The organism is Viridibacillus sp. NPDC096237 (assembly GCF_050278625.1).
Classification (GTDB): domain Bacteria; phylum Bacillota; class Bacilli; order Bacillales_A; family Planococcaceae; genus Viridibacillus.
Genome location: NZ_JBNNTI010000001.1, coordinates 1 through 57,671, shown reverse-complemented (window position 1 = coordinate 57,671; position 57,671 = coordinate 1). Strand labels below are relative to the sequence as shown.

Here is a 57,671-nt window from a genome sequence, read left to right as displayed (position 1 = left end):
AGAAACTATTGTTCCATTAGTTCAAAAAATTGTTGCATCATCTCATCAACCGGATATGAGCTTCTTATTTGACTTCTTTCCAAAAGAAGGACAAAAGGCAGTTTGTTTAGAAATTCTACAACAACTTGATTATGACTTTGAAGCAGGTCGTTTAGATGAAACCGTACATCCGTTTATGATCGGTTTAAACCGTGGTGATATCCGCGTCACTACAAAATATGACGAGCATGATTTCCGCTCTGCTCTGCTTGGTACAGTGCATGAATGTGGTCACGCTCTTTATGAACAAAATATAATGCCAGATTTAGATGGATTACCACTTAGCACGGGAACGTCTATGGGTATTCATGAATCGCAGTCATTGTTTTTTGAAAACTTTGTAGGGCGCAATAAAAACTTTTGGTCTCAAAACTTTGATCTGTTGAAAAAATATTCACCGAAACAATTTGAAAATGTCTCATTAGAGAAGTTTTTACGTGCGATTAACGCCGCGCAACCATCTTTAATTCGTATTGAAGCTGATGAATTAACATATCCACTTCATATTATGATTCGTTATGAAATTGAAAAAGAATTGTTTAATGGATCACTACAAGCAGAAGATCTGCCAAAAGTATGGAATGAAAAATACGAAGAGTATTTAGGTATCACTCCACAAAATGATGCAGAAGGAGTATTACAGGACACACATTGGTCAGGTGGTAGTTTTGGGTACTTCCCATCTTATGCACTTGGTTTTATGTATGCGGCTCAATTTAAACATGCGATGGATCAAGATATTCCAAACTTTGATGAACTTTTAGCAGAAGGGAAACTCACACTAATTCGCGAGTGGTTAACGGATAAAGTACATCAATATGGTGCATTAAAAAAACCACTTGAACTATTAAATGAAGCAACTGGAGAAGGTTTAAATGCTAAGTATTTAGCTGATTATTTGACAGAAAAATATACAAGAATTTATAATTTATAAAACCATTTATTTATAATTCAATTCTATCTTGAAAAAAGCCAAAGAGGCTTAGTATAAACCCTCTTTGGCTTTTTTATTATCTATTATGACTATAATGCCCAGGATTCGGCACAGCACCAATCGTACTCACCCAGCGATTTGTAAAATTGAAGAATCCAGCAATAAATGAAGCTTCCAAAATTTCATGATCATTAAAACCAGCTAAACGTAACATATCCACTTGGTTTTGCGTTGTTTCTTGAGGATGAGTAGTAACAAAATAAGCATAATCGCATAGTGCTCGCTGCTTATTTGTTAATGTTGCAGATCGATAGTTATAAGTGAGCTGATCGACCCAAGCTGAATCTTCAGTTAAACCACGTAGTGCATCACTGTGTGTTGTTAAACAATACGTACAACTATTAGTAGAAGATACTACTAGCCCCATCATTTCTTTATCTATATTACTCAAGTAGCACGTTTTTTCGTCAAACAAAGTGTTTTTAAAATCTAAGAAACCTTTATATTGTAGCGGATTTAATGGAAGTATTTTAAATAAATTATTGATAAAGCCCCAATTCTCTTGTTGAAAATCTACATGTTGATCAAACTCTGCCTGTAATTCCACAGGGACATCTTTTTCATCAGGTTTTTGTAAATATGAAAGTTGCTCTGTATACTTTGACATGTATTTAACACCCCTTTTAATTTATTTTGAAAAATCTAATTATTTTATATTTATAACATTACAACTTTTGAAGCTAAATTAAAAGTCCCTACACAATTGAATGGATTACCAGAAAATAGAAAACATGAAAAATAATAGATTAATACTGGTGTTATCTGACAATATCCAATGGAGATAATGTATTTAAACTGAACCTTTTAGTAGATATTTTGTATTATATGTTTTAGCCTCCTAATACAATTGAAAATATTAGAAGAAATATATTGAAACTATTGTAATAGACTTTTAATCTAATATTTAACAAAAAAATGATAAAATGATGAAAGAGATAGTTTGAGGACTATACTAGAATTTGAAGATGATTTACCGGGTTTTTCAAGCTTCCTTAAGAAGATAAAAGGGGGATGAATAGATGAGTTTTAAGAAAAGGCAAATAATCGGATTTGGTTTAATCTTGCTTTTTTTAATTATAATGTTATCAACTATGATATTTACTTTAAACAAATTAAAAACAGATATGACCGAAATTGTAGAGGATCGTTATTATAAGGTTCAAACAGTAATGGAAATTCGCCAGTTATTTTCACGCTCAGATAGAGAAATTTTGTATGCAGCAATCGATGCAAAAAAGAGTGATATTAACTCTAGTTTACAAACAATTAGTGACAATCAAGCTGCTATTTCAGTAAATATTATTAAATTGTCTACTATAGCCAACCAAACAACTTCACAGCAACTATTAAAAAAATTAGATAAACAATACAGTTCATACACAGACACCGAAACTAAAATCATTCAACAAATTAAAGCCAACAGTTTGCAGGGGAATTTAAAAGAATTAATGCAAGAACAAAGATCTAAGCGAATAGAAGTGTTAAGTACGCTTGATGAATTTAAGGTTTATCAAGAAGGACTTATGAATGATACTTTAAAAAATTCTCAACAAAGGTATAGTGATATGATTAAATTCACTTTATTTGCTGTGGTTTTTAGTATACTTATCATTTCATTAATACTACTTTGGATGATTCGTAGCACTTCAAGTGAGCTACAGTCTATTACAAAAGTGATTAAAAAGATAGATTTCAAAAATTTATCAGCTATACCTAGAATTCATATCAAAATGAAAGATGAAATTGGGGAAATAGCCCATTCTTTTAATGAAATGGCTGGTTCTTTAGAAGACTATAATCGAAAAGAAAAAGATTTCACAAAAAAAATTAGTGAGCAGAACTGGGTGCAAACGGGTTTAGCAGAAATTGCGACGATGTATCAACGTATAGTAGATGTTGAAGAGTTGGGTGAACGACTAATTACAAGACTAGCACCTATGGTTGACGCATCCTTTGGAGTGTTCTACATCCGTCGTGAGCAAAGAGAAGATACTCATTTTGTCAAAATGGCTTCCTATGCAGGTGAAGGGATTGTGGCTGGTAGAAATGAATTCCAGATAGGTGAAGGGTTAATAGGACAATGTGCAATAGAAAAAAAATCATATATTATCACAGATATACCGGATAATTATCAGTTAATTACAACTGGATTAGGAGAGGTAAATCCTAAAAGTATTATAATCATGCCAGTCATTTTTGAAGATGAAGTCGTAGGTATACTAGAAATGGCTAGTCTAGAACAATTCACAAACCTTCAGCAAAACTTCTTACAACGTGTTCTAGAGACACTAGGAATAACTATTAATAGTGTGCAAGTTCGAATGGAAATAGAGCGGCTGTTAAAAGAATCACAAGCTCAAACAGAGGAACTTCAAGCTCAGTCCGAAGAGTTACAATCACAATCAGAAGAGCTTCAAGCACAATCAGAAGAATTGCAATCTCAGGCAGAAGAATTGCGAATGATCAATGAACAACTATCTGAGAGAACTCACGATGCAGAAGAAAAATCTAGAGAGCTGGAAGAAGCAAAAATAAATCTCGAAGAACATGCTGAAGAGCTACAAAAGAGTTCAAAGTATAAATCAGAATTCATGGCTAATGTGTCGCATGAATTAAGAACACCTTTAAATAGTATTTTAATTCTATCTGAAATGTTAGAAACCCCTGATGATAATACCTTAGCTGAGGAACAACAAGAGTTTGCTCGAATTATCCACTCTTCAGGACAAGACCTATTGAAATTGATTAATGACATATTGGACTTATCAAAAGTTGAAGTAGGGAAATTAAAAATTCAATTTGATGAAATGAATATGAGTGAAGTACCTGAGTTGTTACATCAGAATTTTGACCATGTTGCACTGAAAAAAGGTTTAACCTTTAATGTTGAAAAAGACAGTAACGTACCGGATATAGTTTTTACCGACCAACAACGTCTTCAACAGATTCTTAAAAACTTATTATCTAATGCTTTTAAATTTACATATAAAGGTGCTATTTCAGTTCATATTAAAATTGCTGAAAAAGAAAGGATTAATAAGCTTGTACATACAGAAATTACAGACGAGTGGGTTGAAATTAGCGTAAAAGATACTGGAATTGGTATCTCTAAAGAAAAACAAAGATTGATTTTCGAAGCATTTCAGCAAGGCGATGGAGCAACAGAAAGAAAGTATGGAGGAACTGGCTTAGGATTATCTATCAGTAGAGAATTTGCTAAACTTCTAGGAGGTTGGGTCTTTGTTAAAAGTGAAGAAGGCAAAGGAAGTATCTTTACTTTATTGATTCCAAATTTACCTAACGGGATAGATGTACCTTTAGCTGAAGAAGTGGATTCTTCTGTATTAACAGCAGTAACCGATGAAAATGAGGTTCCGGAAAAAATAAAACCAGATCAATTAATGTATGAACGACAACAACTTACACAAGCGAGCAAGAATATGTTATCCAATAAGACGATACTTATTGTGGATGATGACCATCGAAATATTTTCGCACTAAAAAATGCTTTAGAATCTCAAGGGATGAAGATTATTTCAGTAGAAAATGGCTTTGAATGTTTAGAGATTCTTAAAGAAAAAAATACAGTAAATGTTGTATTAATGGATATTATGATGCCTGTAATGGATGGTTATGAAACGATGCGTAATATTCGTAGCCAAGAAATTTATCAAAACCTTCCAATTATCGCACTTACAGCAAAAGCAATGAAAGGCGATAGGGAAAAATGTTTAAAAGCCGGTGCATCAGATTACATCAGTAAGCCATTAAAAATAGATCAGTTATTATCTGTTCTTCGTGTATGGTTGGCTAAATAAATAATCGAGCAGGCAAGAAAGGAATTATTGTGAAAGACTTATTAACTAATGAAGAAAAAGAGAATATTGAGATTGATTTGTTACTTCAAGCTGTTTATAGTGTTTCAGGTTTTGACTTTCAAAAGTATATGCGTTCTTCGATTAAAAGAAGAATTATGAATCGAATGAGACAAGAGAAAATGGAGAAAATTAGCTCTTTGATAGAAAAGGTTTTATATGAAAAAGGGTTTGTTGAAAAGCTAATTGATGATTTTTCTATACATGTTACTGAAATGTTTCGTGATCCTGAATTTTTTAATGCTTTCCGATTAAAAATTGTGCCACTTCTTAAAGAAATGCCTGAAATACGTATTTGGCATGCTGGTTGTTCAACTGGTGAAGAAGTGTTTTCGACTGCCATATTACTAAAAGAGGAAGGGCTTTACGATCGGACGAAAATATATGCAACAGACATAAATGAAAAAGTAATATCACAAGCAAAAGAAGGTATTTTGCAATTAAATCAGATGCAATCATATACAAAAAATTATATGGCTGCAGGTGGTAAACAAGAATTTTCAGAGTATTATTCCACTGATTACCAAAATGCCTACTTAGATTTAACTTTATTAAAAAATATTGTGTTTTTTCAACACAATTTAGTTACTGATGGCTCATTTAATGAATTTCATGTGATTATTTGCCGAAATGTTATGATTTACTTTACAGGTGAACTGCAAAATAGTGTTAATCAGCTGTTTTATGATAGCCTCTGTCACGATGGGTTTATCGGAATTGGTAGTAAAGAAACATTACGTTCATCTGTTTTTTCAGAAAAATATGAGGAGTTAGTAAGCCAAGAGAATATATATCGGAAGTTATAACAACAAAGGGTCGCAGAAGCGGCCCTTGTTTTTTGAGGAAAATGTTTAGCGGAGCTATATAAAGGGTAAGGGATAATATAAATTAAACAATTAATCCTAGGTAAACAAAACCCAACCAAAAATAAGATTTAGATTAATATTTATCATGAATTTTTAAATACTTATGGGCGGAGTAGGATTCATAAGCTAAAGGGGACGAAAAAGAATGACGATTTTAATCGTAGATGATAACCAAGTAAACCTTTTCTTAGTTGAAAATATATTAAAACGCGCAGGGTATAATGATTTCCATTCACTTTCCTCAGCCCATGAAATGTTTGCCTATTTAGGTGCCGAACAAGAACATCCAAAAGAAATTAATGTAGACATTATACTCCTAGATATTATGATGCCGGAAATGGATGGTATTGAAGCTTGTAGACGGTTGCAGAACATTCCACACTTGAAGGATATCCCAGTTATTTTTGTGACGGCATTGGAAGACTCAAATAAAGTAGCGGAGGCACTTGGAGTAGGTGGAATAGATTACATTATGAAGCCCATCAATAAAATAGATTTACTTGCTAGAATTCGAGTAGGGCTTCGTTTAAAATATGAAAAGGATTGGCACAAGGAACAGGATAAAAAGCTCAGAGATGAATTGGAGTTATCGATGCAAGTACAGAGCAGTTTATTGAGTGAACCTATCTTCAATAAACAGCTAATGATAAAAGCCTCTTACCTGCCTGCAAATAAACTTGCGGGTGATATGTATTATTGGCAACGTATAGATGAAAATAGATATGGAGTAATTATTTTAGATATGATGGGACACGGAATATCGGCTTCACTTGTATGTATGTATATTTCTTCTGTACTGCGCGATGCTATTTGGAAGAATAGCGAACCCGAAGCAATCATCATCGAGTTAAATAGGTGGATGAATATTTTAAATAAAAAAGAAAATCCTGTACATTATTATTTTACAGCTATTTATATGATTATCGATACGTATGAAAAAACTGTAGAGTATGTCAATGCAGGTCATCCACCTGGATTTGCCTATGTCGATGATGACAAAGTAGTATCTCTTTCTAAAGGATCTTGTCCGGTTGGTTTTTTTAGTGAAATGAAAATAAGTAAAGCTATTGTTCATTATAAGAAGAGAATTCAACTTTTAATCTTTACGGATGGTGTGATGGAAACTCTTGATAATGAAGATATTGAAGGGTTGGAAATAATAAAAGAAGCCATTTCAGAACAATGGGTGGATTGCGAAGCGATGGAACCTATTGATATTGTGATGCCACAAGATTTACAATTAGACCAACCTGATGATATGTGTGCTGTGCTAATTCAAGCAGGTCATTCATTATGATTTGAGGTGGAAAATTAAATTAAAAGATTACCTAGAAAAGGGTATACAAACACTTAATGTTTGTATCAGTATAAGGCAATATCAAGCTAGTTTTTTTGATATGCTTTTAATATCAACTTAAATCCAAATTGAATGTATAATAGAATAATAAAAACCCGAATATAGGACTGATAACGGTCCAATGTTCGGGGTTGATCTTTTTAGTTTAAGAGATTTTTAGCGTTTCATATTTACCAAAGTTTATAACCTTTAGAACCCAAAGGAGCATTATTAATAATATCAATGATTGGGTACGAATATGCGATTAACACTAGTGCAACAAGAATAACGATCCAAAGTTTGAAATTTTCTAAAATTGCAGGTGTTTTTTCTGCGTTTGGTGTAACTTCTCCAATTGGGAATTCTTCTTGACCTTTTGGTGCGAACCAGCAAAGTTTCACGAAAATATAAAGGAATAACAGAATACCGATGAATAGAAGGGTACCACCAACAGCTTGTGCGATTTGATAAGATATCCAAGTGTTAGCAATTTCAGCTCCGCCGTAATCAGAGAATGAAGAGCGGCGTGGTGCGCCAAGTAAACCAGCTACGTGCATTGCACTTGACATGATTCCCATACCAATTACCCAAACGATTGCTTGAATAATACCTAACTTATTCAATTCTTTAGTAAATGTACGACCAGTTAAGTGAGGTACTAACCAATAACAAGCACCGAAGAATGTTAAAACAACTGTTGTTGCAACAGTTAAATGGAAGTGACCCGTTACCCAAATAGTGTTATGAATCAATTGGTTCATTTGGTAAGAAGCATTGACAATACCGCCAGCGCCACCAGGGATGAAGACTATCATACCAAGGAACGGTACGAAGAATCGTGCATCTCCCCAAGGTAGTTGTTTTAACCAACCGAATACTCCTTTACCACCTAATTCTCTTCCGCGTGCTTCAAATGTTGCGAATAAAGAGAAAGCAGTTAATAATGAAGGTATTACAACCATCATAGTTAAAATCACTTGTAAAAACTTCCAAGATCCATCTACACCAGGTTCAGTTAATTGGTGATGAAGACCTACTGGAACTGAGAAGAGGACGAACATGATAAACGATAAACGAGATAAAGCATCAGAGAAAATTTTACCGCCTATTACTTTAGGAATAACAACATACCAAATCATATAGGCTGGCAATAACCAGAAGTAAACGAGCGCGTGACCAAATGACCAGAATAGCGTACGAGATAATAATATATCAACACGTTCAACTAAACCTAATGACCACGGAAGTAGTTGGAATAATACTTCTGAAGCTACTCCAATTGTTGCTACGAACCACATTAGATTGTTACAAACGACCATAAATGATAGTAATGGAGAAGTTTGACCTTTGTTTTCTTTTCGCCATTGTATCCAGCGTAACGCTTGACCTAAACCACCAATCCATGAACCTACAACTACTAATGTTAACCCTAAATAGAAAATCCAGTGCGCTTGCAGTGGTGCATAGAATGTATAAAGAACGGATGCTTCATTTAATAACACCATAGTTGCTGACATTGCAGTACCAGCAGTCATAGTCCAGAAGCCGATCCAGCAAAGTAAGCGTTGTTTGGCTGATAATGTGCCTGAAGTACGACTAACTGAAGCAATTTGGAATCCATAAATGAAGAATGTTGTTAGTATTAAGCCTAATAAAACACCATGGACAGTTAGTACTTGGTAATAGCCAATGCCCCAAAGCAATTTAAATTCTCCAGAACGAACAAGTACTTGTAAAAGACCTGCTGTCCCACCTAATAAAAGTGCAATCATCGCAACATAAATATGTGCCATTGCTAATTTTGAATCTTTACGATCAACTTGCATTAAATCTTCAACTTTATTGGAAACCTTACCAACAATATTTTGTTTATTTACATCTGCTTTTGATTTATTTGCTATTGCTTGACTCATTTAGCTTCCACCACCTTAAGCATAGAATGCATTTGAGCATGACCAACACCACAATACTCATTACAAACGATTAGATATTCGCCAACTTTGTCTACTGTTGTGATATATTCTGAAATGTAGCCAGGCTCTAACATCATGTTGATATTCGTACCAGCAACCTCGAATCCATGCACAACATCCTTAGAAGTTGCAATGAACTTTACTTTAGCGCCTTCAGGTACTTCTAAAACGGGTGGATCATAGTAGAATGCCGAAGCTACAACAACTACTTCGTAATCCCAATCTTTCCCCTCCACTTTATGAACTCCTGGTTTATTGAATGGAGAGAGTTCATCTACTTTTTCGTGATTAATTGTTTTTTTTGCGCTTGGTGGGTGGCTACCATTATGAAAGGCCATGATACCAGTAATTAATAAGAACACTATAAGCGAGCCAACACCGAATGAAAGCCAGTATTTTTCGTATTTATGAAGATGCATAGTTTTCACTTCCTTCTTTCAGTTTAAAAACGATCAAGAAATAGTCCGAAACAAAGTCCCCAAACAACAACTATAAAGCTGCCTAATGCCATAACTAAGTAAAATGTTCCTTTTAAGTCGCTGTCGGAATGATTTTTGTTAGCCATATTGAATCCTCCCTTATCAAATAAATAGACAAACACTTAAATTCTTTTTTCTAAGTCTTGTAAACATCATATAAAACTCAACTTTTCCCGGATGTAACAAATATCACACTAAATCATGCGAAATGTGAATGAAGTGTGAAAAGGCGTAGAATATTGTAGAAATATAGATAAATAGAAGAGCTAGATGCCAAGGCAATAAAAAAGTGTCTAGCTCAAATTGTTGAACAAGACACTCAAATATTATTCATTTATATCTATAGTCAATAGGATGGTTAGTTTGCCGATGTTATCGATTGTGACTGGCAGTTTAAAAGCGTGTTGAAAACCGTATAATTTTGTTTGCCCAACCATAACAGTAGGAGGTGTAATATCTAAATCCAATTCTTTTTCGGCGGCAAAAGTACATAAATTACCAGCAATCATATTGCCAAATTCTCCTGTAAAAGATTCTAACATGGCGCCGTCTAATGTCATGCCATACATCCCTGCGCCAATTGCACTAAATGTATCAGGTGTTGAATCTATAATAATTCGCCCTTTTAAATCACCAACCATACCAATTAGCACGCCGATCTCATTTTGTTCATAAGGATCTGATGTTATAGTCGGGGATGATACTTGAATTTCGTAAGGGATAACTGATTTTAGTGCGTTAATAGTACCGTTTAAGACGGCTTGTATTTGAATAGAAGTACTCATTTAAACACTCCTGTTATGTGACTTTATTTCTATAATAACATGTGTGTTTAAAAAATTAAATTATTACTTGACGAAGAGGATGATTTTCATTATCATTGAGGTAGATGAGAATGATTTTCATATTCATTGCATATACTTAATGAACACATAAAAGGGAGCGGTCAAAGTGATATTTGCATTTATTGGAGCTACATTATTGGTTTACGGAGCAGTTAGTAAATATGTTTTCACTCAAACAACCGCACATTTAAAATAATGACAAAATCCTCCTGGAATCGGGAGGATTTTTTTGTTTGTCGTTTTCTTTCTACATGTTAGAATGAGTTTATTACATATAAAAGGAGTTAAAGCCTTTCATGACAGTATTTGAACAGCAGCTTCAACAATTATTAAAGCAAACAGCTATGCAATATTTAATTTACAAAGAAAACGAAGATGAAGAACGTCTACAAAAAACGATACTTTTTGCAAAAAAACTATTAAATAAGGAATATATGATTGGATTTGCTGGACATTTTTCTGCAGGTAAATCGAGCATGATTAACGCATTAACGGGTGAACAGCTATTACCTTCTAGTCCGATACCAACAAGTGCGAATGTTGTTAAAGTATATAAATCTGAAAGTGATTACGCAATTGCCTATTTAACAGGACAAGATCCAGTGAAATTTGCAGGTGACTATGATATTAAAACAGTTAAAGCATTCGCTAAAAATGGAGCGCTTGTATCGCAAATCGAAATTGGCCATTCAAAATCTGTGCTTCCTGATGGAGTAACAGTCATGGATACACCTGGAGTGGATTCGACGGATGATGCGCACCGTATGTCAACCGAATCAGCCCTGCATTTAGCAGATATCGTGTTTTACGTTATGGACTATAATCATGTGCAATCTGAATTAAATTTCCAATTTACAAAACAATTAATGAAATTCAATCCAAATGTTTACCTAATCGTCAATCAAATTGATAAACATAAAGACAATGAGCTTGATTTTACTGAATTTGAGCAGTCTGTTCATACTTCTTTTGCAAATTGGGGAGTTGTTCCCAAAGGTATCTTCTTTACATCTCTACGTGAACTTGAGCATCCACATAATGATTTCAAGACAGTGAAGGAAATTGTCATGAGCAGTATGGATGGTTGGCAAGACCAGTTAGTAGAGACAGCTAAAAAGACATTACAACAATTGAACAAAGAGCATGAAGACTATTTACAAACGACAAAGCAAGAAATTTTCGATACAAATGAAGAAATTATGTCGTTTGTAGAGTGGGAAAATCGCCAAGAGTTAAAAGACCAATACGCCAATATTCAACGTCAATTAGAGCTCTACTCTGTTGAAAAATGGAAGAAATCTTTTGAACAGCAACGTGAAGAGTTACTCGCAAATGCTGGTATTATGCCTTATGAGCTACGTGATAAGCTGAAACTCTACTTAGAAAGTTGCCAAGAAGACTTTAAAGTAGGAATGTTCTTCTCTGCCAAGAAGACTGTCGCAGAAAAAGAATTACGTAGAGAAGAGCTATACAAACTATATCAGTCAATTATTACTTCTCAAATTTCAGGTCATATGCTGACAATGATGAAAAACTCATTAAAAGATGTTGGTGCACTAACTGATGATTTATCTCTTGAAATTGATACGATCGAATTCAATATACCTTTTGAAACAATACAAGACCAAGTGAAAAAAGATGCTTTAACAACTGGCGATGCATTGTTGAATTTTGCTAACCGAGTATCGGAAGCTTCAAAGCGTTGGTTTATAAGAACAACTGATGAATGGAAGGATGACAAAGCAACTTTTGTCGAGCAATTATCTTTTGGGTCTGTTGAACCATTGAAGAAAAAACAAGAGGTACTTTCTGAAAAAGTTACAGTTATTAAAGAAATTGAACATGTTGAAGAACAGGAACAGTTTTATGTGAAAAAGGCTGCAGCTGCTACAACAGTATTAAATAAGGATGCAGATAATTTCGTTACAATGTGGACAAAAGAGCATGAAGAAGCTTTTGCTCAAATTCGCTTATTCGATCCTGCGATGCTACAACAAGAAGAGGAAACTATAATAGAGGAAATACCAACTGATGATGCTGGTAATGTCGAGACTATTCAAACTAGCACTGCAGTGAAGCAGGCATTGTATACAGCAAATGCTGTGTCAAATGTCCAAGGATTTAAAGAAGTATCAAATTATCTAAAAAATAAAGTAGAGCGACTTAACAAAAAAGATTTTACAATTGCATTATTTGGTGCATTTAGTGCAGGCAAATCATCTTTTTCTAATGCGTTAATGGGTCAAAGAGTTCTACCTGTGTCGCCAAATCCAACGACAGCAGCAATTAATAAAATTCGACCTGTTTCACCAGAACATCCGCATGAAACAGCTGATGTGCGATTAAAGACAGCTGAACAATTACAAACTGATATCATTTCGTCATATGAAGCGATTGGGATGAATATCACTTCTTTAGAAGAAGCCTTCAATAAAACAGTTGAGGGATTACAAATGGAGTTGGTAGACGAAAGGTTGCATGTCCATAAATCTTTTATCCGTGCTTTTGCACAAGGGTATGAGGAATTTAAAGACCAGTTAGGAACGACATTACGCACAAATCGAGACGACTTCGAAAAATTTGTTGCAGAGGAAAAACGTAGCTGTTTTGTTGACTCCATTGATTTTTATTTTGATTGTGAATTAACGAGAATGGGAGTCACATTAGTAGATACACCAGGGGCAGATTCAATCAATGCTCGTCATACTGGAGTTGCCTTTGACTATATTAGAAATGCAGATGCGATTCTGTTCATTACGTATTATAATCATGCATTTGCTAGAGCGGACCGTGAATTCCTAATACAATTAGGACGAGTAAAAGACGCCTTTGAACTGGATAAGATGTTCTTTATAGTGAATGCAATCGACCTTGCAGCGAATAAGGAAGAAGAGGAAGACGTTAAAACTTATGTACAGCAAGAGTTACAACGTTTCGGTATTCGTAAACCACGATTATTTGGTGTATCTAGCTTACTTGCATTAAAAGAAAAAGTAGAAAAGAATGAATTAGAATCAGGAATGCAACTGTTTGAAGAAGCATTCCATCATTTCTTAACTGAAGAGCTGAGTGCGCTAGCAGTCCAAGCTTTAGTAGAAGAAACAGAGAAAACACAAAAACGTCTTGAGTCACTTATTAAGCAAACTGAAGACAATATGAAGCGCAAAGACGAACGCATTGCTGAACTGACTAAGCTGGAGCAATTTGTTCATACTCGTTTTGAAAAATCAGGTGCAGCTGTTATAAAAAAAGATGTCGAGCAAGAATTATCAGAGCTTATGTATTATGTATTACAACGAGTTTACTATCGCTTTGCAGATTTTTATAATGAAGCCTATAATCCAGCGACATTTGCAGGGAAATCAGCATCAACTGCATTACAATTGGCATTAAAAGAATTATTACAAAGCTTAAGCTTTGATTTAGAACAAGAAATGCGTGTAACAAACTTCCGTATTGCAAAATTTATCCATAAAAAAGTGACTGAGCGTTATATTGAAGATGTAAGAAGGTTAAAAGATGTTAATGAGAGTTTTTCATTTACGCCATTTGAAGCAGAAGAGCCAGCAATACTTGAATTTACAGGTCCATTTGAACAAACAGGACCTTATGAATCAGTTAAATCTCATTTTAAAAATAACAAAGCATTTTTTGAAAAAGGCGATCGCTTGAAATTAAGAGAGGCATTAGAACAATTAACAAAACCAGACGCACAACAATATTTGAACACAGAAACAAAACGTTTAAACAATTGGTCTGATACGCTTATATCTACTGAAGCCGAGAGTTTACGCCATCATCTAAGTACTCAAGCAACAGAGCAAATCGCAACAGAACGTGAGCTTTTACAAGAAGTAAGCAAACTTGCTGAATGGAAAAAAATCTACGCATCACTATTTGAGGGAGTTGTGAAGTAATGGGGAACGTATTTATTTCGATTAAAGATATTGATGTGAACAATTCTATCTGGATTGATGCGCGATTTAATCTTCAGAATCCGGAAGAAGGTCGAAGCTTATATAATCATGAACATATTAAAGGAGCAGTTTACTGGGATTTAGAAAAAGACATTTCAGATATGACTAAAAACGAAGGTCGACATCCTATGCCTAATAAGGAACAATTACAGGCGTTATTTGAACGAAGCGGTTTACAATACGATACGGATAAAACAATCGTTGTCTACGATCAGGGGGCTTCACCCTTCGCTACACGTGCATGGTGGATGCTTCAATATGGTGGTTTTACAAATGCTAAAGTAGTAAAAGAAGGTTACACTGCAATTAAAGCAGTAGGTATGGCTGTTCAATCAGGAGAAGAAGTAGTAACATCCACTAAACTTGAACCGCAATGGCAAGATGATTTATATGTCAATCGTACAGCGGTTAAAGAAATCGTTGATGGGAAAGTAAAAAAGGTACTACTTGATGCAAGAGCAGAGGCACGTTATTTAGGAGAAATCGAGCCGATGGATAAAGTTGCTGGTCATATTCCAGGTGCTCGTAATTTTGACTGGGAGCAATTAAAAGAAAATGGCGTTTTAACAACGAATCCGAAGTTGCATGATGTAGTACGACAAGATGATCAGATAGTTGTTTATTGTGGTAGTGGTGTAACGGCATCGCCATTATACGCCATTTTAAAAGAAGACGGGTATTCAAATGTACAACTGTACACAGGTAGCTACAGTGATTGGATTACAGAACACGCACCAGAAAAGGGGATATCAAAAAAGTAATAATTTCAAATTCTAAAGAAAAGCAGCATTTAAAAGCGAGCAAAGTTATGATTTTGCTCGCTTTTTTGTGCATCAAAACATAATTATTACCATTTTTACATAAGATAGAGTCTGTCCGAGTTTTTTACTTTCCATTTATTTATAAAGGAGTAGAATAGTTAACGATATCTAAATAGAAAGAAGGAGAACAAATGGATGCAGCTTTTATAACAAAAATCTTATCCATTATTTTACTAGACATTGTTTTAAGTGGTGATAATGCAGTAGTCATTGCACTAGCATGTCGTAATTTACCAAAAAGACAACGAAAAAAAGCAATCCTAATTGGTACTGCAGGAGCCATTATTTTACGAGTAGTACTTACTTTCGTAGCTGTGTGGTTATTACAAATCCCATTAGTTAAATTAGTAGGTGGTTTCTTATTATTCTATATTGCACTGGATTTGTTAAAATCTGACGGCGAAAATCCTGATTTGAAAAGTGGTAGCTCACTATTTACAGCTATTCGCACGATTATCATCGCAGACTTTGTAATGAGTTTAGATAATGTATTAGCAGTTGCTGGTGTTGCAGACGGTCATATGGGATTGATTATATTTGGACTTGCAGTAAGTATTCCGCTAATTGTATTTGGTAGTCAATTGATCATTAATTTAATGGAAAAATTCCCGATTCTTATTTGGATTGGTGCATTAATGATTGCTTATACAGCAGGGCATATGATAGTAGCTGACAAATACGGGGAACGATTCGTTGAACAAACATTTCCTCAAATGGCATTTGCCATTCCTACAATTAGTATGATTTTATTGGTCATACTAGGCTTCTGGATTAAAGGTCGTCAAATACGTCATTATGCTAAATAACTATCATATAGTTGAATATATCAACCTCTATGTTTATCCGAAAATGGTCAAGCAATAAACATTGATAACAACATCAAATCTACATAAAGATGAGTTTTAGCGATTCATATAGGATTTGAACAAGTGGTGGAAAGAAATATTTTATTTTATACAATTGGATGATTAGTGTAATCTCAAATAAAGGATGAGGATATTATTTTTTTCTTGTTTTTATATATTATTTGATATAGAAAATGTGACTTTATGGCAATTGTTATGAAGTCGCATTTTTTTTAGTTAATTATCAATTTTCAAAAAAATCTATTACATATGAACAACATGAGATTTTATGATTAACTACCTGTAATTCCGAGTTCTAAAATAACTCTCTGGTTCTCTTTTGAAAAATAATCCATCACCTTTATTGTTTTTTTGTAGGAGTAAAACCTGGGTATTTTTAATCCATTTTAAACGCTTAATATATATCATATGATTTTTAGTTAGATAAACTGATGTGTACAATTAAAAGCATGTGAAAAGAGTAAGTGGTATAGATACCAAAATCAATGTATGGGATAGTACACCATTTTCTTTAAACAATAGAGAATGGGGATATATTATACTAAATTAATGATTTAGAGATTTTAAACAAAAAAGGTACCAAGCTGCGGGAAAGAAGTAAAAAGGCTTTAAACATAGATAAGAAAATGGACCTACTGATTGTCAATCGGAAGGTCCATTTGGTATGAGAAAATTAGGCTTCTATTTCGTCTGTTAGTTTTTCTAATTGGTCAATTAAATCGCCGATAAATGCAATTGTATTAAGAAGTGGTTCATCAGTCGTAATATCAACTCCTGCCATTTGAGCAAGCTCTACAGGCGTTTTAGTGCCACCTGCTTGTAATACTTTCAACCAATCATCAACAGCAGGTTGACCTTCATTTAAAATGCGTTGTGATACTTCTGTAGAAATCGTTAATCCTGCGCTATAGGTGTATGGATATAAGCCCATGTAATAGTGAGGTTGTCGCATCCAAGTGAGTTCTGCACCTTCAGTAATCTCAACTGCATCACCCCAGAAATCTTCCAATACTGTACGTTTTAATTGATTTAATACATTAGCATTTACGCTCTCACCAGCATCAACTTTATCATACACTTTACGTTGATATGCAGCTTCTAATAAATGAGTAACGAAATTATGGTAATAAGTACGAGAAATAATTGCTGCAATAACCCAGCGTTTAAAGCGAGCATCCTCAGCTGTTTTTAATAAGTAATTAGCCATTAACATTTCATTCATAGTAGAAGGGGCCTCTATGAAATAAGTTGAAGGTCGACTGTTAAATAACGATTGCTTCTTATATGCATTGACAAAGTGCCCTGCATGTCCAAGCTCATGCGCTAAGACAAATACTTCATTCATACGGCTAGTCCAAGAGATTAAAATATAAGGATGGAATCCGTAAGGACTTGAACAAAATGCACCTGTAGATTTTCCTTCGTTTTGTGCAAAATCAATCCATCGTTCACTATATGATTTTCTAATCATATCCATATATTCATCGCCCATTATTTGAAGCGCATTTTCCATATAATTCTTTGATTCTTCCACCGTAATCATAGGCTCAAATTCAGGGTCTAATGGAACTTTTAAATCTGCGAATGTCATTTTGTCTAAGCCATGAACTTTTTGTAACAGCTTTGCATAGCGTCGCATATGTGGTGCTAATTCTGTAGTAATTAAATCGATTTGTCGGTTATATAATGTACGGTCGACCTCTTGATCAAATAGTAAATAATCTGTAACAGATTCATAGCCGCGCAAATCAGACAGTGTTTTTTCAGTCGTAATATGTGTGTTATATGTTTTAGCCGTTGTATGTTGGTATTCGCGGAGTTTGTTTGAAAAAGCTTTAAATGCTGCACGACGGATGTTTACTTCAGTTTCTAATTCCCAGTCACCCTCGAATAAGCTGTAATTTAAAGGGAACGATTCTCCATTTGCAGTAAAGTTGTCAAATTTCATATCAACAAGCTTTGTAGTATTATATAGCTCGTATGGAGCATCTAAAGAGGAACTAAGTGCTGCTAGTGTTTTTTCAACTTCAGGGTGCAATTGATGTGCCTTTTTCTTGATTATTTGATGAATATAGTTGTCAAATTGCGGAGCAATAGTAGCAGCTTCTTCTAAAATTTCAGTAGAAAGCGTAGAAATATCACTATCTACAAATGATAATTGACTGCCTATTTTTGCAGATATTGATCCCAATTTACTTGCTCGAATCTGAGCCTCATCGTTCGTTTGATCTACCTCCAATGAAAGGCTAGCGTAGGCTCCAAAAGGTACGAGCTTTTCATATAATTTCTCATAGTCCGTCAATACTTGTACGACAGATTTAGCATCTATAATATTACCAGTGTATTTTTGATTAAATAAAAGTGCATCTTCTTCAACTTGAGCAACTCCAGCGTTATATGTCTCGATTGAATCCATAAGAGGGGATAAATCCCAAGTTTGTTCAACAGGTATTAAATTACGTGGTGCAAAACTTTTTTTCATTACTAATCTCTCCTTTAAACTTACGAGTCTCGAATTATCTCCATTATATTGAAAATATTTAGTAAAGTAAAATAATTCCCTATAAATAGTTTATTTACCAATTAAAAAAGCTAGCCAAAATTGGCTAGCTTTGAAGGTTGCTTATTTTGAAAGCATAATTTTTTCAAGTTGAAGTGGTTCAATATACTCTGAACCTTTGTAAGCGCGCATATTACCACCAGAAATTTCGTCGATTAATAAAATTTCTCCAGTTTCAGCATCGCGACCAAATTCTAATTTAATATCATAAAGTTCTAAACCTTTTTTAGCTAATTCCGCTTTAATGAAGTTTGAAATTTCAACAGTATGTTGTTTTAAAGTTTCATATTCAACATGAGAAAGAATTTGAAGTTCGGCTAATGCATCAGCCGAGATAGGTGGATCTAAACGATCATCATCCTTAATCGTAACTTCAACGAAAGACTCTAATTTTTGACCTTCTTCTACATAGGCACCGTAGCGACGTAAAAAACTGCCTACAGCACGGAATCGGCAAATAACTTCAAGTCCTTTACCAAAGACAGTAGCAGGTCTTACAGTCATTGTTGCATTTTCTATATCAGAAGAAATGAAATGAGTAGGGACTTCAATTGCATTTAACTTTTTATAAAAGAATGTAGTTAGGCTTAAACCTGCACGACCTGCACCATCAATTGTTAAGCCAACAGTATTAGCACCAGGATCAAACACGCCGTTTTCACCTGTTACATCATCTTTGAATTTTAATAATAGAGAACCTTCCTCTAATTGATACACATCTTTTGTTTTTCCTTGATATTTAAGTTCCATACATTCAGCCTCCGTTTTATTATAATTGTAAGTTGTTTAGCTTAAAAATGGTAGTTTTTTTCATAAAAAAGGTAAATTTATGTAAAAAAGACGAATAATCATCTAAAAAGCAGTAAACCCATTCGGATTTACTGTTTGGAAGTTTTTCTATTGAAAATGTAAAATTAAATAACACCTTGAGCAATCATTGCATCTGCTACTTTTAAGAAACCAGCGATATTCGCACCAATTAGTAAATTACCTTCAAAACCATATTCTTTTGCAGCATCTACGCTGTTGCTATAAATTGACTTCATAATATCATGTAATTTTTCGTCAACTTCTTCAAAAGTCCAGAAAATACGCATGCTATTTTGAGCCATTTCAAGAGCTGATACGGCAACACCGCCTGCATTTGCGGCTTTAGCAGGTGCAAATAAGATTTTGTTTTCTAAATAGACTTGAATTGCTTTAAGAGTTGAAGGCATATTTGCACCTTCACCCACTGCTTTTACACCATTTGTAACGAGTATTTTAGCTGATTCTTCATCAATCTCATTTTGTGTAGCACATGGAAGCGCAATATCACAAGGAATGGTCCAAATGCCATTGCAACCTTCAGTATAGGTAGCTTCAGGGTGACGTACTACATATTCCTTAATACGTCCTTGCTCAACTTCTTTTATTTGTTTAACAGTATCTAAGTTAATACCATTTTGATCATATATGTAGCCATTCGAATCACTACATGCAACTACTTTCGCACCTAGCTGTTGTGCTTTCTCAATCGCATAGACTGAAACGTTTCCTGAACCAGAAACGACAACTGTTGCATCTTGGAATGTAGCGTCAATTTCTTTTAGCATTTCTTGAACGAAATAAACTGCACCATAGCCAGTTGCTTCTTTACGTGCTAAACTACCACCAAAGCGTGGCATTTTACCAGTAATAACACCTGCTTCATAAGCACCGCGAATTCGGTTATATTGACCAAATAGGAAGCCGATTTCACGTGCTCCTACACCGATATCCCCAGCGGGTACATCGACATCTGGTCCGATATATTTATGTAATTCTGTCATGAAAGCTTGACAGAAGCGCATAATTTCAGCATCTGATTTACCTTTAGGATCGAAATCTGAACCACCTTTTGCACCCCCAATAGGTTGGCCAGTTAAGGAATTTTTGAATATTTGTTCAAAACCTAGGAATTTAATAATACTTTCGTTTACCGATGGATGGAAACGAAGTCCGCCTTTGTATGGTCCAATAGCACTGTTGTATTGTACACGATAACCACGGTTAACTTGTACTTTACCACTATCATCTACCCAAGAAACACGGAATTTTACTACACGCTCTGGTTCGATAATGCGTTCTAAAAGACTTGCATCCATTAATTCAGGACGTTTAGCAAAAACAGGAGTTAATGAATATATGATTTCTTTAACAGCTTGTAAAAACTCAGGCTCATGTGAGTGATGTTTTTTCAAATTGTTAAACACATCATCGATATACTGTGTTGCAATTTGCTGTGATTCTGTTGAAATTGTGACCATTGTGAATACCCCCAGTAATATTTGACCTATTACAATATAGTAGCGTTATTTTTCTGATAATTCAATATTGTGATATTTATGAATATGCAAAATTTATGAATTTTTATTCATGGAAACGGTTTCTAAATTGATAATTTTGAAATATGATATAAGTATCAATGATATGTAAATAAAATGTAAATGAGGTTAAAAAATGACTAAGATTTTAATAGATGCAGATGGCTGTCCAGTTGTTGATTTAATAATAAAAATAGCGAAGGATTTCCAGTTAAAAGTAACTATTTTTTGTGATACTGCCCATCAAATAGAACGAGAAGAAGCCGATACTGTCATGGTATCAAAGGGTAGCGATGCCGTAGATTTTGTACTAGTTAACCGCTTACAAAAAGGTGATATAGTAGTGACTCAAGATTATGGTTTAGCAGCTATGGTATTGGCGAAATCCGGTTATGCCATTGATCAAAACGGAAGAAATTACACATCAGAAAATATAGAACAATTACTTTTCACACGGCATTTAGGTCAGAAAATTCGGCAAGCTGGTGGAAGAACAAAGGGGCCAAAAAAACGTTCTAAAGAAGCAAATTTGGAATTTGCAGAAGCTTTTCGTCGTTTATGCAAAGAAATTTTGACAAAAAAGTGAACTTGGAGGAAATAAGTATGTTTTCGATAGAAATAGATAATTTGGTTAATACTTTTCCACAACTACAAAAGGTTAAAACACTTCAGGAAATACTTTGGTTAAACGAAAAATTTACTCCGCATTCAGAGTTGAATCATACAGATAACAAAATAGGGCAAGATGCTATTGATGACGCAGCAGCGAGATTACAACGTTTTGCTCCTTTTATAGCAAAAGCTTTTCCTGAAACAGCTGTATCGAAGGGAATTATTGAATCAACGATCGAAGAAATAGCAGAAATGAAAAGTTTTTTAAATAGACACTATCAAGTAACAATCCAGGGGAAATTACTATTAAAATGTGATAATGAATTGCCTATTTCAGGCTCAATTAAAGCGCGTGGGGGCATTTACGAAGTTTTAAAACATGCAGAAAAGATAGCGATAGAAGCTGGTTTATTGACGATAGAAGATTCCTATGAATTGCTCGCTTCTAAAGAGGTATGTACACTATTTTCGAAATATTCCATTGCCGTTGGATCAACAGGGAATTTGGGGTTGAGTATTGGTATTATGAGTGCAAAGCTCGGCTTTCAAGTTACTGTACATATGTCTGCCGATGCAAAAGAATGGAAAAAGACGTTACTAAAAGAAAAAGGCGTAAAGGTTGTAGAATATGAATCAGATTATAGCTTAGCTGTCGAAAAGGGGAGAGAGCAAGCTGAAAAAGATCCGATGTGTTACTTTATCGATGATGAAAATTCCAAAGATTTGTTTTTAGGTTATGCCGTTGCTGCGAGAAGATTGAAAGAGCAACTTAAGGAGATGAACATTTCTGTTGATGCAGAGCATCCTCTCTTTGTTTATCTACCTTGTGGTGTAGGGGGTGGACCTGGGGGAGTCGCTTATGGCTTGAAATCGGAATTTGGTGAGCACGTGTATAGCTTTTTTGCAGAGCCTACGAATGCTCCGTGTATGACGATTGGTATGATGACGGGTTTACATGATGCTATCTCTGTAGAAAATCTGGGGATAGAACAAAAAACAGAGGCAGATGGATTGGCAGTTGGGCGAGCTTCGGGTTTCGTTGGCAGGGTAATGGAACCACACTTAGCAGGGTGTTATACAATTAGTGATGCAGAATTACTCATGCTATTAAGTGAGATGCATAAATGTGAAGGTGTTTTCTTAGAACCATCAGCATTAGCAGGCATGAAGGGTCCAGTTGTGTTAGAAAAGTTGGGCGAAAAATTTATTGCGGAGCAAAAGCTAGATGCAAAGCTGGAAAATGCAACACATATTGTTTGGGCTACTGGTGGTAGCATGGTACCGGATGAGCTTAAGAAAAACTATTTAAATAAATTGTTTTAAATACATTATTTGATTGAAAAAATATCCAATAATACTTTTTTAAGGTAAAATGAATGGGGGTAAAAGGCTGAAATCATCTATACAGGAGGAATACATATGAAACAAGAAAATCTGTTAATGAAGATTGAGTCTGTTCAACAAAAGATTCAATTATCAGGTACCATATTGGCAAAGCAAGGACTAGATGAGTTAGCTAGTATAAGTTATGGATATGCTAATCGAAGTGAAAAAATTGAAAATGAAGTAAATACAAAATACGCCATCGCCTCAGGCTGCAAAATTTTCACAGCTATCGCCATTTGCCAGCTCATTGAAAAAGGAGATCTCTCATTTAAATCGAAATTAAAAGATTGTTTAGTAATTGATTTTTCATATTTTGATGAAAATATTACAGTTCACCATTTGCTAACACATACTTCTGGTGTCCCGGATTATTTTGATGAGCTTTGGATTAAAACTCCTATGTACAATATAAGAAAATTACAAGATTTTTTACCATTGTTTCAACATGAGCAAATGAAATATCCTGCAGGTGCAAAATTTCAATATAATAATTCTGGATATATTTTACTAGGTTTAATAATTGAAAATGTAAGTGGTATGAGCTTTAGTGAATATGTTGAAAAAAATATTTTCCAAAGAGTTGGAATGATCGACTCAGGTTATTTTGAAATGGATGCTTTACCTGTAAAAACAGCGATTGGCTATATCGAACTTTCTGATGGAACGTGGAAATCGAATATCTACTCTCTTCCTGTCAAAGGAGGATCAGATGGTGGAGCTTATGTTACGGCAACAGATATGATGAAATTATGGGAATCGTTAACAAACTATACACTTTTAAGTGAGAGCATGACAAAGAAAATGTTAACGCCACATGCGCACGAAGAGGACGGATTATCATATGGTTACGGAATATGGATTGAAACAAACGATGAAGAAATTTCTAAGTATTTGCTAATGGGCTATGATCCAGGAGTTAATTTCCATGCTGCATTTTATCCTAAGCAAGATTTCAAAATCATTGTCTGTGTAAACACCTCTGAGGGTGCTTATGACATGATTTCAGGGATTGAGGAAGTACTTACTTTTTCTAAATCTTAATCATTTTGAAATAGTAAAAGCCGAGGTAAAATAATTTTCTCCTCGGCTCAATTATTATTTTATATTTCGTTTAGCCTTCTTGCGTTACTTCCTCTACAGTTTGTTCAACTTCTTGACGTGTCATTTTCTCATGACCGTTTTTCATAGCTTGTAGTGTTTTATGTGCAAGTGCTAGAGGGATTTTACAGAACATTAAAATGCTACGCTTTTTAATGCTCTTATTGTACAGATCACCTTTTGCTAGGTTTTCCTCAGCATATTTAAATAAATCATCGCGTGTCCATCCTTCAGGCATGAAGCTTACGCCACGTTCATCGTCTTCATCTTGGTTACGTAAAATGTTAACTGCTTGTAAACCACGTCCATAGCCGATTGCAAGTTCACGGTCTGTTTCGATACCAGCACCCCAGCGCCAAATATCAGATAGCATTGTCCCAACAAGACCTGCCACATAGTATGTGTAGTCATCTAAATCTTCTCTTGTTTTAACTACCCAATTTTTGTCGGCCCATTTAGCCATTCCTTCAGCCATTTCACTTGTCGAGGCTGCAATTGTATCACGAATTTCTTCAGGACAAAGAGCTAGCCAATCACCAAGGCGGATTGTTACTTCAGGAAGTATGCTTTCATATGGTTTGAGTACTGATAAGTAAGCTTCATTATCAAATGGTTTTAATAACATAGCACTTACTTGTCTTAAAAGATCACTTTTAACTGCGATATCTAAATCCTCATGGTCTTCAATTTCATCAATAGCACGCATGCATAAATATGCTGTTGCTACAGTTGTTTTCATTTCTTTTTGTAAAAATGTAATAGGGATAAAGAAAGTACGACTTGTTGTTTTTAAAACGCTCATCGCTTCTTTATAGAGTGTTTTTTGTTCCATCATTTTGTCTTCCTCCGTTCAATCAAAAAACGTTCCATACTATCGTATATCAAATGTTGAAAAAGATACAACAAAATCCGTAGAAAATAATGCAAATGTTTTTTTAGCTGTTACTTTGTCAAATTAAGTGCAACCTAAAGCCCTTAAGTTCCACTATGTAAGTAGCAAGATAGTTTCAGCTTATAACTTGACTTTTAATGGAAACTTTGTTCGTCCTTCTTTTTTGTACATAAAAGTAAAATGCTTATGAGGATTTTACTTTTCATATCTTTGATTTGTTTGGTCCAATAAATCGTAGAAAAGGTTCTCGTTTATTTCCATGCATTCAATAGATTTTGGAGTTTAGTAAGAGATAAAGCACAATTTGATTAATCAATGATTCAATTGAGTTTTATTCAATAACAAAAAAACTGACATTTAGATTACCTACCATATCCATACGACCTTTTTACTCAGAATGATATAATAAAAATATTTCGAACAACTTTTTTTGAGAAAGGATGGGGGAAATGAGTCAATTATGGTTTGGTGGAACAATATACACGATGCATCGAGACGGAGAAAGAGTTGAAGCAGTACTTGTAGAGAGTGGTAAGATTTTAAAAGTTGGTTCATATGATGAGCTTATTAGCCAAGCAGAAGAGGTTATTGATTTGCAAGGAGCTGTGATGTATCCAGGGTTTGTGGATAGTCATTTGCATATGATCGGGTATGGCGAGAAGCTGTTACGAGTTGATTTAACAAATGTGAAATCTTCAGACGAGATGCTAGACGTTATAAGAGAAGCTGCTACTAAATGTTCTAGTGATGAATGGCTAATCGCCGAAGGTTGGGACGAAAATCAATTCAATGACTTGCGCATTCCAACAGCTCAAGAGCTGGATGAAATTAGGCAAGCACCGATTGTCTTAAAACGTGTATGCAGACATGTGATTCTTGCGAATACTTCAGCGATGGCTGCTGGTAATATTACTCACGAAACGCAAAATCCAGAAGGTGGAGAAATTGGCCGTGATAAAAACGGACTCTTAACAGGTCTATTATATGATCAAGCGCTTTACAAAGTTTTAGATCAAATACCTGTAGAGAATGAATATACATTATCAAATACGTTAGAGCAAGCTGTTAATCATATGCTGTCACTTGGTTTAACAGGTGGACATACTGAAGATATCAGCTATTATGGGCATTTTTCGAATCCACTTAATGCGTTTAATGAAATTATCGGTAAAAAGAAAAATTTCCGAGTACATTTATTAAGGCATCATCTTGCATTTGAACAAATGATGACCTCAAGTGTTACTTATGCTGAGCCATTTGTCGAAGCAGGTGCTATGAAGATTTTCTCTGACGGGGCACTAGGTGGTGCTACAGCAGCGTTACTTGAACCATATGAAAATCAGCCACAAAACAAGGGGTTATTCATACATACTGCTGAACAACTTGATCAACTTGTAAAATTGGCGCGTACTTATGATGAAGCTGTTGCAGTACATATAATTGGAGATGCCGCACTTGAACAAGTATTAACTGCAATCGAAGCTAATCCTCTAACGAACGGGAAAAAAGATCGCCTTATACACTGCAGTGTAGTCAATAACGACCTAATTGAACAAATGAGTAAATTACCTGTTATTTTAGATGTTCAACCACAATTTATCCTTTCTGACTTCCCATGGATTGTAGATAAAATAGGTTTAAAGCGAGCTGAACTGACATATCCATTTAAAAAGTTTTTAGAAAAAGGATTGATCTGTGCAGGTGGTTCAGATGCACCAATCGAAGATGTGAATCCTTTACTTGGTATTCACGCTGCTATTGCACGCAAAAAGATCGAACAAAATCATGAAGGCTATAATCCTGAAGAAAAACTTTCACGCTTTGAAGCTATTTCTCTCTATACAATTGGAAGTGCTAAGGCAATTGGAAAGGAAAAAGTAAGGGGTGTCATTCAACCTGGATATGATGCGGACTTTTCAATTTTCAACAAAGATTTATTTGCATGTGAAGTAGATGAAATTCCAGATGCCATAGCACTTAAAACAGTTGTTGCAGGTAATATTGTTTTTTCAAATAAATGAGTAGAAAAATATAAAAAAATGATAACATCATAGGAAATCATTGCACAAAACTGTTCTTAGCAGTAAAGTTTAGTTTGGGCGATCACAAAGGAGAATGGTATGACAAAGGCAATTGGAATAGACGCAGGCGGTACTCTAACAAAAATAGCTTATGAAAATGAATTGGGCGAGCTAGTGTTAGAGCATTTCCCTTCGAATGACTTACAAGCTGTAACGGACTGGATCAGCAATCACCCTGAAATTGAAGAGATTGGCTTAACAGGCGGCCGAACTGAACAAGTTAAGAATTTACTCAAAGAAGTAAAGTCCATCCATTATATAGTTGAATTTGAAGCAACATTAAAAGGTGTTCGTTATCAACTAATTCAGCATGGTCATCGATTTGACCGCAGTATCATTACAAATGTTGGAACAGGTACTTCCATTCATTTTATGGATGGTGAAAGACATAATCGTGTTGGTGGTACTGGTATTGGTGGTGGAACCCTAGTCGGACTGGCAGCATTAACGACAGGAATTTACGACTATCATGAAATTATTAAAAAAGCACAGTATGGTGAAAGACAAGAAATGGATCTTCTAGTACAAGATATCTATCAAGGTATGGATACACCGATTGCAGGAACCTTAACGGCGAGTAATTTCGGTAAAATGGGTATTGATGAAACGAAAAACCACCCTATTGAAAATATATTAGCGACAGTACAGGGTTTAGTAGGGGAAGTCATCACAACATTAAGCATCCAACTAGCAGAGCAAAATCAAGTCGAACATATTATATATATTGGTACAACTCTAAATGAAAATGAAGCATTAAAAAAGATTATCGCCAACTACACAATATTGAAAAAGAAAACGCCTATCTTCTTAGAAGACCATGGTTTTAGTGGTGCAATAGGTGCCTTTTTAAATATAACAGTCAATCAAAAGAGCCAATAATAGACTTTGAGTTAATTTATTTAATATACACTTAAAAATTGAAAATTATGTTGGATTTGGTAAACCGTAAGAGTGATATTGCTCTTACGGTTTTTTGATGAAGAAGTGGTTGCTATGATTGAACTAGATCTTTGTTTAACTTATCTATTTCAGTGTTCTATTTGTTGAAATAAGTAGCGATTAACAAATGTTTGCATAAAATTCAAATTAAAGTCATTATTAAAGTAGGCTATTATAGGAGGTAGTAAATGTCTAAAAAAATGTATGTAAAAAAGTATTTTATAAAACTGTTCTCATTGATAAGTTTACCTCTATTCACCTGTTTATATTTAGATGATAGGATTGGGATTATTCCTGCTGCTTTATGTGGACTTTTTTTATATATTATATTAGGTATCCTGTTGTTCTCAAGAAATGAAAAAGGTATGAGAAATTGATGAAAAAGAATTAAATACAAGGCAATCATTCAACTTTTTCTTTACTTCACCGTATTATAGAAAGAGGGGCATTGCTACGTTGAGAAATCACCATAATGGATAGCCTCTTTTCTATCGTTATGAATACAATTCCCTCTTTACAATCGGTATTAATAGGAATAAAATTAATTTTTTATTTACCTAGGTAAATAAAATTCGGAGGTAAAAAAATGAATCCTTTATTTCATGAAATCTTTCAAACTACTCGAGATTTTACAAATAAATTAAATACTTGTTTAAAGGAACATGACCTTTATAGTAGCCAGTGGACGATTCTCTATACGATTAACAAGAATGGACCGATGTCATTAACAGACATTTGGAAATATTTAAAGGTTGAGGCACCTACTGTGACACGAACTGTTGCAAGACTAGAACAGCTTGACTGGATTGTGCGAACGGAGGGTGAAGATCGTAGAGAAAAAATAGTGTCCTTTTCCGAAGAAGGTAAGAAAAAATTTCCGGTTGTTTTAGCATCTGTAGTGCAATTTGAGGAAGGCTTGGTAGAAACAATTACTAAGGAAGAACAACAGCAGTTGCTTAAGCTGATAGGTAAGTTGAAAGGACGAGTGACCCATTGGAACAGTTAGATAAAATTTGGACGAAACGGTTTATTAGTCTTTTTTGTACAAATATGGCCGTTTTTTTTGTTTTTTACGGATTAGTTTCCGTGTTACCACTTTATGCAACTGAAGATTTAAGCCGCTCTGATAGTGATGCAGGTTTATTATTATCTATTTTCTTGCTATCTGCAATTATAACACGCCCATTTACTGGAAAAGTTTTAGAGCATTTTGGTAAACGTAAATTGCTTTATATAAGCTTAATCGGTTACTTTGTGTGTACCGTCCTATATTTATTTTTTAAATCGTTTGCATTGTTATTACTACTGCGCTTTATACAAGGGATATTCTTCAGTATATTAACGACAGCAAATAATTCTATTGCTGCTGATATTGTTCCTCCATCTCGGAAGGGTGCGGGGCTTGGATATTTTACCATGTCACTAAATTTAGCAGTAATACTTGGCCCTTTTGTTGGTCTTTTGGTCATTCACTATTTAAATTTCGAAATCTTGTTTATTATTATGAGTGCAGTTATTTTAATCGGTGGTATTGCAGGGTTATCAATTAAATTAGACGATATACCACAAGGACCTAAACAACAAAAATTCTCGATAGCCCTCTCAGATTTATTTGAGAAGAAGGCATTACCAACAGCTTCATTAGCTTGTTTTGTTGCAATTGCTTATGCAAGTGTATTATCTTTCCTATCTGTTTACGCAAAACAAAAGGGTTTTATGGAAGTTGCTAGTTTATTTTATATTGTTTTCGCAGCGGCTATGTTGTTAACTCGGCCATTAACAGGACGTTTATACGATCAAAAAGGGCCGAAATTTGTTATTATTCCAGGCTTTATTCTTTTTATCTTAGGTTTAATTACGCTAGCTTATGTTAATGGGCCAGTGTTATTCATGTTAGCTGGTGTGTTAGTTGGACTTGGATACGGAGCACTTGTACCAAGTTTCCAATCAATGACAATCCAATCCACAGATCCAAGACGCAGTGGTTATGCTACTGCTACATTCTTTACATTATTTGATGTAGGGATTGCCCTTGGATCATGGCTTCTTGGCATCATTGCAACACATTACAGTTATATAGAAGTATATCTTGCTGCAGCATTTGTTGTTGCCCTAGGAGCGATAATATTTATGCTGGCACAATTGAAAATGCAATTAACTGAAAAATAGAGAAAAAAAGGGAACACGATTCTTTTATTAAAAGAACATGATATATCAATACTTTTTATAAAAAGTTGAAAATTTTAATGAGAAAATTAAGACTGAACTAATTATTTTTGTATTAGTTCAGTTTTTTATTTAATAGTGGTTTTCTAAAGGTTCTATATTAGGAAGGACATCGAGGTAGTTAAAATAAGTAGAGTAAATGAGTAACGTGGCAAGAGAATAAGGTAGGGGGAAATGCATGAAAAGGAGAGGTATAATTATTTCATTGTGTTTGATAATGGTTGTCGTTGTGGCTTCATTGGATTAAAAAACAGTTTCAAAATAACGAAGAATACACTACAAAAGCAGTCTAAGAAAGTATTTGGGATAAATATGATTTACAGAGTTTTCAAATTGGAAAGACTGACCCAATTATTTGGATAGAACTAAATGAAAATCAAGATAAGAAACAAGTTCGACAATATTTGAATGAAAATTTATCTAACGGTGGTGTTAATCCAAGGAGGATTATCACTCCTTTTTGTTGAACTTATTGTACTAACTTGGAGCTTTCCTGTTTGAAGTACATATCTTAAAGACATATTGGAGAGTCTCTTTTCTAAATAAAAGAGCTCAATGTTCAAATTAATGTTATAGTTAACAAGTATATTTTAAAAGTGAGTAGGCGAATAACATGATTGAGGTAAAAACATCTCCACTAAGTGATGGAGAATTCAATAGAGGGGTATTTGCTACATGTGATATCAAAAAAGGAGAACTTTTACATGAAGCACCCGTCATCTCTTATCCAAACGACCAGCATCAATACATTGAGCAAACCATACTAGCTGATTACGCTTTTGAGTATGGGATAAAGCATTCAGCTATCCTTCTTGGTTATGGAATGTTGTTTAACCATTCTTATGAACCTAATGCAAATTATGAGATTAATTTTAGAAATCACACATTTGACTTTTATGCTTTTACAGATATAAAAGCAGGAGATGAGATTCTAATCAATTATAATGGCGATGTTGATAACAAAGATCAACTATGGTTTAATCAGGACTAAAAAGGATAGAAGAATAAATCAGAACTTTGCTTTTAATCGAAAATACCTATCTTGTTTTTAATCCTTAGACCCGTTTTCTAGATATTGATAGAGTTTAATGGTCGATTTCATTTTTTGTTTTTCAATTAAATTACCCAATATTTTCTAAGCAAGGGTCTCGATTACTTCAAATGAAATAGAGCAAGTTTCCTTATAGGTTGCTCAACAATTAGCAAAATCATTTTCAAAACACATGTATATGGAATTGATTTAGGTATTGATGAAAAAGGTAAGATCTGTATTATTGAAGCAAACTAACTTCTACTGTTTCAATATTTTATTCAACTAAAGGTGTACAATAGTAAAAAGGGCAGCGTCATTTGAGACGTTGCCCTTTATGAATTAAAAGTACTTTTGATAAAACTCGTACCTTAACCTTCCGCTAAGTTGAGCGGTTTCACTTTTCTCGTGCCCCATCAGACTTTGAATAACTTCAATAGGTGCTCCATTTTTCAACAAATGAGTAGCATAGCTGTGTATGAGTTGATACGGATAGATTGCTTTATCAATTCCTGCATGACTTGAAATCTGCTTAATAATGTATCTTATCTGGCAGTGCTCATTTTGTGAGGGTGTCTTTCAATCACGAATATGGCAGACAATAAAGCGTTTAAGCCAAATATCGGTACGTATATTAAAATAAACTTCCCTTTCCTTATCGCCTTTTCCTCTTACGATCGCAGAACGATTAAACCAATTAATGTTGTTCTTCTCTAACATCACAATTTCTCCAATTCGACACCTTGTAGAGAACATGGTAAGGGTATGCCACTAATTATCACAAACACCCAAAATTTGTGGAAAATGACAATTATACTTACGGGGTGAGTTGATTCAAATCAAGAAGGATTAACACTTTTATTGTTGAACTTATAGTACTAATGGGGAAGGTTGCTTAAAGGAAAAAAGTCTTATAAAGATAATGGGTTTATAATTGGAAAAAAGGGAGGCGAATTGATGGGTGACGTAATTGGTTATACAGTAGTTGTTTTTTTAATTATAGTTTTCACATATGGTTTAGTTCTACAAGTTCAACATACTTTGACTATCAAAAAAGCTAATAAATCAGATGTATCTAATTACAGAAGATTGTTATTCGGCAATTATTTAACGTGTGTTTCATTTTTGGGTTTTCTTAGTTCTTATATATTAAACATTTTAGTTAAGATGCAAATTATCCAGTTAAATTTTCTTACAAGTGATAATACTGGTTTTAGTTGTTTTGTATTTTTACTGGTTCTTTTAATTGCTAAATTCGGAGTTATTCCTAAAATCGTAAATGAAACGAATTATTAAATTGATAACAATATATGTTATATTAATTTTTTCTTTTAAACTAAATGGTGCTTTGAATAAGAAATAAAGTCTCGGTACTTTATAAATAGGACCGGGCACTAACTATAAGCCTCACCAACACACCCATATTGCCGCACATACACTCCGCACATGTTTAGGTGATGGTTTTGCTGACAAATAGTAAGGTTTTTTAGAGGGTAATTGTAATAGATTTGTAAGGCTTAAATATCAAGGGGGTCAATCTTCAAAAAGAAGGAAGTGCTAAATGATGAATCTACAAACTGTTATGCCGTCGAAACTGCAAAGGCAGTAGGTCCAGTAGAAGTCAAAAGGGACAAGAAAAAAAGTAGTTTCCTACACGCTTTAGAAAGTATTCAAAAGGAAGTAGATAAAGGGAAGCTTGGTTTCAAACGCAAATATGTAAGATGTTAAACAATAGCCTCGCATCACGAACAATCTTCAATTATCGAGGTCGTTGATCCAAGAAGGATTGATGCTCTCGATAATTGAAGTTATTTAGAATGCCATAGTTTTCATCTTGCTAAAAACGGTAAGCATTAAAAACTAAGCATTCTTATTTTATAAACAATGACATCAATGTAGTTTTTTTTTCATACTATATTTTTGGGGTGGAAAATGCCAAGAGTTAAATACCGAGATGCAGATATTGATTTAATGGCAAGGATGATGAGAGCAGAAGCCGAGGGTGAAGGAAATCAAGGAATGTTATATGTTGGAAATGTAATTGTTAATCGTGCTGTAGCAGATTGTTTAGACTTTAAAGATGTAAGAACAATTGAAGATGTAATTTATCAGGTACAAGGAGGAAATTATTCCTTTGAAGCTGTTCAGAAAGGAAATTTATTTTATCAAAGAGCGAGATCTTCTGAAAAAAGATTAGCAAAACAGAATTTGGATTTTTGGAGACAACATCCAGCGAAATTTGCCCTTTGGTATTTTAATCCATATGCTCCCTGCCCTCCAACATGGTACGATCAACCTTTTACTGGGCAATTTAAAAATCATTGTTTTTATGAACCAGCAGCTGGAACATGTGAAAGTGTTTATTAAGGTTAGATTGTCTGGGGGTTATAATTAATTCTGTAGTTTTATTGGAATTTTGCCTTTTTAATGATGCGGATACAACGTTTTTAGTCGTAGGTGTTGGTTGGTAGCCAACAATATTCATTCGATGCAACTCTTGTAGGTTATGTAACAGTTATCGGTTTAAAAAAAGCTTCAAACCCTAACCGTAGCCTATTTTCTCAAACCTTGTTTTGGTGTACTTTTATCTTACGAAATAAGAAGGGGACTTCCTGGTTAGCAGGTGTTCCCTTTTTTATATATCGAACATTTAGTAATAGTAATTTACCCAAGGAAGCAAGGTTGTGAAATATTGTACTTAAACTAAAGGGAGCGTTAATCCAAGAAGATTACGCTCTTTATTGTTGAACTTAAGAACTTATTGTACTAACGGAGCAGCATTCCTGTTTGAAAGATGTTCGAGGTCTTGAAAGAAAAAGAACTCTCTAGTATGATGCATGAGTGTAACCACCATTGACCCATCATCAAACAAGGAGGACTCCCTTATGCAATTCTAAATGGAATGATAAAATTAATCATGTTACTGAAAATACACTCGTTGTCGGTATGAAAATTGCCAAGCGTGTTCATTACGCCTGCTTTGTCGATGAACGAGGGCGTGTGATTGAAAAAGCTTTTGCGGTACATCAGTCGAAAGAAGGCTTTGAAAGTTTGTATGATAACATTTGTCAAACGATAAACGCAGCAGTTTAGTACTTAAACCATTATGAATAAAAACAATTAGGGGGAAACTAATATGACAAAGAGAAATAAGGAGTTGTCACTAGAACAACGTGAGGAACTACTCAGAACTTTGAAAGCTCGTTTTGAGAAAAACATGAACCGCCATAAAGGTCTTGAATGGGCTAATGTACAAGCTAAGCTCGAAGCTAATACTGAAAAACTGTGGTCGCTCAATGAAATGGACGGAACTGGCGGTGAACCGGATGTTGTTGGCCATGATAAAAAGACGGGCGAATACATTTTTTATGATTGTTCAGCGGAAAGTCCTAAAGGGCGCAGAAGTGTTTGTTACGACCGTGAAGCATTGGAGTCAAGGAAAAAACACCAACCAGAAAATAACGCTATTGATATGGCAACTGCCATGGGCATTGAACTTTTAACGGAAGAACAATACCGGGAGCTGCAGAAACTAGAAAATTTCGATATAAAAACGTCGAGCTGGGTGCAAACACCTGCCAATATTAGAAAACTCGGCGGGGCCATCTTTTGTGATCGTCGCTATGACACTGTCTTTGTGTACCACAATGGAGCAGAATCCTACTATGCTGCAAGGAGCTTCAGAGGCTCGCTAAGGGTCTAAATTTTACATAGACAGTTAAATTTGAATTTGAGAACAGATTACCTGGGGAAAGGCTTTTCTTCAACCAACTGAGGCTTTACTTCTATAAGGAGTAGAGCCTTTTTTCATTCAACTAAAGGTGCAGGTTACTCCACGACAACACAAACCCTGTAGTGCTATACAGTGTGGGCAGGTCACCTGAAAAGTGCTTCAACCTCTTGAGGTCTTCCCGTTTTCATATTTGCCGCATTTGTCCGCACTTACAGTTGTTGGTATAGCTTAGCTCACAATGGTGTAGGGCATTTTTCATTTCTTAAGATAAACTTCCCTTTTATCATAAGAGTTTGTTAATATTTGTCGGATACAATTGATATTATTAAAGTATTATAATAGTTTGACCTACGAACCTTAATGCATCTGTAAGGAAAGTTTAAGAAAGTACGATAGCAGCATGTATTACGAGGCTTCGCTTTACTAGGGATTATCTTTATCAATATTAGACAAATGATATTTACAACCATGGATGTATCAAATTTAGACTTTCAAATCAGTCATCGATTTTATGTTATTTTTTCATTTCTATTTGGTAGGTTTCTTCACTTATTAACGACAGCGTTAATAGATATTCTTCGTACCTTGAAGAAGCATGTTAACTAAATGTTTTTCCAAATACATACAATAGAACGTATATTCGTGTTATAATTTTATTGAAAACACTATTGTAGGGGGATAAATATGAAATTAAAAAAAATCAACATCGAAGAACAAATGAAACATTATAATGTCCTAGGTATAAGTATTGCATTGCTTGAGAACGGTCAAATTAGCGGAACAGAAAGTTACGGTTTACTAGAGGTAGAAAGCGATAGAAAAGTAAATGAAAATTCTATTTTTAGTTCGTGTTCCATTAGCAAGTTCTTAACAGGAATGATTGCTATAAAGCTAATAGAGGAAGGACTTCTTGATTTAGATGAGGATATAAATACAAGACTTGTATCGTGGAAAGTACCAGAAAATGAATTCACTAAAAATAAAAGCGTTACATTGAGAAACTTACTTAGTCATCAATCTGGAATTAAGGACCCTGAAGGTAGTTTTTCTGAACTAAATTCAAAAATACGGATTCCTTCGATGGTTGAATTATTAGAGGGGAAAACTCCTTATTGTAAAGTTCCTATTAAAGTACAGTGTGAACCAGAGAGTGAATTTCACTATTCAGATGCAGGTTTTTGTGTTGTTCAGCAACTAATTGAAGATGTTACTGAAAAGCCATTTTATCAAGTGGTGAATGAGTTAATATTTAAGCCATTAAGAATGAACAATAGTCATTTAAATACAACAACAATGTTAGAGATGGATAAAAAGGAATTCTCTTGTGGCCATAATAAAAACGGTGAATTGGTAGATGGAAAGTATCCTATATATCCTTACCCAGCAGCTTCTGGATTATGGATAAATTCTTTAGATTTAGCTCAATTAGTTCTTGAGCTACTGAATGCTCTAAAAGGAGAAAGTAAAATTGGCATTTCAGAAAGATTAGCAAAAGAAATGATAACACCTCAAAAAGGTAAGAGTTGGACTGGATTAGGTGTGTTTCTTGGAGGCTCTGAAAGAGAATTAGAAATTACATCACTCGGTTGGGGAGTAGGCTTTCAATGTATGATGGTAGCATTTTCACACATAGAAAAAGGGGCAGTTATCATGACGAATGCAGAATTAGGTGTTCATCAAATGGAAGGAATTATAGGAGATATATATAAATCACTTATGTCATAAAAAGAGTTATTTTAAGGGGGTAGGAAGATGCAAATAGCTTTAGCGAATCCAACTCATATATCTGAAGTTGTGAATTTCTTCAACGAAAATATAAATCGTAATAACAGTGCAGTTTATTCTGAAGAGTTTTTATGTCCTCTTGGAATTAAAGCAGCCATAAGAAGAAAGCAAATGATAGTGGCAACAGTAGAAGGTCAAGTAGTGGGAGCATTTCGGTTTTACCGAAAAAAAACACAAAGCAAAATTTCTTTGTATCAATTTGCGATAAGCGGGGTTTATCGTGGTCAAGGGTTGTTAAAAAAGATGTTAAATACGATAAATGATTTACCTATTATTGCACTATGTCCGACTGATTCCAATTTTAATGAATATTATTATAAATCAGGATGGAATTTACAAGAACAAAGTGACGAATTCAAAATCTGGGTTTTTAGTAACCCTAATTAAGTTTTGTGAACTGCTGTACTTAAAGTAACGGAGAAGATTTTTGGGTTATTCAGACAGCTCTTGGTTTGTCAACACTAAACTGGGCAACTTTTATTAGGACTGCTGCTTGAATTCCACCGGTGTTAGATAGTCCAGTGTTCCATGAATTCGAATGTTGTTGAACCAATGAACATAATCATCAAGTTCAAGAGCGCGCTATTCAAGTGAGGAGAAGTGCGCCCGTTAGCGATTTCTGTTTTAAATACCTTAAATGTGATAACGTATAAATTAGGGATTTGTGGGAAAATGTAGATATAAGAGAGGGGGATATGAGTATATACAAAACACAATATGGAAGAGAAATGTCACTAAAGCTTTATGATGATCAATTGAAGAAATTGGATTATTCATGTAAAGATATTTACGTTCATACTCGTTTTGGAAAAACACATATCATTGAAACTGGCAATCTATCGGGTGAACCATTGTTAGTATTTCATGGTGGGAATAGTACGACTGCCTATAATTTACTAATGTACAGATTCCTGCTTAAGGATTTTCACATCTATGCGGTTGATATTATTGGCCACCCTGGAAAAAGTGATGAAGTTAATCTTTCACCTAGCAATTATGATTATGGAAAGTGGTCAAGTGACGTTATTACAGGGCTTGGGTTTGATAAAATAGCTTGTTTTGGGGCTTCGTTTGGAGGCGGAGTTTTGGCAAAACTGATGTGTACCGCACCGGAAAAAGTAAAAAAATCCGTATTAATTGTGCCATCAGGTATTAACAATGCCTTTCCAATAAGTACTGTGAAAATGATGATACCACTACTCAAATATAAACTTACTAAGAAAGAAAAATATATAAAAGAAACAGCTTTATTTATGGCTATTAAAGAAGAGATTCTTGATAAAGATACTTTGGATATGGTGAAAGATAGTTTTGATCATGTAAGAACAAAAGTAGGGATGCCATCCAATGTGAGTGAAAAATTAATGCAACAGTGTAAAGCACCGACACTTATTATGGCAGGAGAAAAAGATTGTTTATTTCCAGCGAAAAGAGTATTACCAAGAGCAAAAAGAATTATACCAAATAACACGGCTCATATGCTAAAAGGATGCGGACACATGCATATGATGCCAGAGCGTGAAAAGAAAATGATCGTTGATTTCTTAAGTGTTTAGTAACTTTAAAGTCCTTTAAAAAATAATAAAATTGTTTAATTCTTATAGAACTAAACCAGCTAATAGAATGTCAAGTAAAACATTTTTAATGGAAAAACACTTCATGTTATACTAAAAATGCACAACACAAATAACCATCCTCATTCAATGTGGATGGTTTTTGTTTTATCGAAAAATACTGTTACTAAATAGTTTCTTGGAACGGTGTTTTCGTTTTTAATATGGCATAAATCCAGTATTAAAGCTTATTAGCACAAGCTATAATGGCTACTTTATACGGTTTACCTTCCTCCCGTTTCAAATCGTAGAAGGCTCGTAATCGTTTATTTCGTGCAATGGTTTCATCTGTTGTTTTCTTTTTACGGCTATCTCGAATTGAACAACGGACGGCTGTGTAAAGCATGTGGCGAAGTCTAGCTGAGCCGCGTTTGGTAATGTGATTTTTCATGCCTTTAAAGCGCCCTGATTCAAACACACTTGGGTCTAGTCCTGCAAAGGCTACTAACTTTTTTGGATGATTAAACCGGTCAATCTCCCCAATTTCTGAAAGTATCGTGGACGCGATTTTTTCACCTATACCGGGAAGTGACTGGATTAATTCATATTCTTCGAGTTGTGCCGCCAATTGATCAATCTCACGCTCTAACGTAGAAAGTTGTTGTCGGTACGCTTGAAGTAAATCAATATACATATTCAGACTGATGAGAAGGCTTTGATAAAGCGTTGAGACATCCAGACCCACTACTAGATTCATAATTTATCTCCTCCTCATGTATATGGATTGACCGGTAACCTCTATCTAGCTTGTTATACGGGATCTCTTTGTCCCAACCAGCCTAATCATGCGTTAACAAGTAGAGGGCGAACTGTTTAGTTGTCGGGATCAAGTCCCACGGGCAGGTCCGTTCTACCCCGCTACTATCAATCTATAGATTGAATAAAAAATAGTCAACCAGATTTCTGGCTGACCTTATAATACGAAGGGACAGGTTAGTTCAATAACAAAGTGAATTTTTCTATCACTCCCGTTTCTCATATGAGTGTTTATGTAAACTAGAAATGAATAGCGTATACAGTCTAAAAACAGAAGAAACTGCTGTATGGAATGAACCGAACAACTAAAAGTATTCAGGTTTTTATCATGAAAGTATCATGAACATTACATGTTCATTGTTGTAGATAGTTGATAAAATAGCTTTGTTAGTAACTGTGGAGGAGAATAAATAATAAATATTTTTTAGAAAGAGGTTGAATTTTAATGAAATCATTGAGCAACATTTTTAGTACTTCCACATTCAGAAAAATTGTCCCTGTACTACTTCTTTCATGTGCAACGCTTGTAGGTTGTTCAAACAATAACGATCATGCTGAATTAACTACACCCAAAAAACAAGAAACTGCCAATAATCATGATTTTGCTATGCTTGAAGAAAAATTTGATGCTAAACTTGGTGTCTTTGCGTTGGATACTGGTACAAACCAAACAGTAACCTATCATCCAGATAAGCGTTTTGCTTATGCATCTACTCATAAGGCTCTAGCTGTAGGAGCACTTTTACAACAGAAATCAATAGAAGACCTTAATCAAAGAATTACCTATACAAGTGAGAATCTTGTTAATTATAGTCCGATTACGGAAAAGCATGTTGATACGGAGATGACTCTTAAGGAGCTTTCTGATGCTTCTCTTCGATACAGTGACAATACTGCTGAAAACCTTATCCTTAAACAACTGGGGGGACCGAATGGATTTAAAAAAGCACTGGAGGAAATTGGGGATAATGTTACCAACCCTGAGCGATTTGAGCCAGATTTAAATGAAGTTAATCCTGGTGAAACTCATGATACGAGTACACCAAGAGCACTTGCTACTAGTCTTCAGGCTTTTACATTGGGAGATACACTTCCAACTGAGAAACGTGAACTTTTAATAGATTGGATGAAGAGAAATACTACTGGAGATACGTTAATTCGTGCTGGAGTGCCGAAAGGTTGGGAAGTGGCTGATAAGACTGGAACAGGATCATATGGTACGCGAAATGACATTGCGATCATTTGGCCATCAAAAGGAGACCCTATTGTTCTTGCTGTACTTTCAAGTCGTGATAAAAAAGATGCTGATTATAACGACGAGCTTATTGCTGAGGCAACAGAAGAAGTAATTAAGGCCCTTAAAGTCAAAAATAAATAGAAAATGATTGTACTAAAAAAGGTTACGTTAAGTAGCCTTTTTTAGTTGTTAATTCCTATAACGATTGTTAAGGTGACCCTTCTTCAACTCCCATGAAAGAACGAAAGTCTTTCATTATCTGTGGTGCTAGGACAGGTAACGATGAGTGACTTTTTAGTGGTTTAGTTCAACAAAAAGGCCGATTATTTCGGCCTTTTTGTTTTCTTGTTATTCAGCAGTGAATGTAAATGTTTCTTTTAAAGGTCTGCCTTCGCTACCTTTTTGAGTCCAAATTGCTAAAGAAATCACTTCTTCAAAGTGGTCTTTATTGCAATCCTCTTCACCAGGACAACCAAAAAGTGCAAACTTCGTCGTAGAATTAGGTTCATTTCTAAACATGCGTTATTTTAACCATAAATACATTTGTATGTTATATTTCACCTAATCCATAATATGTGTTTCTATTTTTACTGAATGCTGTTGTTTATTATATTAAGAAAAAATTAAGAAATCACTATAATATTTATTAAGAAATATTACCTATACTAAAAGCATGACAAATTAATATTTAATGGATTAGTTAATATTTAGTTGTTAATAACGAAAAAAAATTAGTCGGTTATCATATTATTGGAAATTGGAGGGTTTATTATGGGTTCCGAAAAGATACTTGTAGATGACGAAAAAGAAATTAGAGATCTTATTGCTATTTATTTAAAAAATGAAGGATACGAGATTTTACAAGCTGAAGATGGTAAAGAAGGTTTAGAATTACTAATGAAAAATGAAGTACATTTAATTGTCCTTGATATTATGATGCCAAAAGTAGATGGTATTCATATGTGCATGAAGGTAAGAGAAATGGCAGAGATACCTATAATAATGTTATCTGCAAAGACACAAGACATAGATAAAATTTTAGGGCTAACAACAGGAGCAGATGACTATGTTACAAAGCCCTTTAATCCATTGGAACTTATTGCCCGAATTAAGTCACAGCTTCGTAGATATATGAAAATGAGCGGTGGGATAAGTATGCAAAACAAAAACGAAATTGAAATTGGAGATATGAAGATCAATGTAGCGACACACGAAGTAATTGTTGCAAATCAAGAATTAAAATTAACACCGAGGGAGTTCTCTATCTTGGAATTACTAGCTCGAAATCAAGGAATGGTACTGAGTGCGGAACAAATTTATGAAAGAGTATGGAAAGAACAGTCTTTCCAATCCGATAATACTGTTATGGTACATATTCGGAAAATACGTGAAAAAATTGAGGAAACGCCAAGAAAGCCTCGATACATTAAAACTGTGTGGGGAGTAGGTTATAAAATTGAAAAAGATATTTAAACCATTCTATTATTCTAATAATAAAATAAAAAGCATGATTAAAAAACCGATACATCGTGTTCAACGGAGTATTCGAATTCAGCTAGTTACTACATTTATTGTCTGTGCAGTGCTAGGCTTTCTCACATCAAAAGGAGTAGCACCATTTTTTGAAAGTGCAAACCAAACTGTTACGATTGATTATAGTAGTGGTATGGTGGGAATTAATAATAGAGCTAGATATGCGGCAGATGCTGCGGTAACAGAAAACAAAGTAGATGCTTTGCAAAATATAATCGATGAAGAAAATCAAAATATAGAATGGAAAAGAAATGCTTTAAAAGTATTAGTTACGGATGAAGAAGGAAAGGTCTTGTATAAAACGAAGCAAGCAGAAGAAGAAAAGATCAATTTGCATAATAAAATGCGTAATGTCATGGATTTTGCAATTAATCATCCAACAAAGAGTGGTGATTCAGAGGGAATAGAAAAGTCACGTAAAGAATTTATCACTTTTTATCCAATTACAATTCAAGACAAAAACTTATATCTGTTTGTTAGCGGAATACCAGAGGGGGATGTAATATATAGTACGGAAGAAGGACCTTTTCCATTCTTGATTGGGGCTATTGTATTTATCTTTTTATTCTTCTATGTCACAAAGAGAAAAATGATACAGATTGAGACAATGGCGCAAGGAGTAAATGAGATTGCAAAAGGAAACTTAGCATATCGAATTGAAGAGAAAGGGCAAGATGAGATGGCTTTACTTACAAAAAATATTAATCAAATGGCAGAAGAGATAATGGTGAATATTGAAAAAGAAAGAGAAATTGAAAGACACAAAAATGAATTGATTACAAATGTCTCGCATGATTTACGAACACCACTTACATCTATTATGGGATATTTACGTTTATTACGCGATGCGAAATACGATAATAGAGAACAGTATGATGAGTATATAAAGATTGCTTTTTCAAAATCGGAACAACTTAAAAATTTAATAGAAGATTTATTTGAGTACACAAAATTAACAAATGAAAAGAATGTGTTAGAAAAACAAGAAGTATGCATCAATGAAATGCTCGATCAATTAATCGAAGAATTAGTACCACAAGCGGAGGAACATGGTCTTTCGTTTGTGAAAGAATTCCCTGAAGAACGTATATATGCTAAACTTGATTCGGAGAAAATTGTGCGTGTGTTTGATAATTTATTAATGAATGCGATTAAATATAGCAAAGATGAGGGAGAAATTAAAGTTTTCCTTAAAAAGCAGGAAGATCATATTCAAATCTCTGTTGCAAATCAAAGTGAAGAATTTACGAGGAAAGAACTGAAGAATTTATTTGAACGTTTTTATAAAAAGGATCAATCAAGAAGTAGAGTCTCAGAAGGATCTGGACTTGGACTTGCGATTGCAAAAAGTATTGTTGATTTGCAAAATGGAGACATTCGAGCAGAATATGAAGATGGTATTGTGCGTTTTATTATTTCACTTCCCATTGAGGCAGAAAAGTAATAATATCTATATAAATTGTTTCTATGTGTAATGAAATATGATGCAAACTGAAAATGTGCCTTGTGTTAACAGGGTAAAAAAGAACTCTTGCAAAAGAGTTCTTTTTTATTAGATGGAAAAATTATTGAATGATTAAAGTTTAAAGCTTTTGTTAAGAAAAAGTTAAGAAACCCCCTCAGTATTTATTAAGAAACACTCTCTATACTTTGAAATGTGTTAGAAAGCATATTCATTCTCATTAAAATCCTAAAGAATGAATGAGATGACATCTAATTAAATAGGAAAAAGAAAGGCGGAAAAGATAGATGAAAATGAAAAAAGCATGGATTGCAATATCAGGATTAGTTGTGGGAGCAGGGTTATTAACTTATATGGGAGGAGAAACAATAGATAGATTTAATCCGTTAGTGAAAGAAAAATATGTGTACGTTCTTACAAAAGGGGAAGCAAAACCTGATCCTAAACACGATGGTAAGAGATATTTTTACATGTTAAACGGAGTTGATAAATCAGGTAATGAAAATACCATTAAAGTAGGGCTTTCTGGTAAGGATGGTTATCCAGATTCTTATTTAAAGGTTCATGTAAAAGGAGAGTATGTTTACGGATTTGAGAAAGTGCAAGAGAAAGAAGTTCCCGAAAAAACAAAAGAAAAATTAAAAAAATAAACAATGAAATATTTAAATTAAGAAAAAAGCAGGAGGATATTATGAACAACTCAGTTGTAAATGTAAAAAATATTCAAAAAGTATATGGTAAAAAAGGTGAAAATCAATCACACGCTTTAAGAGACATTTCTTTCTCGATTCAGGAAGGAGAATTTGTTGGAATTATGGGACCGTCTGGCTCAGGAAAAACAACATTATTAAATGTAATTTCAACATTAGATACCGCAACGGGCGGCGTTGTTGAAATCACTGGAATCGATATCACTAAAATGAAACAAGGAGAACTTTCAGATTTTCGATCTCAAAAATTAGGATTCATCTTCCAAGATTTTAATTTACTAGAGAATTTATCTATTTATGAAAACATTGCACTTCCACTTTCACTTCAAGGCGTCCCATCACGTAAGATTGATCCAAAAGTAAAAAGAGTAGCAAATATGTTAGGAATTTCAGAAATACTTCAAAAATATCCATCAGAAGTATCGGGTGGACAAAAACAACGCTCAGCAGCAGCGCGTGCATTAGTACATGAGCCAGCAATTATTTTAGGAGACGAGCCAACAGGGGCACTTGATTCAAAAAATGCAACAAGTCTTTTAGAAGCAATGAAAAATTTAAATGAAAAACAAGATGTTTCGATTATGATGGTAACGCATGATCCATACAGTGCAAGTTATTGCCAGCGCATTTTGTTCATTCAAGATGGTGAGTTATATAAAGAACTTCATCGCAAGGGTACGCGTGAATCGTTTTATAAGGAAATTTTAGATATACTTGCGGATTTAGGTACACAAAAAGGATAAGAAAGGACATACACCATGATATTTAAACTTTCTATGTCAGGACTAAAAAGTAAGCTAAAAGATTATATTGTCTTACTAGTTGGTCTTGTTATGTCAATTTCAATTTTTTACATGTTTCAAACACTAGCATTAAATAAAGCATTTGTTGAAGCAAATACTACTATTCAGTCAATTGGACCTGTTTTTCAAACAGGTTCAGCTCTATTAGCAATCATTACATTCTTCTATGTTCTATATGCAAATTCATTTTTGATGTCTCTTCGCCAAAAAGAATTTGGGATGTATATGATGTTAGGTGCAAAAAAACATAAGGTTACATTACTTATGTTTCTGGAAACAATTATTATTGGGGCAGTATCCTTAGTAATTGGAATTACAGTAGGGATAGGGCTTTCACAAGGTATTGGTAAACTCCTTATGAAGCAATTGGACTTTACTGCGAGTGGTTATCAAGCGTTTTATTTACCATCGATGTCAGTTACTTGTATGTTCTTCTTGGTATTATTTGTGCTATCTGCCATTATGAATAGTGTGAAATTATCACGAATTTCTGTTCTGCAACTTGTACATGCAGATGCTTCAGCAGAACGTACAATTATTAAAGGTAAGTGGACTGGGATTGTTTCATTTTTAGCCATTATTTTACTAGGAATTGGATATACTTCCATGATTTATATGAATAAGTTAAAAGAGCAGGGTCCTATGATTGCGATGCTTACAACTACAGCGGGAACGTATATGTTATTTACTTCTGTCCTTCCTCTTATTATTAAAAAATTAAAGAGTAATAAAAAGCGTAGTGAGAAAGGTCTTAATGCTTTTACATTTGCTCAATTAAACTTTCGTATTAATAGTTTAACAAAAGTACTCGCAACAGTAGCAATGTTAGTAGCACTTGGTGCGGGGGCAATTTCAGGTGGGATGGCTTTCAAAAATAACGTAATTAAATCGACTGATCAACTTGAAATATACGATACAGTCATTCATAATCCAACAGAAGAAGAAAAGAACATTTTAGATGGTATTACATTTAAAGAAAAGAATGAATATCATTATAAAGTAGATGATAAATATGTTTACTACTTGAAAGAAAATCTAGAGAAAAACCGTCCACTTGTGCAAGCTGGAATAGAAAAAAAGGATAGAGGGAAAGTAAAACGAGTTTCTGAAAATCTTCCTGTAGGAGCAATTTCAAAATATGGTGAGGAGAATAAGGAGAATACAAATATTATCCCAGAAGAGTGGGATAACGCTTTACGCTCTCTTCAACCAACCTATTTAAATTACAATGAAAAAGTAATAAAAATAGTAGATCAAAAAATGTACGATAAAATTCAAGAAAAAGAAAACATCGTTGTAATTGGAAAAACTGATGATTTTATAAAATATTTAGACAAATGGAAAAAAATTGACGAGTTGCAGCTAGTTAAATATAAAAATGTCACAGCTGAAGATATCTTCAGTAAATATCAAATATATAATGGGGTTTATGCTAGTGCCAGTGGAGCAGTATTTATGGGATTCTTCTTAGGTATTGCTTTCCTTGCGATGATGGCAAGTTGCTTAATGTTTAAGATTCTCTCCGGTGCTTCAAAAGATATTGTACGTTATGAAATGCTTCGTAAAATTGGGGTCCGTCAAGAACTATTAGCAAAATCTATTTATAAAGAGTTATTTTTAGTATTTTTATTCCCAGGGATAGTAGGAATGATTCATGTGTTATTGGGTATGAAGATTTTTGGTTTCATCTTAATTGACCCATATTTCCGTATTTGGTTACCAATCTTGATTTTCGTAGTTATCTATTCAATCTATTACTTTATTACAGTTCAATTATATAAAGGAATTGTTCTTCCTGAAAAAAAGTAGTAAGAATGTGATATTTTATTGTATATGCTTGATATTTAAGTAGGGATATCTATTATTTATTAGCAGTATAGTTAGCTTTCTTTTAGTTAACAAGGTAGCTAAGTTAAATCCAATTAATATTTACAATATGAATAAGAGGGTAGGAGAACATAATTTAATTTATGTTCTCTTTCTTTTTATTGGAATCCACTTTGCACCTGCCAGCATAGATGCTCCTTTTACCCCTATTAGTATGTCCAAGTCTAAGAGATTACTTGCAATTATCCTGAAGTTTTTGCACCAGAACTTCAGATAAACTCACATATCTCCAAGAAAACTCCTGAATATCTACATAGAAACTCCAGATTGCTACTTTAATATGGAATCCTGGAGGTTAGAAAACATGAATTTTATCAAACGATCATTTTTAAGTTTAAAATCAAGAAGGGGAAAGTCACTTATATTACTTGCTATCTTTCTAGTTGTAATTAATTTGGTATTAGCTGGATTTACGATTCAAAGTGCATCCAGTAAAGCAACTGATTTAGCCAGAAAACAATTAGGAGCTGATATCAACCTAAAAATCGATATAAATAAGTATTTAGAAGAACAAAACAGTAATCAAAATGCTAATGGTGAAGGAAAGGTACCTAGTATCGAAGAAAAAGAAGCTGATAAATTAAAGAACTCTAAGTATTTAGATCACTATAATTATCTAAAAAGTGCTAATGTTGAGTTGAAAGAGCTTCATTATGTCGAACAACCTGGAGGAAGTGAATCATTTGGCCCGAATAATAATTTAAATTTCACTTTACAGGGTGTTAGAGATTTTTCTTCATTAGAAGTTGCTCAAGACAAAAAAATAAAACTTGTTGAAGGAGAGGGAATTACGCCAAAAACAGTAGGGAAAAACGTTGCTATGATTGAAAAAAAACTAGCTAAAAAAAACAATTTAAAAGTGGGTGATAAACTACAGTTAGGTGAAGTAATGAATGAGGAACTTACCACGAAAGAGCTAGAAATTATAGGTATATATGAGTCTAAAGAAGAGGCCAAATCTTTTGGAGGACATTCTTTTGCTTTATTAGAGCCTGCTAATCAAATATATGTACCGTATTCTGTTATGAATTCATTGGAAAATGCAATCTATTCATTAAAGGACCCTAAGGATATTGATGCATTTAAAGAGGAAGTAAAAAAAACTGGGTTACCAGCGTACTATGAATTAGATGCACAAGATAACGTTTATAAACAGATGATTGGTCCAATCGAAAATATTGCATCTTTTTCGAAAACGATTGTAATTATGGTGTCTATTGCAGGTGCAACGATTTTAGGATTAATAATTATGCTCTCTATTAAGGAACGTAGAAAAGAAATGGGAATTTTGTTATCTATAGGCGAGAAAAAGTGGAAGTTAATGGGTCAATTACTAGTTGAGGTATTATGTATTGCTGTATTAGCATTTGCTTTATCTTTAGCAATAGGAGAGAAAGTTTCTCAAAAAATCGGTGATAATTTGTTATCTAGTGAAATAGAAAAGAATGAGGATAAACCGGAAGATCCTACAGCAAAATTCAGTGGTAACTTTGCCCCAGAAGTCGATCCTGTAGATAAGCTTGATATAAGTATTTCAACTGAAGATTTAGGAAAAGTAGGGGGGATTGGATTATTAATCGCTATGCTGGCAACGATTCTTCCAGCATTATCAATTCTTCGTTTAAATCCGAAACAGATTTTATTAAAAGACGAATAAGGAGAATTCATATGGAGACAATTTTACAGTTTAAAAATATCAATTATCATTATGAAAGTAATAATAAGAGAACTAAAATCTTACAAAATGTGAATTTTTCTTTTCAAACTGGAACTTTTTACACGATTTTAGGGCCATCAGGTTCAGGGAAAACTACAACTCTTAGCTTAGCGAGCGGATTGGATTCCCCAAAAAGTGGATATGTTTTATACAAAGGAAAGGATATAAGTGAAATAGGTCTTGATTCCTATCGAAATCAGTGCGTATCCATTATCTTTCAATCTTATAATCTTATTAACTATATGACTGCACTTCAAAATGTTATAACAGCAATGGAAATAACAGGAGTCGATGTAAAAGATAAAAAGACAAGAGCATTGGATCTACTAAAAAAAGTAGGATTAACAGAAATAGAAGCAAAAAGAAACGTACTACAACTCAGTGGTGGTCAACAACAACGTGTCGCAATTGCTCGTGCATTATCTTCTAATGTAAATCTGTTAATTGCAGATGAACCGACTGGAAACTTAGATCAAGGAACGTCCATGGAAATTATTGAGTTGTTTAAAGAGTTAGCACATAAAGAAAATAAATGTATTATTGTTGTAACTCATTCACAAGATGTAGCCAAACAGTCAGATAAAGCTGTTTATCTTCAAAAACAGAATTTAGTTATACAAAATGTTTCTTGAAAAATGAATATGTTTACTTTAGAGGAAATAAAGAATGGCATGACTTCAAAGTAACTGTAAGTTCAATTTATACACTTTTTGATGCTACACCTAAGAGAGGAATGAAGAGAATGAGAGGAACATGGATGAAATTATGTGTTTGCAGCAGCCTAGTTATAATTGGTATTTTAATAGGATATGATGTTATTACTCAAGAAAACATAAGTGAATCCGACCAAGAACAAGTAAATAATTTCCAAGATGGGATAGACTCAAATCAAAGACAACCCTCGTCTATTGAGGGTGGGAATGCAGGATACGGTACTACTAAAGAATATTCCGATGAAAACGAAGTGGAATCTAAATCCCCTGGAAGAAATTAATAAAATATAACTTCTTAAAATAAGTCAACAACCGGTTCCTTAACGTACAGGGAACCGGTTAAAATGTGTCCGAATTGTGTCGAAATGTAAAATTTTGTTTTTTGATATGGTGAACCCTAAGTTGAAAGACGTTATAAAAAATGACACAATTTGCGATTAGATGATTGTATTTTATAATTTTCCGTTGTCTTTCCCGGGTCTATTTTATATAACTATGTTTCGATAAGCATTAGCATAAAAGAGTACATTTTGATTAATCTTCTTTCAAAATGTATTCCTTTTTTTGCAAACAAATTATCTTTTTCATATTATAATCTAAAAACTCTTTTATGAGACGAGTTTTAGACCTATTGCAGCACCTAAGACCATACCTATAAAAACGATTCTTCTCCAATCTTTTGATTCACCATATAAAAGCATACCTAAAATTGCCCCACCAGATGCACCAATTCCTGTCCAAATTGCATAAGCTGTACCCATGGGAAGTGTTTTCATTGAATAAGCAAGAAATACAAAACTTGCCCCAAACCCGAGAGTTAGAAATAGTACAGATTGCCAATTACGGTCTTTATGCAACTTAGTTATCATTAAAACACCAAACATTTCAAATAAACCTGCAGCAAGCAAAGAAATCCACGCCATTAAGATTCAACTCCTTCTTTATCGCTGTCTTTCGTAACTAACTTCAAACCAACTACTCCTCCTAATAAAACTAAAATTAAAATAACTTTTGCTACTTTAAATGGTTCACCAAAAAATACGATGTCGGAAAAAACTGTTCCGGCTGTACCTAGTCCTACAAAAACCGCATAGACTGTTCCAACGGGTAGTTTTTTACCAGCCATAATCATTAAATAAAAACTAACAATAATAGCAATAACTGTTCCAGTCCAAGTCCAAAAATTATCTGCATATTTTAATCCAATAACCCAAAAAACTTCGAAAAAAGCAGCGACTACTACTTTAACCCAGTTTGTATTCATTCAAATAACACCTCCGATTTTATTCTTTCCCATAAAAACAAAAAAAACCAAGAGATAACTGTTGAAAAACAGTTTCTCCCAGGCTTTTATCGTTCCGTGACACAGCATAGCTATGAGTTTTCTCTCGTACCACACCAACATTGACAGTTGCGGAACCCTAGAAAACATTTAAGGTATGATAATTATCTTGAATTATATACATTTTTAAATCTTAGTCATTATTAGAATAGTCTATCTTCTTCAACTAATGGGGTGCTTCGTATTATAAGGTTAACCAGTTTTTACTGGTTCTTATTTTTATAGGATTTAATATATCAGTAGCCAGGGTAGGACGTACGGGTGCGTGGGACAATAATCCCGTCAGCTAAACTGTCCACTCCCTACTTGTAGAAACATGTTTGAGGCTGGTTGTGACATAGATCTCGTATAACAAGCGAAGCTATGATACTACATGGAGGAATAGGGGTACTGGTGAATGAGCGGTCAGAGGAGGAAGCAAAATGAATCCCAGATTCAAATGCTTCCCATGCTTTTGACAGTAGCAATATAATTACTTCCTAAAAAGTTATTATTAAAGGGATTATTGCCAACTCTATCGAAATATAGACATATTGATATTTTACTAACGGAGCAGGTTGTTGAAGAAGAACCTGATAGAATGTTGAATTTGATTGTACGGAAAGTTATACCAATAAAAATAGAAAAAAGGAGAGGAGAAAAGGATGGGGGAATTATTTAGTAAACATTTTACACTTGAGAAAATCAGTCAAAATGTCTATGCAGCAATCGCTAAGGAAGGTAGTGGTGCAGTAGCTAATGCAGGTTTTGTTGACTTAGGAGATAAATCAATTGTATTTGATACTTTTAACACACAACAGGCATCAGAGGATTTAAACAATATTGCTGAAAGAATAACAAATCAACCAGTAACATGGGTTATTAATAGTCATTGGCATGGTGACCATATACGAGGTAACCAAACATTTAAGGAAAGTAAAATTATATCTAGTGAAGTTACATATTCAAAAATGAAAGAGAATCATCCTTCAAGGATTAGTAAGCAAAAAAACGATATACAAGGATTATCAAATTATATTGAATCATTACAAGACTCATTAAACAAAAATAATGACAGCAAATTAAAAGACCAGATAAACTTCTTAAGTGAGTTAGAAAAGTCATTACCGACTTTAGAGCTGGTATTACCGAACCAATCTTTCAAAAGGGAACTGACATTCATTGGAACAAAATTTAGTGCAAAACTTTTTTCCTTAGGTGGAGGACATTCTTATTGTGATGCGATTTTATATATCCCGGAAGAAAAAGTGATATTTACGGGTGATTTATTATTTGTCAATTGTCATCCAACATTTTTCGAAGAATCTAATCCTGATAAATGGGTTGAGATTTTGAGAAAGGTTGAACTTTTAAATTTTGACGTGGCGATTGCAGGACATGGTCCAGTAGGGACAAAGGAGGACTTTTCTAAACTGATTAATTATATAAATAAGTTAAATAATGTAGTAAGAGAAAAGGATAACATAGAAGGTATTGAAATACCTTCTATGTACAGCTATTGGAGTTCACCTGAGGTTTATCATCAAAATTTAAAAGTTCTTCGTGAATCACTAAGTAGGTTACCTAATTAATTTCTACGTACATTAAGGTAGAATGTTTATTCAAGTAAACCAGCTAATAGAAACGCATTTCTTATTACATTAACAGGGGCTTTAGTAGAAGATCTTTGATTCAGACGGCTCTTTTTCTTATTCAACTAAAGGGGCAAGTTAGTGGTAGAAGGAAATAATAAAGGAGAAATAATAGAACAAATAGAAATAGTTATATAGAGAAAAGGAGGGATTTCCTTGGAAGATTTTCAAATGATTGAGCTAGATACCGAAATTCTCGAAGGAATGGGGAGTTTTTGTCTCAGAAGTAAAAAAAAATCACTAGGATACATAAACAAAAATAAGTGGCTAAACGAAAGTTTCGAGAAAGGTTTAAAGTATATTCAATTAATAGAAAATAAAAAACAAGTAGGTTTTATTGAATATACTGACGCTGAGTTTTCTTCTAGGGTGGTCCACGCTAATAATTATTTGGTAATCCATTGTCTATGGGTAAGTCAAACTGGAAAAGGATACGGAACTAAACTGATTAATAAATGCCTGCAAAATGCAAAAAGCCAGTCTAAGCGAGGTGTAGTAGTGGTTACAAATCCTGAAACTTCTTGGACACCAAGTAAGGATATCTTTTTAAAGAATCAATTTAAATTGGTAGATACAGCACCATTTAATTTTGAACTACTTGTTTATCAGTTTGAAAATAGTACCTTACTTCCTTATTTTTCTACTAATTGGGATGAAAGAATTAATAAATTCGAAAACCTTACTATAATACGCTCTTTTCAATGTCCTTACGTAGAAGTCGCAACTGAAAATATAATTGTGGGTGCAAATGAATTGGGGTTAGATGTCAAAATTATTGATTTAAAAAGCAGAGAAGAACTAATAGAGTTATCCCCAACACCTTATGGAATATTTTCAGTCGTTTTCAAGGGGAAACTTATCTCATTTCACAGATTAACCGTCCATTCGGTAATGAAAAAGTTGAAAGAGCTTATGTAAATATGAGATTGTGAAGGATTGTACCTAAACTAACTGGTGCTTTAGAAGAAGATCTTTGAGCTGTTTAGACGGCTCTTTTTTTATTCAACTAACGGTGCAGATTAGTTGAATAAGGAATGCAAATATGAAGATGTTTTTTGAGAAAAGTGTTCATGAAAGTAGAGTATTACGGAGGTAAATAAGTATGGAAGAAAATCGTATTAGACTAGACGGGGGATTTCATAACGATGTGTTTCATATCAAGAATGAAGGAAAAGTAGTAAGAATATCTGATGTTAGGAAAACAAAGAAAATGGTTTTGCAAGAAATAGAGTGGATGAATTTCTTATATGAAGAAGGAGTCGCTGTCTCGAAGCCTGAAATGACTTTAGAGAGTGAAGAGGAACGGGTCAGAGCGTATTTTGAATTTATTAAAGGTGACCATATTGACGTTACAAACCTATTTCACTGGAATGTAAAAATGTTTGAACAATTCGGGAGGATTTTGGGAAGAATGCATGCCTTATCCAAAAAATTTAAGGTTGATGTAATTCATCGACCTGTGTGGACAGTTGAAAATCCCGATGTATTTGGTATTAGAGGAAATTTAAGTCCATGGATAAGAGAGAATTACGACAAAACGATGCACAATCTATTTCCATATGAAATTACACCAGAAACATTTGGGCTAATCCATAATGATTTCCACCAAGGTAACCTAATTATCAATAATGAAGGTACTTTAACTACGATTGACTTTGATGAATGTTCATATAATTGGTACGCCCAAGATGTTGCTGTAGTCTTCTATCACGCCTATTGGCAACATAATTCCTACAATGGCTATGTAGATACATTCCCTCAGACGTTTATGAGCCATCTATTTGCTGGATATAAAGAAGAGAATTTGCTACATAAGGATTTAATTAAACAAATACCTGTTTTCTTGAAGTTGAGGGAGATTTTTCTATATCAATTGTTTAGAGACAAGTGGGATATGAATAATATGGAAGATTGGCAAAAGTATACCCTGTATGAATTAGAGGAAAAAATCAAGAACAAAATCCCATATGCAGGGATTAGTGATTTTTCTATCTATCTGTAAAGGGTACCAAACCAAACTTATATTGGTGAATTTAAATATGTGTTGTATTTCTTGTTAAACTAACGGTGCTTTAGTAGAAAATCATTGAGTTGTTTAGACAGTTCTTTTATCTTCTTCAACTAAAGGAGAAGGTTAGTTTAAGAAGATGAAACCAATTTATCGTTCATTCGTAATTTTATTAAGAACATCAGAAAAACTGCGATTCAATCATATGAGATTTTCAAATGAAACATTTTATGAAAGTAACAGAATGCCCTAAATTGGTGGAAAAGAATTGGGGAAAGGTAAGTGTAGTGGATATGGGTCAATGTTCCCGGTTAATAAGATGAACTTTGTTGGGGTAGTTGTTGAATACATTATTTGAATTTTTAACTAACGATGCAGAATAGTTAAAAAAGAATAATATTACTAATTAATAGTGGAAAAATGAAATAAATTAAAAAATTAGGTATGTTATTGATTGGTAGAATTATCATTAAATTGGGAGTGTAGGGTTTGAATAATTATTGGAACAAATTTATATATAAAATTGGATCTCCATTTTATGATAAGTTTTTTAATTCGGGTAACTTCTTAATTGCTCGAAAAAAAGTATTCCAAACAATATCATTCGATAGCAAACAAAAAATTTTGATTGTTGGTGTAGGGACGGGTGCTGATTTAGACTTAATCAATTCCTCTGACTTAGATATAACTGCAATTGATTATTCACCTGATATGCTGGGAAAGGCAAAAACAAAGTTCAAGGACTCTAAGATTAAATTTTTAGAAATGGATGCACAAAATATGGTTTTTGGAGACGAATCCTTCGACTATGTAGTAGCAAGTCTAATACTTTCAGTTGTACCAGATGCTAATAAATGTTTTCAAGAAATCTCAAGAGTTTTAAAGTACGAAGGAAAAATTATTATTTTTGATAAATTTACTCCTAAAAATAAAAAGCTGTCATTACCAAAAGTACTTTTAAGACCAATTATTAGGGTATTAGGAACTGATATTGGCCGAAGTTTTGAAGAATTAATTCCAAAAAATAATAAATGTATGAAGGTAGAAGAAGATACACCAATTATGATGAATGGAATGTATAGGAAGATAATAATCGCTAAAATTCATTGTGTTCTTCAACTAACAGGGAGCGTTGATTCAAGAGAAACAGATACGTCTTTAGGCTGGGTTTAATTGAAAAGAGCCAAGCTCATTTTTTTTATTTTCATTGCTGAATGAATATAGGATATAATTTTATAGTCCTATGATTTGTAGATAAAGTAGGAACTTAAAATTAATTGAAAGTTTTATTGGAGGATTATTATGAATTACAAAATCAGTAACAAACAAGTATTTGAACAGGCACAGCTACGTCCGGTTTCAGACGTTCAATTCACTGAAGAAGAATTACAAACTAACTTTCTTGGGTCAGATCATTTCTATAGGTGCTTATATCTATTCAATAAATATTCGATTACTAGATACTATACCAGCATCAACAAAAGGATTATCTGGTGTAAGATCTTTAAAAGGAGTAGGTAGAAATAAGCTAACTATAATGTTCTTATCTTTATTTAATTGTTTTTTATTCATTGTTGTTATTACTGAAACTTCTTGACCTGGATTCAATTTATCATATATATACGGTGTTTTATTGCTTACATTTATCTGTTCCCAATTTAGTAGAGACACTATGTAGAAATCAACATCACGGTCCCATTGATTCCCGTAAACTAAATTATATTTAAAATTAGAATTTTTTTGAATTAGTTTCCCTTTGTATTTATTGTTATCTTCACCTAAAAAAACTCCAGAAATAGCTTCATTATTGGAAATTTTATTGTTAGTTCTTATTAATTTGTTCTTGGTTGGAATCTCATTAATGTTCTTTAGAACATTAACTCTAATACTAAATACCTGTGAATATGCCCGTGATTGTTCCAAATTTGTGATTTTTTTATTAGGACTTCTTAATATTAAATAACTTATTGAATGGAAACCATCCGATAGACCTTTTATATCTACATTAATTTCTTTATATGCGTCTTTTTTTGTTTTAAAAATATAATACCTTTTCGATTTACCATCTATAGAGAAGTTTATTTGTTTAGCATGATCAAAAATTAGAAGAACAAATTCTTCTTCTTTTGATGTTTTATTACCTAATATTATCTTTTTTTTGAAGTTGTTTTCTTTATTTTTTAATTTGAATGTTCTTTCTTTTACTATTTTATTATTATTATAGAATCCTAAACTAAAACCTTCTCCGCCGGAATTTGCTATAGGAAGTTCTTGTTTTGAATAGTCTTTATTATCTCCTTTATTCAGGCTTGATGCTTCTAAAGTTTGGCATCCTATATTAAAAAACAAACTAGTAATTATAAGACAAAATAACAGTAATCTTTTACACAAATTACCCCTCCTAAAAAATTATTAAGAAGCATAAAGGTTTTACCCAATATGCTTCTTGTAATTTTAAGACCATTTATCTGTCGCTTCAGTACTAGGATACCAACTATTGTATCCTGTATGCTCGAACGAATGACTTGATGTATTCCTGTATTTACCAGGTGGCAAAATGACGTTAGCTTTACTTGCAGTTGCCGCTACATAACCTGAATTTGTATTACTAGCTGATTTAGTAGCCATTACAGTACCACCACTAGTTAGAGTTGTTGAAACACCAATTTTATCTATAGAATAGTATGAACTTTTAGATTTACTTGTATATGAACTAGAAGTACCTGTTCCATTCATAGTAACCGTAATATTTGGTAACGCATATGATCGACTGATTCTAGATGATACATTCCAATATGGTGCTTTACTTGTTTTTCCCCATTTTTCAACACTTACGGATATTGGGGCTCCGATAGAATCATAATCTGTTGTTTCTAATACTTGATCACCAAATCTGTCAGTATACGAGGAAGATGTTGAAGCTGATGCATCTGTTACGAAACTTGAACTTGCTAAGATACCTAAAACTGCTAATGTTGAGGCTAATTTGCTTTGAAATTTCATAAATTCCCAAATCCTATTTTATTATTATTTGGTACAATTTGATTGTAATTGTTAATTATATACATTTCAACTATATTTTTAATATTTACAGAATTTACAATGATATTTTAAATTATATATTGGATTTCAATTACTTTCTGAATTTTTCCAAACCAAATAAGCAAAGAACCAGTGGGCTATTTTTATATTTTCTATTCATAAGACAATGGTTCCGTTGATATATTGAGATTAGTAAAAAGTTGGAGGGAGTTTGAGGATGGCGAATTTAACAAAACAAAAAATTGATTATAACTGGTTGTTAAAGTAATGCACTGAATACATCAGTATACTTTATAAAATGTGCAACATTATAACAAGATATTTTAAAGTTGAACTAATTTTTGTATTAGTTCAGCTTTATTTGGGGACTGTCAATAGTTTTGTGTAAATGACAATCCAACCTTTTCTTGTAGATTATCACTTTTAGATTTTTAAGTGTTTTTGTTCGAAGGAATGATT

The 57,671-nt window shown here is 33.7% G+C and carries 49 protein-coding genes and 5 pseudogenes (1 of these 54 running past the window's edge); 37 read left to right on the top strand and 17 right to left on the bottom strand.

Annotated elements, in window-relative coordinates:
* Positions 1-973 carry the 3' portion of a carboxypeptidase M32 gene (locus ACQKMD_RS00270; protein ID WP_427748471.1) on the top strand. 527 nt of this gene lie to the left of the window's left edge, so the window shows 973 of its 1,500 coding nt (coding positions 528-1,500); the start codon falls outside the window, past its left edge; the stop codon is at positions 971-973.
* Between the two features lie 76 nt (positions 974-1,049).
* Here the strand turns inward: ACQKMD_RS00270 and ACQKMD_RS00265 are convergent, their stop codons facing one another.
* Positions 1,050-1,640, bottom strand: a complete 591-nt coding sequence (locus ACQKMD_RS00265) for a peroxidase-related enzyme (protein ID WP_427748470.1) — start codon at positions 1,638-1,640, stop codon at positions 1,050-1,052.
* A gap of 412 nt (positions 1,641-2,052) precedes the next feature.
* Here ACQKMD_RS00265 and ACQKMD_RS00260 point away from each other — a divergent pair, with 412 nt between their 5' ends.
* From ACQKMD_RS00260 to ACQKMD_RS00250, 3 genes are all read left to right on the top strand, one after another.
* Complete coding sequence (locus tag ACQKMD_RS00260) at positions 2,053-4,851, top strand: response regulator (protein WP_427748469.1); 2,799 nt, start codon at positions 2,053-2,055, stop codon at positions 4,849-4,851.
* A 26-nt stretch (positions 4,852-4,877) separates the two neighbouring features.
* Positions 4,878-5,714: a CheR family methyltransferase gene (locus ACQKMD_RS00255; RefSeq protein WP_427749281.1), complete on the top strand. Its 837-nt coding sequence runs from the start codon at positions 4,878-4,880 to the stop codon at positions 5,712-5,714.
* 205 nt (positions 5,715-5,919) lie between these two features.
* Entirely contained in the window at positions 5,920-7,071 is a 1,152-nt protein-coding gene (locus tag ACQKMD_RS00250; RefSeq protein WP_427748468.1) for a SpoIIE family protein phosphatase, read from the top strand.
* Positions 7,072-7,301: 230 nt separating this feature from the next.
* Here the strand turns inward: ACQKMD_RS00250 and ACQKMD_RS00245 are convergent, their stop codons facing one another.
* The 4 genes from ACQKMD_RS00245 to ACQKMD_RS00230 all read right to left on the bottom strand — a co-directional run bounded on the left by ACQKMD_RS00245 (position 7,302) and on the right by ACQKMD_RS00230 (position 10,347).
* Entirely contained in the window at positions 7,302-8,936 is a 1,635-nt protein-coding gene (locus ACQKMD_RS00245; protein ID WP_427749279.1) for a b(o/a)3-type cytochrome-c oxidase subunit 1, read from the bottom strand.
* Positions 8,937-9,019: 83 nt separating this feature from the next.
* The gene (locus ACQKMD_RS00240) at positions 9,020-9,502 is read right to left on the bottom strand and encodes a cytochrome c oxidase subunit II (protein ID WP_427748467.1); all 483 of its coding nucleotides are present in this window, start codon (positions 9,500-9,502) and stop codon (positions 9,020-9,022) included.
* 23 nt (positions 9,503-9,525) lie between these two features.
* Positions 9,526-9,648, bottom strand: coding sequence for a hypothetical protein (locus ACQKMD_RS00235; RefSeq protein WP_427748466.1), 123 nt, complete (start codon positions 9,646-9,648; stop codon positions 9,526-9,528).
* Positions 9,649-9,888: 240 nt separating this feature from the next.
* Entirely contained in the window at positions 9,889-10,347 is a 459-nt protein-coding gene (locus ACQKMD_RS00230) for a chemotaxis protein CheX (RefSeq protein WP_427748465.1), read from the bottom strand.
* 356 nt (positions 10,348-10,703) lie between these two features.
* Here ACQKMD_RS00230 and ACQKMD_RS00225 point away from each other — a divergent pair, with 356 nt between their 5' ends.
* The 3 genes from ACQKMD_RS00225 (at position 10,704) to ACQKMD_RS00215 (ending at position 16,011) form a co-directional block, all read left to right on the top strand.
* Positions 10,704-14,324, top strand: a complete 3,621-nt coding sequence (locus tag ACQKMD_RS00225) for a dynamin family protein (protein WP_427748464.1) — start codon at positions 10,704-10,706, stop codon at positions 14,322-14,324.
* The gene (locus tag ACQKMD_RS00220) at positions 14,324-15,145 is read left to right on the top strand and encodes a sulfurtransferase (protein WP_427748463.1); all 822 of its coding nucleotides are present in this window, start codon (positions 14,324-14,326) and stop codon (positions 15,143-15,145) included. The genes ACQKMD_RS00225 and ACQKMD_RS00220 overlap by 1 nt, the downstream gene beginning before the upstream one ends.
* 191 nt (positions 15,146-15,336) lie before the next feature.
* Positions 15,337-16,011: a TerC family protein gene (locus ACQKMD_RS00215; protein ID WP_427748462.1), complete on the top strand. Its 675-nt coding sequence runs from the start codon at positions 15,337-15,339 to the stop codon at positions 16,009-16,011.
* Positions 16,012-16,744: 733 nt separating this feature from the next.
* Here ACQKMD_RS00215 and pepF read toward each other — a convergent pair.
* The 3 genes from pepF to gdhA all read right to left on the bottom strand — a co-directional run bounded on the left by pepF (position 16,745) and on the right by gdhA (position 20,919).
* Positions 16,745-18,553 (bottom strand): oligoendopeptidase F, encoded by a 1,809-nt coding sequence (gene pepF, locus ACQKMD_RS00210; RefSeq protein WP_427748461.1) that lies wholly within the window; start codon positions 18,551-18,553, stop codon positions 16,745-16,747.
* Positions 18,554-18,694: 141 nt separating this feature from the next.
* On the bottom strand, positions 18,695-19,381 hold the full coding sequence (locus tag ACQKMD_RS00205) for a phosphoribosylaminoimidazolesuccinocarboxamide synthase (RefSeq protein WP_427748460.1): 687 nt from the start codon (positions 19,379-19,381) through the stop codon (positions 18,695-18,697).
* Positions 19,382-19,545: 164 nt separating this feature from the next.
* Positions 19,546-20,919 (bottom strand): NADP-specific glutamate dehydrogenase, encoded by a 1,374-nt coding sequence (gene gdhA / locus ACQKMD_RS00200; RefSeq protein WP_427748459.1) that lies wholly within the window; start codon positions 20,917-20,919, stop codon positions 19,546-19,548.
* Between the two features lie 193 nt (positions 20,920-21,112).
* Here gdhA and ACQKMD_RS00195 point away from each other — a divergent pair, with 193 nt between their 5' ends.
* From ACQKMD_RS00195 to ACQKMD_RS00185, 3 genes are all read left to right on the top strand, one after another.
* Positions 21,113-21,562 carry a YaiI/YqxD family protein gene (locus tag ACQKMD_RS00195; protein ID WP_427748458.1) on the top strand — a complete coding sequence of 150 codons (450 nt, stop codon included), beginning with the start codon at positions 21,113-21,115 and terminating at the stop codon, positions 21,560-21,562.
* 17 nt (positions 21,563-21,579) lie between these two features.
* A complete protein-coding gene (locus tag ACQKMD_RS00190; protein WP_427748457.1) occupies positions 21,580-22,911 on the top strand; it encodes a D-serine ammonia-lyase in 1,332 nt (443 codons plus the stop codon).
* A gap of 96 nt (positions 22,912-23,007) precedes the next feature.
* Positions 23,008-24,015 (top strand): serine hydrolase domain-containing protein, encoded by a 1,008-nt coding sequence (locus tag ACQKMD_RS00185; protein ID WP_427748456.1) that lies wholly within the window; start codon positions 23,008-23,010, stop codon positions 24,013-24,015.
* 70 nt (positions 24,016-24,085) lie between these two features.
* Here the strand turns inward: ACQKMD_RS00185 and ACQKMD_RS00180 are convergent, their stop codons facing one another.
* The gene (locus ACQKMD_RS00180; RefSeq protein ID WP_427748455.1) at positions 24,086-24,907 is read right to left on the bottom strand and encodes a squalene/phytoene synthase family protein; all 822 of its coding nucleotides are present in this window, start codon (positions 24,905-24,907) and stop codon (positions 24,086-24,088) included.
* Positions 24,908-25,413: 506 nt separating this feature from the next.
* On the opposite strand from ACQKMD_RS00180, the gene ACQKMD_RS00175 reads away from it, so the two are divergent.
* The 6 genes from ACQKMD_RS00175 to ACQKMD_RS00150 all read left to right on the top strand — a co-directional run bounded on the left by ACQKMD_RS00175 (position 25,414) and on the right by ACQKMD_RS00150 (position 31,201).
* Positions 25,414-26,985: an amidohydrolase gene (locus ACQKMD_RS00175; protein ID WP_427748454.1), complete on the top strand. Its 1,572-nt coding sequence runs from the start codon at positions 25,414-25,416 to the stop codon at positions 26,983-26,985.
* Between the two features lie 99 nt (positions 26,986-27,084).
* A complete protein-coding gene (coaW, locus tag ACQKMD_RS00170) occupies positions 27,085-27,924 on the top strand; it encodes a type II pantothenate kinase (RefSeq protein ID WP_427748453.1) in 840 nt (279 codons plus the stop codon).
* A 248-nt stretch (positions 27,925-28,172) separates the two neighbouring features.
* Entirely contained in the window at positions 28,173-28,361 is a 189-nt protein-coding gene (locus ACQKMD_RS00165) for a hypothetical protein (protein WP_427748452.1), read from the top strand.
* A gap of 209 nt (positions 28,362-28,570) precedes the next feature.
* On the top strand, positions 28,571-28,990 hold the full coding sequence (locus tag ACQKMD_RS00160; RefSeq protein ID WP_427748451.1) for a MarR family winged helix-turn-helix transcriptional regulator: 420 nt from the start codon (positions 28,571-28,573) through the stop codon (positions 28,988-28,990).
* Positions 28,978-30,153, top strand: coding sequence for an MFS transporter (locus ACQKMD_RS00155; RefSeq protein ID WP_427748450.1), 1,176 nt, complete (start codon positions 28,978-28,980; stop codon positions 30,151-30,153). The genes ACQKMD_RS00160 and ACQKMD_RS00155 overlap by 13 nt, the downstream gene beginning before the upstream one ends.
* A gap of 670 nt (positions 30,154-30,823) precedes the next feature.
* The gene (locus ACQKMD_RS00150; RefSeq protein WP_427748449.1) at positions 30,824-31,201 is read left to right on the top strand and encodes an SET domain-containing protein; all 378 of its coding nucleotides are present in this window, start codon (positions 30,824-30,826) and stop codon (positions 31,199-31,201) included.
* A 381-nt stretch (positions 31,202-31,582) separates the two neighbouring features.
* Here ACQKMD_RS00150 and ACQKMD_RS00145 read toward each other — a convergent pair.
* Positions 31,583-31,996, bottom strand: a pseudogene (locus ACQKMD_RS00145) (tyrosine-type recombinase/integrase).
* Positions 31,997-32,197: 201 nt separating this feature from the next.
* Between ACQKMD_RS00145 and ACQKMD_RS00140 the strand changes: the two are divergent.
* The 7 genes and pseudogenes from ACQKMD_RS00140 to ACQKMD_RS00110 all read left to right on the top strand — a co-directional run bounded on the left by ACQKMD_RS00140 (position 32,198) and on the right by ACQKMD_RS00110 (position 37,145).
* Positions 32,198-32,536 (top strand): hypothetical protein, encoded by a 339-nt coding sequence (locus ACQKMD_RS00140; RefSeq protein ID WP_427748448.1) that lies wholly within the window; start codon positions 32,198-32,200, stop codon positions 32,534-32,536.
* A gap of 288 nt (positions 32,537-32,824) precedes the next feature.
* Positions 32,825-32,968: pseudogene (locus ACQKMD_RS00135) on the top strand (DNA alkylation repair protein); the annotation flags it as partial.
* A 204-nt stretch (positions 32,969-33,172) separates the two neighbouring features.
* Positions 33,173-33,607 (top strand): cell wall hydrolase, encoded by a 435-nt coding sequence (locus ACQKMD_RS00130; protein WP_427748447.1) that lies wholly within the window; start codon positions 33,173-33,175, stop codon positions 33,605-33,607.
* Between the two features lie 579 nt (positions 33,608-34,186).
* Positions 34,187-34,318 (top strand): annotated as a pseudogene (locus ACQKMD_RS00125) (IS110 family transposase); the annotation flags it as partial.
* A gap of 58 nt (positions 34,319-34,376) precedes the next feature.
* Positions 34,377-34,943: a DUF4256 domain-containing protein gene (locus ACQKMD_RS00120; RefSeq protein ID WP_427748446.1), complete on the top strand. Its 567-nt coding sequence runs from the start codon at positions 34,377-34,379 to the stop codon at positions 34,941-34,943.
* Positions 34,944-35,657: 714 nt separating this feature from the next.
* The gene (locus tag ACQKMD_RS00115; RefSeq protein WP_427748445.1) at positions 35,658-36,698 is read left to right on the top strand and encodes a serine hydrolase domain-containing protein; all 1,041 of its coding nucleotides are present in this window, start codon (positions 35,658-35,660) and stop codon (positions 36,696-36,698) included.
* 27 nt (positions 36,699-36,725) lie between these two features.
* Positions 36,726-37,145, top strand: a complete 420-nt coding sequence (locus ACQKMD_RS00110) for an N-acetyltransferase family protein (RefSeq protein WP_427748444.1) — start codon at positions 36,726-36,728, stop codon at positions 37,143-37,145.
* A gap of 93 nt (positions 37,146-37,238) precedes the next feature.
* Here ACQKMD_RS00110 and ACQKMD_RS00105 read toward each other — a convergent pair.
* Positions 37,239-37,399, bottom strand: a pseudogene (locus ACQKMD_RS00105) (IS3 family transposase); the annotation flags it as partial.
* A gap of 54 nt (positions 37,400-37,453) precedes the next feature.
* On the opposite strand from ACQKMD_RS00105, the gene ACQKMD_RS00100 reads away from it, so the two are divergent.
* Positions 37,454-38,314: an alpha/beta fold hydrolase gene (locus ACQKMD_RS00100; protein ID WP_427748443.1), complete on the top strand. Its 861-nt coding sequence runs from the start codon at positions 37,454-37,456 to the stop codon at positions 38,312-38,314.
* Between the two features lie 238 nt (positions 38,315-38,552).
* Here ACQKMD_RS00100 and ACQKMD_RS00095 read toward each other — a convergent pair.
* Positions 38,553-39,038: pseudogene (locus tag ACQKMD_RS00095) on the bottom strand (transposase); the annotation flags it as partial.
* A 534-nt stretch (positions 39,039-39,572) separates the two neighbouring features.
* Here ACQKMD_RS00095 and bla point away from each other — a divergent pair.
* Positions 39,573-40,505, top strand: a complete 933-nt coding sequence (gene bla / locus ACQKMD_RS00090; RefSeq protein WP_427748442.1) for a class A beta-lactamase — start codon at positions 39,573-39,575, stop codon at positions 40,503-40,505.
* Positions 40,506-40,712: 207 nt separating this feature from the next.
* On the opposite strand, the gene ACQKMD_RS00085 is transcribed toward bla, so the two are convergent.
* A complete protein-coding gene (locus ACQKMD_RS00085; RefSeq protein WP_427748441.1) occupies positions 40,713-40,883 on the bottom strand; it encodes a hypothetical protein in 171 nt (56 codons plus the stop codon).
* Between the two features lie 252 nt (positions 40,884-41,135).
* Here ACQKMD_RS00085 and ACQKMD_RS00080 point away from each other — a divergent pair, with 252 nt between their 5' ends.
* From ACQKMD_RS00080 to ACQKMD_RS00045, 8 genes are all read left to right on the top strand, one after another.
* Positions 41,136-41,837 carry a response regulator transcription factor gene (locus tag ACQKMD_RS00080; RefSeq protein WP_427748440.1) on the top strand — a complete coding sequence of 234 codons (702 nt, stop codon included), beginning with the start codon at positions 41,136-41,138 and terminating at the stop codon, positions 41,835-41,837.
* Positions 41,821-43,341: an ATP-binding protein gene (locus ACQKMD_RS00075; RefSeq protein WP_427748439.1), complete on the top strand. Its 1,521-nt coding sequence runs from the start codon at positions 41,821-41,823 to the stop codon at positions 43,339-43,341. Before ACQKMD_RS00080 ends, ACQKMD_RS00075 begins: the two co-directional genes overlap by 17 nt.
* A 311-nt stretch (positions 43,342-43,652) precedes the next feature.
* Positions 43,653-44,009, top strand: coding sequence for a YxeA family protein (locus tag ACQKMD_RS00070; protein ID WP_427749277.1), 357 nt, complete (start codon positions 43,653-43,655; stop codon positions 44,007-44,009).
* A gap of 41 nt (positions 44,010-44,050) precedes the next feature.
* Positions 44,051-44,812, top strand: a complete 762-nt coding sequence (locus tag ACQKMD_RS00065) for an ABC transporter ATP-binding protein (protein ID WP_427748438.1) — start codon at positions 44,051-44,053, stop codon at positions 44,810-44,812.
* A gap of 15 nt (positions 44,813-44,827) precedes the next feature.
* Complete coding sequence (locus ACQKMD_RS00060) at positions 44,828-46,681, top strand: FtsX-like permease family protein (RefSeq protein ID WP_427748437.1); 1,854 nt, start codon at positions 44,828-44,830, stop codon at positions 46,679-46,681.
* 382 nt (positions 46,682-47,063) lie between these two features.
* Complete coding sequence (locus ACQKMD_RS00055) at positions 47,064-48,416, top strand: ABC transporter permease (protein ID WP_427748436.1); 1,353 nt, start codon at positions 47,064-47,066, stop codon at positions 48,414-48,416.
* A gap of 11 nt (positions 48,417-48,427) precedes the next feature.
* The gene (locus ACQKMD_RS00050) at positions 48,428-49,108 is read left to right on the top strand and encodes an ABC transporter ATP-binding protein (protein WP_427748435.1); all 681 of its coding nucleotides are present in this window, start codon (positions 48,428-48,430) and stop codon (positions 49,106-49,108) included.
* Positions 49,109-49,218: 110 nt separating this feature from the next.
* Positions 49,219-49,470 (top strand): hypothetical protein, encoded by a 252-nt coding sequence (locus ACQKMD_RS00045; RefSeq protein WP_427749276.1) that lies wholly within the window; start codon positions 49,219-49,221, stop codon positions 49,468-49,470.
* Between the two features lie 327 nt (positions 49,471-49,797).
* On the opposite strand, the gene ACQKMD_RS00040 is transcribed toward ACQKMD_RS00045, so the two are convergent.
* Positions 49,798-50,112 carry a DMT family transporter gene (locus ACQKMD_RS00040; RefSeq protein WP_427748434.1) on the bottom strand — a complete coding sequence of 105 codons (315 nt, stop codon included), beginning with the start codon at positions 50,110-50,112 and terminating at the stop codon, positions 49,798-49,800.
* Positions 50,112-50,453 (bottom strand): DMT family transporter, encoded by a 342-nt coding sequence (locus tag ACQKMD_RS00035; RefSeq protein ID WP_427748433.1) that lies wholly within the window; start codon positions 50,451-50,453, stop codon positions 50,112-50,114. The genes ACQKMD_RS00040 and ACQKMD_RS00035 overlap by 1 nt, the downstream gene beginning before the upstream one ends.
* A 722-nt stretch (positions 50,454-51,175) precedes the next feature.
* On the opposite strand from ACQKMD_RS00035, the gene ACQKMD_RS00030 reads away from it, so the two are divergent.
* From ACQKMD_RS00030 to ACQKMD_RS00015, 4 genes are all read left to right on the top strand, one after another.
* On the top strand, positions 51,176-52,102 hold the full coding sequence (locus ACQKMD_RS00030) for an MBL fold metallo-hydrolase (protein WP_427748432.1): 927 nt from the start codon (positions 51,176-51,178) through the stop codon (positions 52,100-52,102).
* Positions 52,103-52,318: 216 nt separating this feature from the next.
* Positions 52,319-53,080, top strand: coding sequence for a GNAT family N-acetyltransferase (locus ACQKMD_RS00025; protein ID WP_427748431.1), 762 nt, complete (start codon positions 52,319-52,321; stop codon positions 53,078-53,080).
* 184 nt (positions 53,081-53,264) lie between these two features.
* Positions 53,265-54,164, top strand: coding sequence for a phosphotransferase enzyme family protein (locus tag ACQKMD_RS00020; protein WP_427748430.1), 900 nt, complete (start codon positions 53,265-53,267; stop codon positions 54,162-54,164).
* A 495-nt stretch (positions 54,165-54,659) separates the two neighbouring features.
* Positions 54,660-55,343 (top strand): class I SAM-dependent methyltransferase, encoded by a 684-nt coding sequence (locus tag ACQKMD_RS00015; RefSeq protein WP_427748429.1) that lies wholly within the window; start codon positions 54,660-54,662, stop codon positions 55,341-55,343.
* Between the two features lie 261 nt (positions 55,344-55,604).
* On the opposite strand, the gene ACQKMD_RS00010 is transcribed toward ACQKMD_RS00015, so the two are convergent.
* Together ACQKMD_RS00010 and ACQKMD_RS00005 are read right to left on the bottom strand one after the other, a co-directional pair.
* A complete protein-coding gene (locus ACQKMD_RS00010; protein WP_427748428.1) occupies positions 55,605-56,561 on the bottom strand; it encodes a hypothetical protein in 957 nt (318 codons plus the stop codon).
* Positions 56,562-56,624: 63 nt separating this feature from the next.
* Positions 56,625-57,173, bottom strand: a complete 549-nt coding sequence (locus ACQKMD_RS00005) for a hypothetical protein (RefSeq protein ID WP_427748427.1) — start codon at positions 57,171-57,173, stop codon at positions 56,625-56,627.
* Positions 57,174-57,671 lie beyond the last annotated feature (498 nt).

Bases quoted from the DNA above. Each gene is read 5' to 3' on its own strand.
- ACQKMD_RS00265 (WP_427748470.1), bottom strand. From the start codon at position 1,640: ATGTCAAAGTATACAGAGCAACTTTCATATTTACAAAAACCTGATGAA.
- ACQKMD_RS00260 (WP_427748469.1), top strand. From the start codon at position 2,053: ATGAGTTTTAAGAAAAGGCAAATAATCGGATTTGGTTTAATCTTGCTT.
- ACQKMD_RS00250 (WP_427748468.1), top strand. From the start codon at position 5,920: ATGACGATTTTAATCGTAGATGATAACCAAGTAAACCTTTTCTTAGTT.
- ACQKMD_RS00245 (WP_427749279.1), bottom strand. From the start codon at position 8,936: ATGCAAGTTGATCGTAAAGATTCAAAATTAGCAATGGCACATATTTAT.
- ACQKMD_RS00240 (WP_427748467.1), bottom strand. From the start codon at position 9,502: ATGCATCTTCATAAATACGAAAAATACTGGCTTTCATTCGGTGTTGGC.
- ACQKMD_RS00235 (WP_427748466.1), bottom strand. From the start codon at position 9,648: ATGGCTAACAAAAATCATTCCGACAGCGACTTAAAAGGAACATTTTAC.
- ACQKMD_RS00230 (WP_427748465.1), bottom strand. From the start codon at position 10,347: ATGAGTACTTCTATTCAAATACAAGCCGTCTTAAACGGTACTATTAAC.
- ACQKMD_RS00225 (WP_427748464.1), top strand. From the start codon at position 10,704: ATGACAGTATTTGAACAGCAGCTTCAACAATTATTAAAGCAAACAGCT.
- ACQKMD_RS00220 (WP_427748463.1), top strand. From the start codon at position 14,324: ATGGGGAACGTATTTATTTCGATTAAAGATATTGATGTGAACAATTCT.
- ACQKMD_RS00215 (WP_427748462.1), top strand. From the start codon at position 15,337: ATGGATGCAGCTTTTATAACAAAAATCTTATCCATTATTTTACTAGAC.
- pepF (WP_427748461.1), bottom strand. From the start codon at position 18,553: ATGAAAAAAAGTTTTGCACCACGTAATTTAATACCTGTTGAACAAACT.
- ACQKMD_RS00205 (WP_427748460.1), bottom strand. From the start codon at position 19,381: ATGGAACTTAAATATCAAGGAAAAACAAAAGATGTGTATCAATTAGAG.
- gdhA (WP_427748459.1), bottom strand. From the start codon at position 20,919: ATGGTCACAATTTCAACAGAATCACAGCAAATTGCAACACAGTATATC.
- ACQKMD_RS00195 (WP_427748458.1), top strand. From the start codon at position 21,113: ATGACTAAGATTTTAATAGATGCAGATGGCTGTCCAGTTGTTGATTTA.
- ACQKMD_RS00190 (WP_427748457.1), top strand. From the start codon at position 21,580: ATGTTTTCGATAGAAATAGATAATTTGGTTAATACTTTTCCACAACTA.
- ACQKMD_RS00185 (WP_427748456.1), top strand. From the start codon at position 23,008: ATGAAACAAGAAAATCTGTTAATGAAGATTGAGTCTGTTCAACAAAAG.
- ACQKMD_RS00180 (WP_427748455.1), bottom strand. From the start codon at position 24,907: ATGATGGAACAAAAAACACTCTATAAAGAAGCGATGAGCGTTTTAAAA.
- ACQKMD_RS00175 (WP_427748454.1), top strand. From the start codon at position 25,414: ATGAGTCAATTATGGTTTGGTGGAACAATATACACGATGCATCGAGAC.
- coaW (WP_427748453.1), top strand. From the start codon at position 27,085: ATGACAAAGGCAATTGGAATAGACGCAGGCGGTACTCTAACAAAAATA.
- ACQKMD_RS00165 (WP_427748452.1), top strand. From the start codon at position 28,173: ATGTCTAAAAAAATGTATGTAAAAAAGTATTTTATAAAACTGTTCTCA.
- ACQKMD_RS00160 (WP_427748451.1), top strand. From the start codon at position 28,571: ATGAATCCTTTATTTCATGAAATCTTTCAAACTACTCGAGATTTTACA.
- ACQKMD_RS00150 (WP_427748449.1), top strand. From the start codon at position 30,824: ATGATTGAGGTAAAAACATCTCCACTAAGTGATGGAGAATTCAATAGA.
- ACQKMD_RS00140 (WP_427748448.1), top strand. From the start codon at position 32,198: ATGGGTGACGTAATTGGTTATACAGTAGTTGTTTTTTTAATTATAGTT.
- ACQKMD_RS00130 (WP_427748447.1), top strand. From the start codon at position 33,173: ATGCCAAGAGTTAAATACCGAGATGCAGATATTGATTTAATGGCAAGG.
- ACQKMD_RS00120 (WP_427748446.1), top strand. From the start codon at position 34,377: ATGACAAAGAGAAATAAGGAGTTGTCACTAGAACAACGTGAGGAACTA.
- ACQKMD_RS00115 (WP_427748445.1), top strand. From the start codon at position 35,658: ATGAAATTAAAAAAAATCAACATCGAAGAACAAATGAAACATTATAAT.
- ACQKMD_RS00110 (WP_427748444.1), top strand. From the start codon at position 36,726: ATGCAAATAGCTTTAGCGAATCCAACTCATATATCTGAAGTTGTGAAT.
- ACQKMD_RS00100 (WP_427748443.1), top strand. From the start codon at position 37,454: ATGAGTATATACAAAACACAATATGGAAGAGAAATGTCACTAAAGCTT.
- bla (WP_427748442.1), top strand. From the start codon at position 39,573: ATGAAATCATTGAGCAACATTTTTAGTACTTCCACATTCAGAAAAATT.
- ACQKMD_RS00085 (WP_427748441.1), bottom strand. From the start codon at position 40,883: ATGTTTAGAAATGAACCTAATTCTACGACGAAGTTTGCACTTTTTGGT.
- ACQKMD_RS00080 (WP_427748440.1), top strand. From the start codon at position 41,136: ATGGGTTCCGAAAAGATACTTGTAGATGACGAAAAAGAAATTAGAGAT.
- ACQKMD_RS00070 (WP_427749277.1), top strand. From the start codon at position 43,653: ATGAAAAAAGCATGGATTGCAATATCAGGATTAGTTGTGGGAGCAGGG.
- ACQKMD_RS00065 (WP_427748438.1), top strand. From the start codon at position 44,051: ATGAACAACTCAGTTGTAAATGTAAAAAATATTCAAAAAGTATATGGT.
- ACQKMD_RS00060 (WP_427748437.1), top strand. From the start codon at position 44,828: ATGATATTTAAACTTTCTATGTCAGGACTAAAAAGTAAGCTAAAAGAT.
- ACQKMD_RS00055 (WP_427748436.1), top strand. From the start codon at position 47,064: ATGAATTTTATCAAACGATCATTTTTAAGTTTAAAATCAAGAAGGGGA.
- ACQKMD_RS00050 (WP_427748435.1), top strand. From the start codon at position 48,428: ATGGAGACAATTTTACAGTTTAAAAATATCAATTATCATTATGAAAGT.
- ACQKMD_RS00045 (WP_427749276.1), top strand. From the start codon at position 49,219: ATGAGAGGAACATGGATGAAATTATGTGTTTGCAGCAGCCTAGTTATA.
- ACQKMD_RS00040 (WP_427748434.1), bottom strand. From the start codon at position 50,112: ATGGCGTGGATTTCTTTGCTTGCTGCAGGTTTATTTGAAATGTTTGGT.
- ACQKMD_RS00035 (WP_427748433.1), bottom strand. From the start codon at position 50,453: ATGAATACAAACTGGGTTAAAGTAGTAGTCGCTGCTTTTTTCGAAGTT.
- ACQKMD_RS00030 (WP_427748432.1), top strand. From the start codon at position 51,176: ATGGGGGAATTATTTAGTAAACATTTTACACTTGAGAAAATCAGTCAA.
- ACQKMD_RS00020 (WP_427748430.1), top strand. From the start codon at position 53,265: ATGGAAGAAAATCGTATTAGACTAGACGGGGGATTTCATAACGATGTG.
- ACQKMD_RS00005 (WP_427748427.1), bottom strand. From the start codon at position 57,173: ATGAAATTTCAAAGCAAATTAGCCTCAACATTAGCAGTTTTAGGTATC.